General features: G+C 71.8%; 54 protein-coding genes (1 of these 54 running past the window's edge). 23 read left to right on the plus strand and 31 right to left on the minus strand.

Annotated elements, in window-relative coordinates; all coding sequences use genetic code 11:
• Nucleotides 1–336 precede the first annotated feature (336 nt).
• Complete coding sequence (locus ACFYZA_RS25715) at nt 337–978, minus strand: DNA-3-methyladenine glycosylase (protein ID WP_382593069.1); 642 nt, start codon at nt 976–978, stop codon at nt 337–339.
• Between the two features lie 94 nt (nt 979–1,072).
• On the opposite strand from ACFYZA_RS25715, the gene ACFYZA_RS25720 reads away from it, so the two are divergent.
• The 3 genes from ACFYZA_RS25720 (at nt 1,073) to ACFYZA_RS25730 (ending at nt 3,143) form a co-directional block, all read left to right on the plus strand.
• Entirely contained in the window at nt 1,073–1,855 is a 783-nt protein-coding gene (locus ACFYZA_RS25720) for a sporulation protein (RefSeq protein ID WP_382593066.1), read from the plus strand.
• 56 nt (nt 1,856–1,911) lie between these two features.
• Complete coding sequence (locus ACFYZA_RS25725) at nt 1,912–2,448, plus strand: YbhB/YbcL family Raf kinase inhibitor-like protein (protein WP_382593063.1); 537 nt, start codon at nt 1,912–1,914, stop codon at nt 2,446–2,448.
• Nucleotides 2,449–2,627: 179 nt separating this feature from the next.
• On the plus strand, nt 2,628–3,143 hold the full coding sequence (locus ACFYZA_RS25730) for an HNH endonuclease (protein ID WP_382593060.1): 516 nt from the start codon (nt 2,628–2,630) through the stop codon (nt 3,141–3,143).
• A gap of 120 nt (nt 3,144–3,263) precedes the next feature.
• On the opposite strand, the gene ACFYZA_RS25735 is transcribed toward ACFYZA_RS25730, so the two are convergent.
• The 4 genes from ACFYZA_RS25735 to ACFYZA_RS25750 form a co-directional block, all read right to left on the minus strand.
• On the minus strand, nt 3,264–4,037 hold the full coding sequence (locus tag ACFYZA_RS25735; protein ID WP_382593057.1) for a sulfite exporter TauE/SafE family protein: 774 nt from the start codon (nt 4,035–4,037) through the stop codon (nt 3,264–3,266).
• Between the two features lie 153 nt (nt 4,038–4,190).
• Complete coding sequence (locus ACFYZA_RS25740; protein ID WP_382593055.1) at nt 4,191–5,138, minus strand: SPFH domain-containing protein; 948 nt, start codon at nt 5,136–5,138, stop codon at nt 4,191–4,193.
• Between the two features lie 80 nt (nt 5,139–5,218).
• Complete coding sequence (locus ACFYZA_RS25745) at nt 5,219–5,650, minus strand: NfeD family protein (RefSeq protein WP_382593083.1); 432 nt, start codon at nt 5,648–5,650, stop codon at nt 5,219–5,221.
• A gap of 46 nt (nt 5,651–5,696) precedes the next feature.
• Nucleotides 5,697–6,488, minus strand: coding sequence for an ABC transporter ATP-binding protein (locus ACFYZA_RS25750; protein WP_382593052.1), 792 nt, complete (start codon nt 6,486–6,488; stop codon nt 5,697–5,699).
• Nucleotides 6,489–6,721: 233 nt separating this feature from the next.
• On the opposite strand from ACFYZA_RS25750, the gene ACFYZA_RS25755 reads away from it, so the two are divergent.
• The gene (locus ACFYZA_RS25755; protein ID WP_388492978.1) at nt 6,722–7,513 is read left to right on the plus strand and encodes a hypothetical protein; all 792 of its coding nucleotides are present in this window, start codon (nt 6,722–6,724) and stop codon (nt 7,511–7,513) included.
• Between the two features lie 128 nt (nt 7,514–7,641).
• Here ACFYZA_RS25755 and ACFYZA_RS25760 read toward each other — a convergent pair whose 3' ends face one another.
• The 3 genes from ACFYZA_RS25760 to ACFYZA_RS25770 form a co-directional block, all read right to left on the minus strand.
• The gene (locus ACFYZA_RS25760; protein WP_382593046.1) at nt 7,642–7,884 is read right to left on the minus strand and encodes a chaplin; all 243 of its coding nucleotides are present in this window, start codon (nt 7,882–7,884) and stop codon (nt 7,642–7,644) included.
• 173 nt (nt 7,885–8,057) lie between these two features.
• The gene (locus tag ACFYZA_RS25765) at nt 8,058–8,702 is read right to left on the minus strand and encodes a response regulator (protein WP_382593043.1); all 645 of its coding nucleotides are present in this window, start codon (nt 8,700–8,702) and stop codon (nt 8,058–8,060) included.
• The gene (locus ACFYZA_RS25770) at nt 8,695–9,873 is read right to left on the minus strand and encodes a GAF domain-containing sensor histidine kinase (protein ID WP_382593040.1); all 1,179 of its coding nucleotides are present in this window, start codon (nt 9,871–9,873) and stop codon (nt 8,695–8,697) included. Before ACFYZA_RS25770 ends, ACFYZA_RS25765 begins: the two co-directional genes overlap by 8 nt.
• A gap of 320 nt (nt 9,874–10,193) precedes the next feature.
• Here ACFYZA_RS25770 and ACFYZA_RS25775 point away from each other — a divergent pair, with 320 nt between their 5' ends.
• From ACFYZA_RS25775 to ACFYZA_RS25785, 3 genes are all read left to right on the plus strand, one after another.
• Complete coding sequence (locus tag ACFYZA_RS25775; protein ID WP_388492980.1) at nt 10,194–10,919, plus strand: SDR family NAD(P)-dependent oxidoreductase; 726 nt, start codon at nt 10,194–10,196, stop codon at nt 10,917–10,919.
• Nucleotides 10,916–12,031: an S-adenosylmethionine:tRNA ribosyltransferase-isomerase gene (locus tag ACFYZA_RS25780; RefSeq protein WP_388492982.1), complete on the plus strand. Its 1,116-nt coding sequence runs from the start codon at nt 10,916–10,918 to the stop codon at nt 12,029–12,031. The genes ACFYZA_RS25775 and ACFYZA_RS25780 overlap by 4 nt, the downstream gene beginning before the upstream one ends.
• A gap of 269 nt (nt 12,032–12,300) precedes the next feature.
• Nucleotides 12,301–12,978, plus strand: coding sequence for a transglycosylase SLT domain-containing protein (locus ACFYZA_RS25785; protein WP_382593032.1), 678 nt, complete (start codon nt 12,301–12,303; stop codon nt 12,976–12,978).
• Nucleotides 12,979–13,067: 89 nt separating this feature from the next.
• Here ACFYZA_RS25785 and ACFYZA_RS25790 read toward each other — a convergent pair whose 3' ends face one another.
• A complete protein-coding gene (locus ACFYZA_RS25790) occupies nt 13,068–15,563 on the minus strand; it encodes an FHA domain-containing protein (protein WP_388492983.1) in 2,496 nt (831 codons plus the stop codon).
• Nucleotides 15,564–15,917: 354 nt separating this feature from the next.
• On the opposite strand from ACFYZA_RS25790, the gene ACFYZA_RS25795 reads away from it, so the two are divergent.
• Entirely contained in the window at nt 15,918–17,597 is a 1,680-nt protein-coding gene (locus ACFYZA_RS25795; protein WP_388492985.1) for a streptophobe family protein, read from the plus strand.
• 98 nt (nt 17,598–17,695) lie between these two features.
• Entirely contained in the window at nt 17,696–18,937 is a 1,242-nt protein-coding gene (serB, locus tag ACFYZA_RS25800) for a phosphoserine phosphatase SerB (protein WP_382593023.1), read from the plus strand.
• A gap of 81 nt (nt 18,938–19,018) precedes the next feature.
• On the opposite strand, the gene ACFYZA_RS25805 is transcribed toward serB, so the two are convergent.
• From ACFYZA_RS25805 to ACFYZA_RS25820, 4 genes are all read right to left on the minus strand, one after another.
• Nucleotides 19,019–19,537: a SixA phosphatase family protein gene (locus tag ACFYZA_RS25805; RefSeq protein WP_388492987.1), complete on the minus strand. Its 519-nt coding sequence runs from the start codon at nt 19,535–19,537 to the stop codon at nt 19,019–19,021.
• A 94-nt stretch (nt 19,538–19,631) separates the two neighbouring features.
• On the minus strand, nt 19,632–19,838 hold the full coding sequence (locus ACFYZA_RS25810; protein WP_382593017.1) for a hypothetical protein: 207 nt from the start codon (nt 19,836–19,838) through the stop codon (nt 19,632–19,634).
• Nucleotides 19,839–20,043: 205 nt separating this feature from the next.
• A complete protein-coding gene (locus ACFYZA_RS25815; RefSeq protein ID WP_261711291.1) occupies nt 20,044–20,160 on the minus strand; it encodes an SGM_5486 family transporter-associated protein in 117 nt (38 codons plus the stop codon).
• 30 nt (nt 20,161–20,190) lie between these two features.
• The gene (locus ACFYZA_RS25820) at nt 20,191–21,483 is read right to left on the minus strand and encodes a CynX/NimT family MFS transporter (RefSeq protein ID WP_382593014.1); all 1,293 of its coding nucleotides are present in this window, start codon (nt 21,481–21,483) and stop codon (nt 20,191–20,193) included.
• Between the two features lie 90 nt (nt 21,484–21,573).
• On the opposite strand from ACFYZA_RS25820, the gene ACFYZA_RS25825 reads away from it, so the two are divergent.
• Entirely contained in the window at nt 21,574–22,257 is a 684-nt protein-coding gene (locus ACFYZA_RS25825; protein ID WP_382593011.1) for a FadR/GntR family transcriptional regulator, read from the plus strand.
• 18 nt (nt 22,258–22,275) lie between these two features.
• Here the strand turns inward: ACFYZA_RS25825 and ACFYZA_RS25830 are convergent, their stop codons facing one another.
• The 3 genes from ACFYZA_RS25830 to fabG all read right to left on the minus strand — a co-directional run bounded on the left by ACFYZA_RS25830 (nt 22,276) and on the right by fabG (nt 24,336).
• Complete coding sequence (locus ACFYZA_RS25830) at nt 22,276–22,641, minus strand: hypothetical protein (RefSeq protein ID WP_388493192.1); 366 nt, start codon at nt 22,639–22,641, stop codon at nt 22,276–22,278.
• Between the two features lie 202 nt (nt 22,642–22,843).
• On the minus strand, nt 22,844–23,611 hold the full coding sequence (gene fabI / locus ACFYZA_RS25835) for an enoyl-ACP reductase FabI (RefSeq protein ID WP_382593008.1): 768 nt from the start codon (nt 23,609–23,611) through the stop codon (nt 22,844–22,846).
• Nucleotides 23,612–23,616: 5 nt separating this feature from the next.
• Nucleotides 23,617–24,336, minus strand: a complete 720-nt coding sequence (fabG, locus tag ACFYZA_RS25840; RefSeq protein WP_382593005.1) for a 3-oxoacyl-[acyl-carrier-protein] reductase — start codon at nt 24,334–24,336, stop codon at nt 23,617–23,619.
• Between the two features lie 212 nt (nt 24,337–24,548).
• Here fabG and ACFYZA_RS25845 point away from each other — a divergent pair, with 212 nt between their 5' ends.
• Genes ACFYZA_RS25845 through tyrS form a run of 3 tightly spaced genes read left to right on the plus strand, consistent with a single transcriptional unit; the run spans nt 24,549 to nt 28,767 of the window.
• Complete coding sequence (locus ACFYZA_RS25845; protein WP_388493193.1) at nt 24,549–26,060, plus strand: TldD/PmbA family protein; 1,512 nt, start codon at nt 24,549–24,551, stop codon at nt 26,058–26,060.
• Complete coding sequence (locus tag ACFYZA_RS25850) at nt 26,057–27,454, plus strand: metallopeptidase TldD-related protein (protein WP_388492990.1); 1,398 nt, start codon at nt 26,057–26,059, stop codon at nt 27,452–27,454. The genes ACFYZA_RS25845 and ACFYZA_RS25850 overlap by 4 nt, the downstream gene beginning before the upstream one ends.
• A 44-nt stretch (nt 27,455–27,498) precedes the next feature.
• On the plus strand, nt 27,499–28,767 hold the full coding sequence (gene tyrS / locus ACFYZA_RS25855) for a tyrosine--tRNA ligase (RefSeq protein WP_382593000.1): 1,269 nt from the start codon (nt 27,499–27,501) through the stop codon (nt 28,765–28,767).
• A 150-nt stretch (nt 28,768–28,917) separates the two neighbouring features.
• Here tyrS and ACFYZA_RS25860 read toward each other — a convergent pair whose 3' ends face one another.
• Entirely contained in the window at nt 28,918–29,193 is a 276-nt protein-coding gene (locus tag ACFYZA_RS25860; RefSeq protein WP_161244563.1) for a GlsB/YeaQ/YmgE family stress response membrane protein, read from the minus strand.
• A gap of 214 nt (nt 29,194–29,407) precedes the next feature.
• Here ACFYZA_RS25860 and ACFYZA_RS25865 point away from each other — a divergent pair, with 214 nt between their 5' ends.
• Both ACFYZA_RS25865 and ACFYZA_RS25870 read left to right on the plus strand, forming a co-directional pair.
• Nucleotides 29,408–29,782 carry a DUF3099 domain-containing protein gene (locus tag ACFYZA_RS25865; protein WP_382593074.1) on the plus strand — a complete coding sequence of 125 codons (375 nt, stop codon included), beginning with the start codon at nt 29,408–29,410 and terminating at the stop codon, nt 29,780–29,782.
• A gap of 218 nt (nt 29,783–30,000) precedes the next feature.
• Entirely contained in the window at nt 30,001–30,240 is a 240-nt protein-coding gene (locus tag ACFYZA_RS25870) for a hypothetical protein (RefSeq protein WP_382592997.1), read from the plus strand.
• Here ACFYZA_RS25870 and moaA read toward each other — a convergent pair.
• The 3 genes from moaA to ACFYZA_RS25885 form a co-directional block, all read right to left on the minus strand.
• Nucleotides 30,223–31,212 (minus strand): GTP 3',8-cyclase MoaA, encoded by a 990-nt coding sequence (gene moaA / locus ACFYZA_RS25875; protein WP_388492992.1) that lies wholly within the window; start codon nt 31,210–31,212, stop codon nt 30,223–30,225. The genes ACFYZA_RS25870 and moaA overlap by 18 nt on opposite strands.
• A 199-nt stretch (nt 31,213–31,411) precedes the next feature.
• Nucleotides 31,412–33,043 carry a cation acetate symporter gene (locus ACFYZA_RS25880; protein ID WP_388492993.1) on the minus strand — a complete coding sequence of 544 codons (1,632 nt, stop codon included), beginning with the start codon at nt 33,041–33,043 and terminating at the stop codon, nt 31,412–31,414.
• Nucleotides 33,040–33,405: a DUF485 domain-containing protein gene (locus ACFYZA_RS25885; protein ID WP_190028026.1), complete on the minus strand. Its 366-nt coding sequence runs from the start codon at nt 33,403–33,405 to the stop codon at nt 33,040–33,042. Before ACFYZA_RS25885 ends, ACFYZA_RS25880 begins: the two co-directional genes overlap by 4 nt.
• Before the next feature lie 424 nt (nt 33,406–33,829).
• Between ACFYZA_RS25885 and ACFYZA_RS25890 the strand changes: the two genes are divergently transcribed.
• Complete coding sequence (locus tag ACFYZA_RS25890; protein WP_388492995.1) at nt 33,830–35,371, plus strand: S8 family serine peptidase; 1,542 nt, start codon at nt 33,830–33,832, stop codon at nt 35,369–35,371.
• Between the two features lie 61 nt (nt 35,372–35,432).
• Here the strand turns inward: ACFYZA_RS25890 and ACFYZA_RS25895 are convergent, their stop codons facing one another.
• Genes ACFYZA_RS25895 through ACFYZA_RS25905 form a run of 3 tightly spaced genes read right to left on the minus strand, consistent with a single transcriptional unit; the run spans nt 35,433 to nt 38,071 of the window.
• Nucleotides 35,433–36,476 carry a zinc-dependent alcohol dehydrogenase family protein gene (locus tag ACFYZA_RS25895; RefSeq protein ID WP_388492996.1) on the minus strand — a complete coding sequence of 348 codons (1,044 nt, stop codon included), beginning with the start codon at nt 36,474–36,476 and terminating at the stop codon, nt 35,433–35,435.
• Between the two features lie 18 nt (nt 36,477–36,494).
• Entirely contained in the window at nt 36,495–37,178 is a 684-nt protein-coding gene (locus ACFYZA_RS25900; RefSeq protein ID WP_388492998.1) for a lysoplasmalogenase, read from the minus strand.
• Nucleotides 37,175–38,071 carry a sterol desaturase family protein gene (locus ACFYZA_RS25905; protein WP_382592978.1) on the minus strand — a complete coding sequence of 299 codons (897 nt, stop codon included), beginning with the start codon at nt 38,069–38,071 and terminating at the stop codon, nt 37,175–37,177. Before ACFYZA_RS25905 ends, ACFYZA_RS25900 begins: the two co-directional genes overlap by 4 nt.
• A gap of 160 nt (nt 38,072–38,231) precedes the next feature.
• On the opposite strand from ACFYZA_RS25905, the gene ACFYZA_RS25910 reads away from it, so the two are divergent.
• A complete protein-coding gene (locus ACFYZA_RS25910) occupies nt 38,232–41,303 on the plus strand; it encodes an NACHT domain-containing protein (protein ID WP_388493000.1) in 3,072 nt (1,023 codons plus the stop codon).
• Between the two features lie 5 nt (nt 41,304–41,308).
• Here the strand turns inward: ACFYZA_RS25910 and ACFYZA_RS25915 are convergent, their stop codons facing one another.
• Genes ACFYZA_RS25915 through ACFYZA_RS25935 form a run of 5 tightly spaced genes read right to left on the minus strand, consistent with a single transcriptional unit; the run spans nt 41,309 to nt 46,291 of the window.
• Nucleotides 41,309–42,022 (minus strand): VIT family protein, encoded by a 714-nt coding sequence (locus tag ACFYZA_RS25915; RefSeq protein WP_382592972.1) that lies wholly within the window; start codon nt 42,020–42,022, stop codon nt 41,309–41,311.
• A 25-nt stretch (nt 42,023–42,047) separates the two neighbouring features.
• Nucleotides 42,048–43,274 carry an amidohydrolase family protein gene (locus ACFYZA_RS25920; protein WP_388493002.1) on the minus strand — a complete coding sequence of 409 codons (1,227 nt, stop codon included), beginning with the start codon at nt 43,272–43,274 and terminating at the stop codon, nt 42,048–42,050.
• On the minus strand, nt 43,271–44,593 hold the full coding sequence (locus ACFYZA_RS25925; RefSeq protein ID WP_388493003.1) for an amidohydrolase family protein: 1,323 nt from the start codon (nt 44,591–44,593) through the stop codon (nt 43,271–43,273). Before ACFYZA_RS25925 ends, ACFYZA_RS25920 begins: the two co-directional genes overlap by 4 nt.
• Nucleotides 44,594–44,606: 13 nt before the next feature.
• Nucleotides 44,607–45,491: an SDR family NAD(P)-dependent oxidoreductase gene (locus ACFYZA_RS25930; RefSeq protein WP_382592963.1), complete on the minus strand. Its 885-nt coding sequence runs from the start codon at nt 45,489–45,491 to the stop codon at nt 44,607–44,609.
• A 2-nt stretch (nt 45,492–45,493) separates the two neighbouring features.
• On the minus strand, nt 45,494–46,291 hold the full coding sequence (locus tag ACFYZA_RS25935) for an acetoacetate decarboxylase family protein (RefSeq protein WP_382592960.1): 798 nt from the start codon (nt 46,289–46,291) through the stop codon (nt 45,494–45,496).
• Nucleotides 46,292–46,403: 112 nt separating this feature from the next.
• On the opposite strand from ACFYZA_RS25935, the gene ACFYZA_RS25940 reads away from it, so the two are divergent.
• The 6 genes from ACFYZA_RS25940 (at nt 46,404) to ACFYZA_RS25965 (ending at nt 52,001) form a co-directional block, all read left to right on the plus strand.
• The gene (locus tag ACFYZA_RS25940) at nt 46,404–47,030 is read left to right on the plus strand and encodes a TetR/AcrR family transcriptional regulator (RefSeq protein ID WP_382592957.1); all 627 of its coding nucleotides are present in this window, start codon (nt 46,404–46,406) and stop codon (nt 47,028–47,030) included.
• Between the two features lie 217 nt (nt 47,031–47,247).
• Nucleotides 47,248–48,228, plus strand: a complete 981-nt coding sequence (locus ACFYZA_RS25945) for a DEDDh family exonuclease (protein ID WP_388493005.1) — start codon at nt 47,248–47,250, stop codon at nt 48,226–48,228.
• A gap of 53 nt (nt 48,229–48,281) precedes the next feature.
• On the plus strand, nt 48,282–48,515 hold the full coding sequence (locus tag ACFYZA_RS25950; RefSeq protein WP_100574681.1) for a hypothetical protein: 234 nt from the start codon (nt 48,282–48,284) through the stop codon (nt 48,513–48,515).
• A gap of 73 nt (nt 48,516–48,588) precedes the next feature.
• Nucleotides 48,589–49,386: an SURF1 family protein gene (locus ACFYZA_RS25955; RefSeq protein WP_388493007.1), complete on the plus strand. Its 798-nt coding sequence runs from the start codon at nt 48,589–48,591 to the stop codon at nt 49,384–49,386.
• Nucleotides 49,387–49,431: 45 nt separating this feature from the next.
• Nucleotides 49,432–51,240: a glycoside hydrolase family 15 protein gene (locus ACFYZA_RS25960; protein WP_388493008.1), complete on the plus strand. Its 1,809-nt coding sequence runs from the start codon at nt 49,432–49,434 to the stop codon at nt 51,238–51,240.
• A 5-nt stretch (nt 51,241–51,245) separates the two neighbouring features.
• A complete protein-coding gene (locus ACFYZA_RS25965; protein ID WP_382592945.1) occupies nt 51,246–52,001 on the plus strand; it encodes an SDR family oxidoreductase in 756 nt (251 codons plus the stop codon).
• 66 nt (nt 52,002–52,067) lie between these two features.
• On the opposite strand, the gene ACFYZA_RS25970 is transcribed toward ACFYZA_RS25965, so the two are convergent.
• The 3 genes from ACFYZA_RS25970 to ACFYZA_RS25980 form a co-directional block, all read right to left on the minus strand.
• Nucleotides 52,068–53,171, minus strand: coding sequence for a hypothetical protein (locus tag ACFYZA_RS25970; RefSeq protein ID WP_388493010.1), 1,104 nt, complete (start codon nt 53,169–53,171; stop codon nt 52,068–52,070).
• A 394-nt stretch (nt 53,172–53,565) separates the two neighbouring features.
• A complete protein-coding gene (gene amaP / locus ACFYZA_RS25975; RefSeq protein ID WP_382592940.1) occupies nt 53,566–54,144 on the minus strand; it encodes an alkaline shock response membrane anchor protein AmaP in 579 nt (192 codons plus the stop codon).
• A 3-nt stretch (nt 54,145–54,147) separates the two neighbouring features.
• Nucleotides 54,148–54,797, minus strand: partial view of a DUF6286 domain-containing protein gene (locus tag ACFYZA_RS25980; protein WP_388493012.1) — the 3' portion only. Its footprint extends 43 nt past the window's final position; 650 of the gene's 693 nt are visible here — the last part of the coding sequence; the start codon falls outside the window, past its right edge; the stop codon is at nt 54,148–54,150.

A 54,797-nucleotide genomic window follows, 5' to 3' on the forward strand; every position in this document is an offset into this window, starting at 1 on the left:
CGCTTCCTTTGTACTCACCCTCTCGGGCTTTCCTCCGGGCGCTTCCCTTCGGTATTTCGTGTTCCCGACTCTATCAGACTCTTTCGTGTCCGATTCCCCGTCGGAATGGGGTTCGCTTCGAGATCTTCGCTTTCGCGTTTCCCTTTCGGCGTGTCCACTACTTTAGCGGGTTTCCCCTGCCATTCATAATCGAGTTATTCGAGTTCGAATTCAGGCATGCCGAAATTCGCACCCGTTGGGGTTCGATCGTAGGTAGTGGATGGCCGCCTGGGGATGCTGAACAGCAGGGCCCGTCTCAAGCGGCTCGGGCTACGTTAGGCCTCGCTCGAGGCCGAGTCAAGTTCGACGTTTGCGGGGCTGGTGAGCGCGGTAGGGGCTCACGGTCGGGTCGTCCGAGATCCAGAAGCGCCACGGGTGCGGAGCCCCGTCTCCGCCCACGCCGGTGCGCGGGCCGCTGCGTACCAGGTCGGGTGGCGCGGGCGTACCCGTAAGTACGGAGAGCGGGGCGTCGGGGCCGGCGCAGGCGTCCGTGCCGTTCAGGGCGCGGCCCACGTCGAGTGCGGTGGCCAGGCGGGCCGGGCCTTTGGCCAGTTCTCTGTCATGCCGGGCCGAGAGTCGACGTTTGCGGGCCAGTTCGGCGCCCACCTGGATCTCCCCCGCCCGCAGCAGCACTCCGCTCGCCCGGCCCTCGGGGCCGCACACCAGGTTGAGGCAGTGCCACATCCCGTACGTGAAGTAGACGTACGCGTGTCCGGGCGGCCCGAACATCACGTCGTTGCGGGGTGTGCGGCCGCGGAAGGCGTGGGAGCCGGGGTCGTTCGGGCCGTCGTAGGCCTCCACCTCTGTCAGGCGGAGTTCGAGGGGGCCGTGTTCGGTCCGTCGTACGAGCGTGCGGCCCAGGAGGTCCGGTGCGACCTCCAGAACGGGCCGGTCGAAGAAGTTCCGGGTGAGTGGCGTACGTTCGGTGCCCGCGATCATGGCGTCCGAGGGTAGTGGACGGCGGGCGGAACCGGATGTGGCGGTTGCGCGTTCGTAGGGGTCGAGGTCATGAAGACGTAGGGGAAGGACTGGCATGGGGTTCAAGCGGCTGCTGGCGAGCTTGGGGGCCGGCGGGGCTTCGGTGGAGACCGAGCTCACCGAGACCAATGTGGTGCCGGGCGGGGTCGTCCAGGGCGAGGTGCGGATCCAGGGCGGGTCGGTCGACCAGCAGATCGAGGGGCTCTCCGTCGGGCTGCAGGCCCGGGTCGAGGTCGAGGGCGGCGAGCACGAGCACAAGCAGGACATCGAGTTCACCAAGCTGCGGCTCGGCGGGGCCTTCGAGGTGAAGGCGGGGGCCGTGCACGTGGTGCCGTTCGGCCTGGAGATTCCCTGGGAGACGCCGGTCACCACGATCGACGGGCAGCAGCTGCGGGGCATGCACATCGGGGTGACGACGGAGCTGGAGATCGCGCGGGCGCTCGACTCGGGTGACCTCGACCAGATCCAGGTGCATCCGCTGCCCGCTCAGCAGGCGATCCTCGACGCGTTCGTCCGGCTCGGGTTCCGCTTCAAGAGCGCGGACATGGAGAAGGGGCACATCCGCGGGACGCGGCAGCGGCTGCCGTTCTACCAGGAGATCGAGTTCTATCCGCCGTCGCAGTACCGGGGTCTGAACCAGGTGGAGCTGTCGTTCGTCGCGGACGACCGTGAGATGGACGTGGTCCTGGAGATGGACAAGAAGCCGGGTCTGTTCAGCGAGGGCAGCGACTCCTACCGCTCGTTCCAGGTGGGTCTGCACGACTTCCAGGCGACGGACTGGTCGGCGTACCTCAACGAGTGGCTGGCCGAGGTCGGCGGGCGGCGCGCCTGGTTCTGAGGGCGGACCCCCTAGGCTCGGGCGTGCCAGTTGCTGACGAATCAGGAGGTGCCGACGTGAGCGAGCTCAAGAGGCCGCCGCTTCCCCATGACTTCCACCCCGAGGTGGCGTCGTTCACCGTGGTGAGCGAGGACGTCGAGCCGGGTGCCGTGCTCAAGGACGCCCAGGTCTACGCGGCCGGGAACACCTCGCCGCAGTTGCGGTGGGAGGGGTTTCCGGCCGGCACGAAGAGCTTCGCGGTGACGTGCTTCGACCCGGACGCGCCCACGGGCAGCGGGTTCTGGCACTGGTCGGTGTTCGACATCCCGGCGTCGGTGACCGAGTTGCCTGCGGGTGCGGGCAGCGGGAAGTTCGAGGGGCTGCCGGCGGGGGCTGTGCAGGTGCGCAACGACTACGGGTCGAAGGACTTCGGCGGGGCCGCGCCGCCCGCCGGGGAGACGCACCGGTATGTGTTCACGGTGTACGCGGTCGACAGCGAGAAGCTCGGTCCGGACGCGGAGGCATCGCCCGCCGCGGTCGGTTTCAATCTGCGGTTCCACACCCTCGGGCGGGCGCAGCTCATCGGTGAGTACACGGCTCCCGAGGAGAGCTGACCGTTCGTTTTCCGTTTGCCCTGCCCTGGTCTTGGAGAGATCAGGGCAGGGCATTTTTCTGTTGTCGGTCCGGGTTCACCGCCGGGGCGGGCGCGGATATTGCGTTGTCCATCGTGGCGAGCCCGGCCAGAGTTGATCCCAGCCCGCGTCGGTGGGCCGGCACTACGGAGGTGGGCAGGATGCGGGACACGCTGGTACTGAATGCGAGCTTCGAGCCGCTGTCGACGGTGACGCTCAACCGTGCCGTGGTGCTGGTGCTCCAGGACAAGGCCGTGGTCGAGCAGTCCCATCCCGATCTGCGGATGCGTGCGGCCACGATGGACATACCGGTGCCCCGGGTGATCCGGCTGTGCAGATACGTACGGGTGCCGTTCCGAAGACAGGCTCCGTGGTCGAGACGGGGGGTGCTGATCAGGGACCAGCACCGGTGCGCCTACTGCGGGCGGAGGGCGACGACCGTGGACCATGTGGTGCCGCGGGCGCAGGGCGGGCGGGACGGCTGGCTGAACACGGTGGCGTCGTGTGCCGAGGACAATCACCGCAAGGCGGACCGGACGCCGGAGGAGGCGGGGATGCCGCTGTTGCGGCAGCCGTTCGTGCCGTCGCCCGCCGATGCGATGCTGCTGGCGATGGCGGCCGGGGACCGTTCGGAGCTGCCCGCGTGGCTGGCCACGGGGGCCGTTCCGGCGGCGTAGGGCGTGCTCCGGCGGGAGTTGCGGCCGGAGTGAGAAGTACGGGTCGACTTTGTTCGCGGGAAGCCCGCCTTCGGATCGAAGGCGGGCTTCTTCGTGTGCGGGGTGTTGCGGGTACTGCCGTTATTTGAGGGTCAGTTGGAGGATCGCGACGATGCCGACGGCGATGATCACCCCGCGCAGTACCGCGGGCTTGAGGCGGCGGCCGACCTTGGCGCCGATCTGGCCTCCTATGGTCGAGCCGACGGCGATGAGCAGGACGGCGGTCCAGTCGAACTCGGCGACGAAGAGGAAGAAGACGGCCGCGATGCCGTTGACGACGGCGCCGAGGATGTTCTTGACGGCGTTGATGCGTTGCAGGCTGTCGGAGAGGAGCAGGCCCATCAGGGAGAGGTAGAGCACGCCTTGGGCGGCGCCGAAGTAGCCGCCGTACATGCTGGCGAGGAAGAGGCCGGCGAGGAGGGCGATGCCGCCTTCGGGGTGGGCCTCGGTGCCCTGGGCCTCGCGGCGGCGTTTGATGGCGGCGGCCAGGCGCGGCTGGAACAGGACGAGGACGAGGGCGGCGCCGACCAGGACGGGGACGATCGCGTCGAACGACGAGGACGGCAGGGCGAGCAGCAGGGCCGCGCCGGCGAGGCCGCCGGCCAGGGCGACGGCGCCGAGGCGGAGCACCCGGCGGGTCTGGCCGCGCAGTTCGTGGCGGTAGCCGATGGCCCCGCTGATGGAGCCGGGGACCAGGCCGAGGGCGTTGGAGACGTTGGCGGTGATGGGCGGCAGGCCGGTCGCCAGGAGCACGGGGAAGGTGAGCAGCGTGCCGGATCCGACGATCGTGTTGATGGTGCCCGCGCCGATGCCGGCCGCGAAGACGGCGAGTGCTTCCCAGATGGACAAGGCCATCTCCTTACACGTTCAGTGAGTCGCCTCCCCGCCATGGAGGTCGAGGGGCCGCACTGATCATGCATGAACCGTGTACGGGGCAGTCAACTGGCCCCGTACGACGGGCAGTTCGTCCGCCGGACCGGGTGGATGGAGGGTTCAGTCCACGGGGGTTCAGTCCACGGGGGGTTCTTCGCGGCGCTCGACGGTGCCGTTGCCCTTGTTGCCGGTGTTGAAGCCGGGCATGCCGCCGCCGAGGTTGCCGAAGGCGCCGGAGAGGCCCTTGAGGGCGTCCCCGATCTCGCTGGGCACGATCCAGAGCTTGTTGGCGTCGCCCTCGGCGATCTTCGGGAGCATCTGGAGGTACTGGTAGGAGAGCAGCTTCTGGTCGGGGTCGCCCGCGTGGATGGATTCGAAGACGGTACGGATGGCCTGGGCCTCGCCCTCGGCGCGCAGGGCCGCGGCCTTGGCCTCGCCTTCGGCGCGCAGGATCGCGGACTGCTTCTCGCCTTCGGCGCGCAGGATCTCCGACTGCCGTACGCCTTCGGCCTGGAGGATCGCGGCGCGCTTGTCACGGTCGGCGCGCATCTGCTTCTCCATCGAGTCCTGGATGGAGGTGGGCGGCTCGATCGCCTTGAGTTCGACGCGGTTGACGCGGATGCCCCACTTGCCGGTGGCCTCGTCGAGGACGCCGCGCAGGGCCGCGTTGATCTCCTCGCGGGAGGTCAGGGTCCGCTCCAGGTCCATGCCGCCGATGATGTTGCGGAGCGTGGTGACGGTGAGCTGCTCGATCGCCTGGATGTAGCTGGCGACTTCGTAGGTGGCGGCCCGGGCGTCGGTCACCTGGTAGTAGATGACGGTGTCGATGTTGACCACCAGGTTGTCCTGGGTGATCACCGGCTGGGGCGGGAAGGGGACGACCTGTTCGCGGAGGTCGATGCGGTTGCGGATCGAGTCGATGAACGGGACCACGATGTTCAGGCCCGCGTTGAGCGTCCGCGTGTAGCGGCCGAAGCGCTCCACGATGGCGGCGCTGGCCTGCGGGATCACCTGGATGGTCTTGATCAGGGCGATGAAGACCAACACCACCAGAATGATCAGGACGATGATGATCGGTTGCATCGCTTACCCCCGTGCCCTTCTTGCTCTCGGATGGTCCGGAAAGCGTTGGCGTTTACCGGACTTGATGATCCTGGCATGGTTCACATGACGATGGCAGTGGCTCCGTCGATCTCGACGACGTCGACCTGGTGGCCGGGCTCGAACACGCCGTCCGCGTCGAGCGCGCGGGCCGACCAGACCTCCCCGGCGAGTTTGATCCGGCCGCCGTCGGCGTCGACGCGTTCCAGAACGGTGGCCTGACGGCCTTTCAACGCCTCCGTGCCGGTGGCGAGTTGGGGTCGCTGGGCGCGGTGGCGGGCGGCGATGGGGCGTACGACGGCGATGAGGGCGACGGAGACGGCGATGAACAGGAGGACCTGGCCGACGGGGCCGAGGCCGAGGCCCGCGCCGATGGCGGCGGCGCCCGCGCCGACCGCCATCATGCCGAATTCGGGCATGGCGGTCAGCACCAGGGGGATGCCCAGTGCCGCCGCGGCCATCAGCCACCACACCCATGCCTCGATGTCCACCAGGTCATGGTAGGTCCGGGCGTCCCCGTACCGACAGGGCGCAAGGGCGCTAGCTGAGCGGGAGGCCCGTCGCCGTGTAGCGGTCGCCGCGGTGCTCGACGAGGAGCGGGAGGCCGAAGCAGAGGGAGAGGTTGCGGGAGGTGAGCTCGGTCTCCATGGGGCCGGCGGCGAGGACCTTGCCCTGGCGGATCATGAGGACGTGGGTGAAGCCGGGGGCGATCTCCTCGACGTGGTGGGTGACCATGACCATCGAGGGCGCGTACGGGTCGCGGGCGAGGCGGCCGAGGCGGCGGACCAGGTCTTCGCGGCCGCCGAGGTCGAGGCCGGCGGCGGGCTCGTCGAGGAGGAGGAGCTCGGGGTCGGTCATCATGGCGCGGGCGATGAGGGTGCGCTTGCGCTCGCCCTCGGAGAGGGTGCCGAACTTGCGGTCCAGGAAGTCCGTCATGCCGAGCCGGTCGAGGAAGGCGCGGGCGCGGTCCTCGTCGACGGCGTCGTATTCCTCCTGCCAGGTGGCGGTCATGCCGTAGGCGGCGGTGAGCACGGTCTGCAGGACGGTCTGGCGCTTGGGGAGCTTGTCGGCCATCGCGACGCCGGCCACGCCGATGCGCGGGCGCAGCTCGAAGACGTCGACCCTGCCGAGCTGTTCTCCGAGGATCGTGGCGGTGCCGGTGCTCGGGAAGAGGTAGCTGGAGGCGATGTTGAGGAGGGTGGTCTTGCCGGCGCCGTTGGGTCCGAGGATGACCCAGCGCTCGCCTTCCTTGACCGACCAGGAGACGTCGTCCACCAGAGCGCGTCCGTCGCGGACCACGGATACGTCCACCAGCTCCAGTACATCGCTCATGAGCGCGTTGTCTCCCCATGCCATCGTCTTGAGTTCGCGAGTGCGGTGCGGGGCGCGCCTGTGGGCGCGGTCCCCAGGGAAAACCTACGCCACTGGCGAAGTGATCCCGCCTCTAGGGTCTGTCCGGCGGATCTGGTCGCCCGCGAGATGCCTCGGCTCCGCGGTGGCGTTCCAGACAGGATCCGCCGGGCAGGCTCTAGGTCCGGTCGCAGGGTTTCCCTAGGCTTGAGTCCATGTTCTCGGAACCACGTTCAGGTCGGCTGGCCGCTTGGGGAAATGCCCTGTTGGCCGGAAATATCTCGCCGGACGACGCGGCGCTCGCGATCGTCGGGGACGACGCGGTGCACCGCGTCGAGGGGCTGCCGGGCGAGTCAGCGCCCGTGGGGCTCACGCTGGCGCTCGGGCGGCTGCGCACGCTCGGGGTCGGCGGCTGGCGGCTCGCGCTCCCGGTGGCCGGCCATCCGCTGGGGCTCAGCGGGCCCGCGGAGTTCAACGCGCGCGCCCTCGACGCGGAGGAGGCCGTGGTCGGCTTCGGGGCGCCGTACGGGCTCGTCCCCGAGCTGTACGAGGCCGGGCCCTCGGGGGACGTGCACACGGAGGTCGTCTGGCACTGTCTGGCGGTGCGCGAGGCGCCGCCGGCGGACGTGCCCTCGCTCGGCGAGGCCGAGCGCGAGCTCGCGGAGGCGCTGCGGGACGCGACGGCCGCGCTCACCCGGCTCGACGTGGCCGGCTCGGGTCCGGCCGCGGCCGCCGCGATCGACGCGTACCGTTCGCGGGTCGAGGGCCCCGACGACGAGGTGCTCGCACCGGGGTATCCGCCGCGCGCGGTACGGGTGTTGGAGCTGGCCCGGAGGGTGGCGCTGCTGGTGTCGCTCGCGTACGAGAACGGGCACGGGGGCGCGGTGAGCGCCTCCGAGATCGCGGCGCGGGGCGAGGCGCTGCGTCCGGTGGAGCGGGTGGCGCGGCGGGCCCGGGTCGCCGCGTACAACGCGTATGTGGAGGAGCGGGAGCGGGACCGGGGCTGAGGCCCGCCCCGATTCACCGGCCCGGGCCCGCTGCGTCGGTTCAAGCCCCGTTTGCCGGTTCGGGCCTCCTGAACAGGGACGGCCCCCGGGTGGGAACCCGGGGGCCGGAGGTCGTCGCGCGGGCGCGGTCAGAAGTTGGAGCTCTCGTTCCCGAAGACCGGGTTGAGGACGCCGATCACGCTGACCGTGTTGCCCGTCGCGTTCACCGGCACGTGCACCGGAACCTGGACCAGGTTGCCGGAGACGGCGCCCGGGGAGTTCTGGGCGCTGCCGTTGGCGTCGGCCCCGCCGTGGGCGGAGGCGGCACCGGTCGCGGCGGCGAGGGCGCCTCCGGCGAGCACGGTGACGGCGAGAGCCTTGTTGAGCTTCATGTTCTGGATCCTCCTGGTCGTCGCCGCGGCCGGCCGCCGCGGCATGCCATGGAGAACGCCGGGCCGCCCCAGGGGGTGCGCTATGTGGGTGACATCCACACGACGGTATGAATCTTCTACCGGACCATGACGGTCCGGTTCCCTGTTCGGCCGGCCGTTCGGTTCGCCGCGTTTCAGCCGGTCACACCGTGCCTCACGGCCCACAGGGCGGCCTGGGTGCGGTCGGCGAGGTCCAGTTTCATCAGGATGTTCGACACATGGGTCTTGACGGTCTTCTCGGACAGGACCAGGTGTCGGGCGATCTCGCGGTTGGAGCGTCCGTCGGCGATCAGCGCCAGGACCTCCTTCTCGCGTTCCGTCAGGGTCGTGCCGCGCCCGGTGCCGCCGTGGCCCTCGTCCTGGCTGAGCAGGGCGCCCGCGACCTCGGGCTGGAGCAGCACGTGCCCGGCGTGCACCGAGCGGATCGCGCCGGCCAGCGCGTCCGGGTCGACGTCCTTGTACACATAGCCGGAGGCGCCGGCGCGCAGGGCGGGGACCACGGTGCGCTGCTCGGTGAAGCTGGTGACGACGAGGACCTTCGCCGGGTTGGCGAGCTCGCGGAGCTTGCGCAGGGCCTCGATGCCGTCCATGCCCGGCATCTTGACGTCCATCAGGACGACGTCCGGCTTCAGCTCCTGGGCGCGGGCGACGCCTTCGGCGCCGTCGGAGGCCTCCCCCACCACCTCTATGTCGTCCTGTACTTCCAGGAACGTACGCAGTCCTCGGCGGACCACCTGGTGGTCGTCCACGAGCAGGACCCTGATCACCTTGTCAGCCACCGGGGACCTCCATCTCGATCGTGGCGCCCTCGCCGGGTGCCGATTGCACGGTGAGCCTGCCGCCGACTCCGCTCGCCCGGTGCCGCATCGACACCAGGCCGAGGTGGCGGCCCGCGCGGCGGACCAGACCGGGATCGAAGCCCCGGCCGTCGTCGCTGACCCGCAGGAGCGCGCCCTGGCCGCTGCGCTCGAGGACCACGTCGACCCGGCCGGCGCCGGAGTGGCGCAGCGCGTTGTGCAGGGCTTCCTGGGCGACGCGCAGCAGGGCCTCCTCCTGGGCCGGGGGCAGGGCGCGCACGCCCAGGTTGCCGAAGGTGACCCGGGCCGCGTGCGCCCGGTCCAGGACCTGGATCTGGGTGCGCAGGGTGTGCACGAGGCCGTCCTCCTCCAGGGCGGCGGGCCTCAACTCCACGACGGCGGCGCGCAGTTCGTCGGCGGCCTCGGCGGCGAGGAGGGCGACCTGCTGGAGCTCGCCCTTGGCGCGGGCCGGGTCGCGGTCGATCAGGGTGGTGGCCGCCTGGGCGGTGAGGCGGAGCGAGAAGAGCTTCTGGCTGACCGCGTCGTGGAGCTCGTGGGCGAGCCGGGAGCGCTCCTCGGCGATGGTCAGCTCGCGGCTGCGTTCGTAGAGGCGGGCGTTGGTCAGGGCGATCGCGGCGTGCTGGGCGAGCAGCCGGAGCAGTTCCTCGTCGTGCTCGGTGAAGCCGCAGCCGCCGCCCGGCCGGGGGCAGCGCTTGTTGGCGAGGAAGAGGGCGCCGAGCGTCTCGTCTCCGTCGCGGATCGGCATGCCGAGGAAGTCGGACATGTCGGGGTGGGCGGCGGGCCAGCCCTCGAAGCGGGGGTCCTCGCGGACGTCGTCGAGGCGCTCGGCCTTCTCCTCGTGGAGCATCGCGGCCAGGATGCCGTGCTGGCGGGGCAGCGGTCCGATGGCCCGCCACTGCTCGTCGCTGACGCCGTCGACCACGAACTGCGCGAAGCCGCCGTGGTCGTCGGGGACGCCGAGCGCCGCGTACTCGGCGTCGAGGAGTTCGCGCGCGGACGCGGTGATCGTCTTGAGGACGTCCCCGACCTCCAGGTGCCTGCTCATGGCGAGCAGGGCGGTGCTCACGGCGGCGAGGCCCGCGCTCGGGGACGGGCTCTGACCTGCTCCGGCGGGGTCGGCGGGACGGCTCATGTGGTCACCGTACCGGCGGGGTGCGACAGCGCGCCTCGGCCTGTGGACGGCCCCCGCCTAGGCCGCCGGGCCTAGGCCGGAGTGCCTGTCCCGGCCGCCGGCCTTAGGCCGAAGTGCCTTCCCGGGCCGGGCCCCGCGTCCGAGGCGGCGCGGGTGCACCCGGCGCCACCCTGAACCCGTCGCGGCACATACCGGCCGACCGGTCGGTGCGCGGCTCGATCAGACCGCTCCATCAGCCGGCTCGGCCGGGCAGCCCGGTCGCGGACAGACCGGCCGGACGGCTCGATCGGACAGCTCGACGGACAGAGGGGTCGGACATCATGCCGGTTGCGATCATCACGGGGGCCTCGAAGGGGCTCGGCAGGGCATTGGCCGGGGCGCTCGCGGAGCGGGGCTGGGACCTGGTCCTGGACGCGCGGACGGGCCCCGTACTGAAGGAGGCGGCGCGCGGCCTGGAGGCGTACGGCACGCGGGTCGTGGCGCTGCCCGGGGACGTCACCGACGCCGGGCACCGGGCGGAGCTCGTGGCGGCGGCGCGGGGCCTCGGCGGGCTCGATCTGCTGGTGAACAACGCCTCCGCGCTGGGCGCCGAGCCGCTCGTGCCCCTCGCGGAGCTCGGTCTCGCGGGGCTGCGGGAGGCCCTGGAGACCAATGTGGTCGCGGCGCTCGGGCTCGTACAGGAGGCGCTGGGGCTGCTGCGGGAGGCCCCGGCGGGCGCGGTGGTCGCGGTCAGTTCGGACGCGGCGGCCGAGGCGTACGGGACGTGGGGCGGGTACGGGGCGTCGAAGGCGGCCCTGGACCAGCTGGCGGCGGTGCTCGGCGTGGAGGAGCCGGGGCTTCGGGTCTGGGCGGTGGACCCGGGTGACATGCGCACCGACCTGTACGCGGCGGCGGTGCCGGACGACGGCTCCGGCCGGCCGGAGCCCTCGACGGTGGTCCCGGGGTTCCTGCGGCTGCTCGACGAACGCCCGCCGAGCGGCCGCTACGGCGCCCACGCGCCGGCGGACGGTCACACGGAAGGCGCTCGCGCGGAGGCCGGGCGATGACGGCGCCCATGGTGGTGCGGGTGCCCGCCGGTCTGCTCGCCTCGGTGCCGGCGGAGGTGCGCGGGGCGGGGCGCGACGACGTACGCCTGATGGTGTCGCGCGGTACCGAGGTCTCCCACCACGCCTTCCGTGATCTGGCCGGGCAGCTGCGGGCCGGTGACGTCCTGGTGGTCAACACCTCGCAGACCCTGCCCGCCGCCGTCGACGGGTCGGTGCGGGGGACACCGGTGGTGGTGCACTTCTCGACCCTGGGCGCGGACGGGCGCTGGGCGGTGGAACTGCGCACGCCCACGGCGGCGGGCAGCACCGAGCGGCGCACCGGGGACCGGGCCGGGGCCGTCGTGGCGCTGCCCGGCGGGGAGCGGCTCGTGCTCGACGAGGCGCTGAGCCCGGACCGGCTGTGGTGGGCGCGGGTGTCGGCGGGGGACGTGCCGGGGCTCATGCGCCGGTACGGGCGGCCCATCCGGTACTCCTACACCGACCGGGACCAGCCGCTCTCCGCGTACCAGACGGTGTTCGCGCGGCCCGCGCCCGGCGGGCTCGGCTCCGCGGAGATGCCGAGCGCGGCGCGGCCCTTCACGGCGGACCTGGTCGCGGAGCTGGAGCGGCGGGGCGTGCGGTTCGCGCCGGTCACGCTGCACACGGGGGTGGCCTCGGCGGAGGCGCACGAGCCGCCGTACCCGGAGCGCTTCGAGGTGCCGCGGGCGACGGCCCGGCTGGTGAACGCGGCCCGGGCGGGCCGCGGCGCTTCCTCCGGGGGGCGGCGGCGGGAGGCGGGTGGGCGGATCGTGGCCATAGGGACTACGGCGGTGCGCGCCCTGGAGTCGGCGGCCGGGCCCGACGGGGTGGTGCGGGAGGCGGCGGGGTTCACGGATCTCGTGGTGACGCCTCGGCGCGGGGTGCGGGTGGTGGACGGCCTGCTCACCGGGCTGCACGAGCCCGAGGCCTCTCATCTCCTGATGCTGGAGGCGATCGCGGGGCGCGAGGCGCTGGCCGTCGCCTACGACCAGGCGCTGAGCCGGCTCTACCTGTGGCACGAGTTCGGCGACGTCCATCTCCTCCTTCCGGACGAGAACCCTCACAGTGCGCATTGCTCCAGCAACGTCTGGTGATTCTGTTACCTCCTCGATGTGAGCCCGCGCATAGGACGCACATCACTTACGAAGCCGGCTAGTGGACGAATAAAGGCGGTGTGAGCCGGTCCGGAGTGGGTACGAGGCGCCTTTCACCGGCGCGTGATCCACTATCCGGCTTCGTATGTAGCAGCTTTGCCACGGGTTTTTGCGGCCGCTAACAATGGCTCTCGTCGCACAGCGCTGCGGCCATCCGCCGCGGCGCTTCGCTGCGCCGTCCCCAGTCATTCGGAAGAGGTTCGACAGCCATGCCCGAGTCCAGCAACCCTGGTCACAGTCGTCTGCCCCAGACGCACAAGATCTCGATTGCCGGCGTCGCCGTCCTCGGCGCCGCGGCTCTCGCCCTCTCGGTCTTCCCCGGGACGGGTCAGTCGGGCAGCGCTACCGCCGTAGCGGCCGAGCCCGCCGCCTTCGCGGCGACCGTCGCGAGCACGAAGACGGTCTCGCAGAGCATCTCCAAGCAGCACGTCACCGCGGACAAGCAGGCCCAGGTCGCCGCGAAGGCCAAGGCCGCCGCGGACGCCAAGGCGAAGGCCGAGGCCGAGGCGAAGAAGCGCGAGCAGGACGCCGCCGCCAGCCGCGCGGCCGCCCGCAAGCCGGTCTACGCGAACAACCTCGACGGCTGGATCCGCCAGTCCCTCGACATCATGAAGAGCAAGGGCATCCCGGGCACCTACGACGGCCTGCACCGCAACATCATGCGCGAGTCGACCGGCAACCCGAACGCCATCAACGGCTGGGACATCAACGCCATCAACGGCGTCCCCTCCAAGGGCCTGCTCCAGGTCATCCAGCCGACCTTCACCGCGTACCACGTGCCCGGAACCTCGTGGAACATCTACGACCCGGTCGCCAACATCACGGCCGCCGCCAACTACGCGGCCGACAAGTACGGCTCGATGGACAACGTCAACAGCGCCTACTGATCCCCCCTTCGGCTGTGGGCCGGGGCCGGTGAGCGAAGAAGGGCGGCACCCCGTGCGGGGTGCCGCCCTTCGGCGTTGTCAGGCGCGGATCACTTGCGCATGACCTCGGGCTCGTGGCGGCGCAGCAGGCGCGCGACGAAGAACCCGAGGACGACGCCGATGAACAGCAGCACCGAGATGTCGATGAACCACTGCGACGCCTCGTGCTTCCACAGCGGGTCGAGGTTGGTCGGGTCGCTCTGGTCCATCGGCCCCATCAGGTGGGACAGGTCGAGCGTCGTGCCGACGCCCGCGATGGCCCAGCGCGACGGCATCAGCCAGGCGAACTGCTCCAGGCCGACCGAGTCGTAGACCTTGAACAGGATGCCCGTGAAGACGACCTGCACGATGGCGAACATCACCAGGAGCGGCATCGTCTTCTCGGAGGTCTTCACCAGCGAGGAGATGATCAGGCCGAACATCATCGAGGTGAAGCCGAGGGCGATGACGACCAGGCACATCTCGACCGCGGGCGGCATCACCAGGCCCTCGGCGGGCAGTTTGCGGGTCGAGAAGCCGATCACGCAGAGGATCACGCCCTGGAAGGCCGTGATGACGCCGAGCACGAGGATCTTGGACATCAGGTATGCCGAGCGGGACAGGCCGGTGGCCCGTTCCCGTTCGTAGATGACCCGTTCCTTGATCAGTTCTCGTACGGAGTTGGCCGCGCCGGAGAAGCACATGCCGACCGCGAGGATCAGCATGATCGTGCCGGCGTCGCCGTTGAACCGGGACGGCGGGGTGGGCGGCGCGAGGCCGAACTTCGCCGGGATGACCACGCTGACCGAGCCGATCACCGCGGGCAGGGCCACCGACAGGGCGAGGAAGCCCTTGTCGGAGGCGATGACGGAGACGTAGCGGCGCATCAGGGTCCACAGCTGGGAGGCCCAGCCCTGCGGCTTCGGCGGCTTCATCGCCTGGGCCGGCGGCATCTGTACGGACTGCGGGGCGACCGCGTCGATGTCGGCGGCGTACATCTGGTAGTGCTGCGAGCCCTTCCAGCGGCCCGCCCAGTCGTAGTCGCGGTAGCTCTCGAAGGCGGAGAACACATCGGCCCAGGTGCCGTAGCCGAAGAAGTTCAGCGCCTCCTCGGGCGGCCCGAAGTAGGCGACCGAACCGCCCGGCGCCATCACGAGCAGCTTGTCGCAGATCGCGAGCTCGGCCACCGAGTGCGTCACGACCAGGACCGTGCGGCCGTCGTCGGCGAGGCCGCGGAGCAGCTGCATGACGTCGCGGTCCATGCCCGGGTCGAGGCCCGAGGTGGGCTCGTCGAGGAAGATCAGCGACGGCTTGGTCAGGAGCTCTAGGGCCACCGAGACGCGCTTGCGCTGGCCACCGGAGAGGGAGGTGACCTTCTTCTCCTTGTGGATGTCCAGCTTGAGCTCGCGCAGCACCTCGTCGATGCGCTGCTGGCGCTCGTTCTCGGTGGTGTCGGCGGGGAAGCGCAGCTTGGCCGCGTACTTCAGCGCCTTCTTGACGGTCAGCTCCTTGTGCAGGATGTCGTCCTGCGGGACCAGACCGATACGCTGGCGCAGCTCGGCGAACTGCTTGTAGAGGTTGCGGTTGTCGTAGAGGACGTCGCCCTTGTTGGCGGGCCGGTAGCCGGTGAGCGCCTTGAGCAGGGTCGACTTTCCGGAGCCCGAGGGGCCGATGACCGCGATGAGGGACTTCTCGGGGACGCCGAAGGAGACGTCCTTGAGGATGTCCTTGCCGCCGTCGACGGTGACGGTCAGATGGCGGGCGGAGAAGGAGACGTCACCGGTGTCGACGAACTCCTCGAGCCGGTCGCCGACGATGCGGAAGGTGGAGTGGCCGACGCCGACGATGTCCTGCGGGCCGAGCAGGACGCTGCCGCCCTTGGCGATCGGCTGGCCGTTGACGTAGGTGCCGTTGTGGGATCCGAGGTCGCGGATCTCCATCCGGCCGTCGGGCGTCGCGTGGAACTCGGCGTGGTGGCGCGAGACCTGGAGGTCGGAGACGACCAGCTCGTTCTCCAGCGCACGGCCGATGCGCATGACACGGCCGAGCGCGACCTGGTGGAACGTGGTCGGGCTGCGGTCGCCGTAGACGGGCGCGGCCCCGGCGGGACCGCCCTGCTGCGGGACCTGCGGCTGTTGGGGCTGCTGCCACTGCTGCGGGACCTGCGCCTGCTGCGGCGGCTGCGCCCAGCCGCCCTGCTGGGGCGGGGCCTGCTGGGGTTGGGGGTGGGCGGGGGCGGCCTGGGCCTGCTGGGCCGCGGGCTGCGCGTAGGCGGCGGCACCGGTCAGATTCAGCCGCGGGCCGTCGGTCGCGTTGCCGAGGTGGACCGAGGAGCCGGGGCCGATTTCCATCTGGTGGATCCGCTGGCCCCGCACATAGGTGCCGTTGGTCGATCCGTGGTCCTCGATGACCCAGGCGCGGCCGCTCCAGCTGACCGTGGCGTGCCGCCACGAGACTCTGGCGTCGTCGACCACGAGGTCACCTTGCGGATCACGTCCAAGGGTGTACGACCTGGACGGATCGAGCGTCCAGGTGCTGCCATTCAATTCCAGTACGAGTTCCGGCACTCCAGCCCCACTTATCGTCCCCCGAAAGACCTCCGCACCGGAGGCCTGTGACTCCCGACACAGGGAGTCTAGGGATGGTGAACATCGTGGGGAACTATTTCAGGCCCAGGCTCGTATCCGAAACCCGGGCCTTGTGAATTACCGGCACAGACCGTGCACAGTACGGTCCCGGTCCTGCAACAGGCCCTGGGGGCCCACCCGTTGACGCGGGCCAAACACCCACCGAGAGTAGTAAGCACCCATGAGTGCGTACGGATCATGATGTCCGCGCATAAATGACCTGGCGGCGGATGAAAACGCGCTCTCCGGAGTGGAATGGGGCAAGTCGGCTCGTATCGGGGGTTCCTGATGGGCGTGCGCGGCAACGAGGGCCGGGGGGCGATCCGGTGGGGCGATGTCGTGCTCGCCTCGATCGCCGCGGTGAGCTGGGCCCTGGTCGCGATGGCGGGCACGGCCGCGCTCGGCCTCCATCTGCTCGGGGCGGACACGGCCGGCGCGCTCGGTCCGATGACGGCGGCCGTGGTGGTGCTCGGGGCGGGCGGCTCGGTCACCCCCTCCGGTGATGTCTCGGCGTTCGGTCTGAGCGGCGCGGAGGCCAGGACGACCATCGATTTCGCGCCACTGGGCGTCGGCCTCGCGGGCGCGCTGCTGCTCGCCCTCTTCTTCCTGCGCTCGCTGCGGGCGGCCGGCTCCTCGGTCCCCGGCGGCGAACTGGCGGCCCGCGCGGCCGCGGTGGCCGCTCTCTTCGTCGCCGTCGTCGCCGGGCTCGCCTGGGCCGGGCACGACCTCATCACACTCGACGGCACCCAACTGGGCCCCGGCGGCGCGAAGATGCCCGGGGCGGCGGCCGTCCCCGGCCTCGGGGACATCGGCGGGCTGCTGCCGGACCGGCTCGCCGGCCTCGCGGGCGCCAAGGCCGAGGTCGGCTTCGGCGTGGACACCGGGCGCTCGCTGGTGGGCGCCGCGTGCTGGGTGGCCGCGGTCCTGCTGATCGCCCTGCTCGCCTCGCGCCGCACCCCGCTGCCGCGCGCCTGGTCGGCGTTGCACCGGGTGGTCCGCCCGGCCGTCTCCGCCCTGGTGACGGTGGCCCTGGTGGCGGTGGCGGCGGGGCTCGGCGCGGCGGCGTACGCGGCGGTCGGGGACCCGCATCCGGCCCGGATCTCGGGCGCGGCCCTGCTCGGCGCGCCCAACGGGGCGTGGCTCGCCGTTCCGCTCGGCCTGTTCGTGCCGTGGAGCGGCCACGCGTCCGGCACGCTCGCCACCGTGCTCCCCGATCCGCTCGGCCGGCTGCTCAGCACGGACTCCGAGCGGCCGATGACGCTGGGGCGCCTTGCCCAACTCGACCAGCGGGTCTGGCTGCTGGCGATCGCGATGGTCTGCCTGATGCTGTGCGCGGGCGTGCTCACGGCGGTCCGTACGCCGGTGGGCGGGCGTGAGGGGGGCGCCTTCGTGGGGCGGTGCGCGCTGACGCTCGCCACCGTCAGCGCGGTGGCGCTCCCCCTGTTCGTACGGCTCACCGGGGTGTCCGCGAACGCCTCGCTGTCGGTGCTGGGCTTCGACGCGTTCGGGGCGGGCCTTGAACTGCACGGCAACGCCGGGCTCGCCCTCCTGCTCGGCGCCGGATGGGGGGCCGGGGCGGGCGCCCTGGGCGCGCTGCTCGCGCGGATGTCGGGGGCGGCGGGGCTGCGGGCGGCCCCGCTCGCGAGCGAGAGCGGGGGCGGGGCGGGTGCGGCCGGGCCGGATTCGGGTGGGGCGGGTTCGGGTCGCGCGGGTACGGGTGGGGCGGGGGCTGCCGGGGTCGCCCCGGGAGGGGTACCGGCGGCGCCGGGCGAGCGGGTGCCCGGGCCGTACGACCCGGCGCCTTCCTACCCTCCGCCGAACCCCGACACCAACCCGTATCTGAAGCTGCCCCCGGACCTGCACGGCTCCCCCACCCTGCCGGGCCCCCGCAACCAGCAGCCCCGGCCGCGACCCCGCCCGCGCCCCCCGGAGGGGCCGCCCCCGCCGCCGGGGGCCCCGCGTCCCCGAAGCTGAGCCGGGCCGGCCCGGGAGGGGGCCGTACGAGGGTGGCGTGTCCGCTGGGCGGGACGCCGTGCGGACGAGGCACCGCGTGCCGATACGGTGGGATCACCATGACGCGATCGCCCCTGCCCCCCGCCGGCCAGAGCTCCGACGCCGGTCAGAGCTCTGACGTACCGACTCTCCTCGTCAAGATCTTCGGCAAGGACCGCCCCGGCATCACCGCCGGGCTCTTCGACACCCTCGCCGCCTACGCCGTCGACGTCGTCGACATCGAGCAGGTCGTCTCCCGTGGCCGGCTCGTGCTGTGCGCGCTGGTCACCCAGCCGACCGTGGCCTCCCAGGGCGAGCTGCGCGCCACCGTGCACAGCTGGGCCGAGTCGCTGAAGCTGGAGGCCGAGATCATCTCCGGCACCGGCGACAACAGGCCGCGCGGCAGCGGCCGTTCGCACGTCACCGTGCTCGGCAACCCGCTGACCGCCGAGTCCACGGCGGCCATAGCGGCCCGCATCGCCGGCACCGGCGGCAACATCGACCGCATCTTCCGGCTCGCCAAATACCCGGTCACCGCAGTGGAGTTCGCGGTGTCGGGTGTCGAGACGGCCCCCCTGCGCACCGCGCTCGCGACCGAGGCCGCCGCCCTCGGGGTGGACGTGGCCGTCGTCTCGGCGGGGCTGCACCGGCGGGCCCAGCGGCTCGTGGTGATGGACGTCGACTCCACGCTGATCCAGGACGAGGTGATCGAGCTCTTCGCCGCGCACGCGGGCTGCGAGGAGGAGGTCGCCGAGGTCACCGCCCGCGCGATGCGCGGCGAGCTGGACTTCGAGCAGTCCCTGCACGCCCGGGTGGCGCTGCTGCGGGGCCTGGACGCCTCGGTCGTGGACAAGGTGCGGGCCGAGGTCCGGCTCACCCCCGGCGCCCGCACCCTGATCCGTACGCTCAAGGCGCTCGGCTATCAAGTGGGCGTCGTATCGGGCGGGTTCACCCAGGTCACCGACGACCTCAAGGACCGGCTCGGCCTCGACTTCGCCTCCGCCAACACCCTGGAGATCGAGGACGGCAGGCTCACCGGCCGGGTCACGGGCGAGATCGTCGACCGGGCCGGCAAGGCACGGCTGCTGCGCAGGTTCGCCGCCGAGGCGGGGGTGCCGCTGGCCCAGACGGTGGCGATCGGCGACGGCGCCAACGACCTCGACATGCTGAACGCGGCGGGCCTCGGCGTCGCCTTCAACGCCAAGCCGGTGGTGCGCGAGGCCGCGCACACGGCGGTGAACGTGCCCTTCCTCGACACCGTGCTCTATCTGCTCGGCATCACCCGGGAAGAGGTCGAGGCCGCCGACGGCCTCATCGACTGACCCGGGTACGGATCCGTACGGGAAAGGCCCCGGCGCGCTGTGTGCGCCGGGGCCTTCGCCGGGTTCGGGCCGGCCGTGGTGTCAGGCGTGCGGGGCCCAGAAGTCGACGAGCGTGGCGACGCCGTGTTCCACGGACTTCCAGGAGCCGTTGAAGGAGAGCACCGCGATGGACGAGGTCGGGAAGCCGCTGCGGTTCATCCGCGACAGCGCGTCGCCCTCGGCGCCGCCCGCGAGCGCGTCGGCCATCGCGTGCATCCCGGGGTTGTGGCCGATGAGCAGCAGGTCGGCGACGTCTCCGGGGGTCTCGTTGACCAGCGCGATGAGCTCGCCGAGGGAGGCTTCGTACATCCGCTCCTCGTACACCGTCCGGGGGCGCTGCGGCAGTTCGTGGACGGCGAGCTTCCAGGTCTCGCGGGTCCTGACGGCGCTGGAGCACAGGGCGAGGTCCGGCACGATGCCGGCCGCGGCCAGTCGGCGGCCCGCCACGGGGGCGTCCGCCCTGCCCCGTTCGGCGAGCGGCCGGTCGTGGTCGGACACCTCGGGCCAGTCGGCTTTCGCGTGCCGGAGAAGGACGATCCTGTGGGGTGTATCGACGCTCATGTTCCCCAGCTTCGCATGAATCGCGCCATCGGGCGCAGGGTGTTGGGGGCTCCGCCAGGGGGGTGACACGTGGGCTCGGTCAGGCGTGCTCGGGTCAGCGCGAGAGGCTCTGCTGGATGCGGTCGACGAGGTGGGTGAGGGTGCCGTCGCCGGATGCGGCGTGGGCGTCGCCCGAGCCGATGACGAGGGCGAGCAGCACGAAGAACGCGATGGCCGGCAGTACGACGCCCCACCACGGCAGCTTGAAGTCGACGCCACCGGCGCCCTGTTGGGGGGACCTGGGGTGGGTGTGGGCCGACATGACCGCCTCCGTGGGGGTGCTGGGTTCGCGTGCCGCGGGCGGACGGCGTGTCCGTCGCGGTACCTCAAAACCTACGGATGCGGCGGGCGTCGTCCCATCCGGTGACCCACCCACTTGACCCTGACCCTGGCCCCCTAGGGGATGGTGGGGCTAGCACCACCACGGCCCCGACGAGGCGGTCGCCGGGGCCTCGGTCAGGCCTGGGTCAGGGGGAGGCGAGCGTCGCGATGACGGCGACCACGACCGTGACGGCGAGCATCGCGCCGAGCACGAGCAGGAGCTTCTTGTGGCTGTTCTGCGGATTGGGTTCGAGCACTGGCATGCGGCCAGTGTCGCATCCCGGTTTGGCCCGCTATCGCCGGGCCCCGGCCTCGTCCTCGATCGTGCGGTCGCGCCCGGCCAGGATGCCCACCACGATCTGCGGCACCATGAGTCCCGCCATCAGGGCGATGGGCAGGTCCCAGCCGCCGCTGCGGTCGTGCAGCACGCCGACCAGGAGCGGGCCCGGGATCGAGAGCAGGTAGCCGACGCACTGGGCGAAGGCGGACAGGCGCACCACGCCCGCGTGGGTACGGGAGCGCTTGCTGATCATCGTCAGGGCGAGCGGGAAGGCGCAGTTGGAGATGCCGAGCAGCAGCGCCCAGGCCCAGGCGCCGGAGGCCGGCGCGAGGTAGAGCCCGGCGTAGCCGGCCAGGCCGCAGGTGCCGAGCGCGACGACGATGGGGCCCTGGCTGCGCAGCCGGTTGACCAGCCACGGGATGACGAAGCCGAGCGGCACGCCCATGACCATGGTGATCGACAGGAGCAGTCCGGCGGTGCCGGCCGAGACGCCCGCGTCGCGGAAGATCGTCGGCATCCAGCCCATGGTGATGTACGCGCCGGTGGCCTGAAGCCCGAAGAAGCAGGCCAGGGCCCAGGCGGTGCCGCTGCGGGTGATGCGCAGGGCGGGGGCCGCCTCGTCCTTGGCGCTGACGGCCGGGCCCGCGCTTCCGGAGCGGTCGCGCGTCAGCGGGAGCCAGACGGCGACGGCGACGACGGCGAGCAGCGCCCAGATGCCGAGGCCCTGGCGCCAGCTGCCGCCCAGCGCGTCGGTGAGGGGCACGGTGGTGACGGCGGCGAGCGAGGTTCCGGCGGCGAGCGCCATCGAGTAGAGCCCGGTCATCGAGCCGACCCGGTCCGGGAAGTACCGCTTGACGATGACCGGCATCAGGACGTTGCTGAGGGCTATGCCCATCAGGGCGAGCGCGCTGGCCGCGAGGAAGGTGACGGTGCCGCCCGCGAAGGAGCGCAGGAGCAGGCCCGCCGTGATGGCGGCCATGCCCGCGAAGACGACGGCGCCGGGGCCGAAGCGGCGGGCCAGGCGCGGCGCCATGATGCCGAAGACGGCGAAGCAGAACGCGGGCACCGAGGTGAGGACGCCGGCGATGCCGCCGCTCATGTGCAGCCCGCCGGTGACCTCCTTCATCAGCGAGCCGAGGCTCGTGATGGCGGGGCGCAGGTTGACCGCGGCGAGTACCAGCGCGAGCGGTACGAGCCAGCGCGTCCACGCCGGCACCCGTGCCGCGCCGGCGGGTGCGGGGGCTTCCGGGGAGGCGGTGGGGACGGTGGGCGCGGGGCTCAGCGTGGTGGTCTCTTCGTCGGGCATGGTGCCATCATAGAATCATGGGATGATTGGTTGTCCAATCGAATCCCGTCACGCTTTCCGGTAACCCACCCCCTCTCGGACTGGAGCACCATGACCCTCAGCTCTCCCCGGCGATCCGCCCTCGCCGACCAGGTGATCGCGCAGTTGCGCAACCAGATCACCTCGGGCGAGTGGCCGGTGGGCTCGCGCATCCCGACCGAGCCGGAGCTGGTCGAGCAGCTCGGAGTGGCGCGCAACACGGTCCGCGAGGCGGTCCGCGCCCTCGCGCACAACGGACTGCTCGACATCCGCCAGGGCTCGGGCACCTATGTCGTGGCGACGAGCGAGCTGGCCGGCGTGATGCACCGCCGCTTCGCCGGCGCCGACCCGCGCCACGTGGCCGAGCTGCGCTCCACCCTGGAGTCCTCGGCGGCCAAGCTGGCCGCCCAGCGGCGTACCGAGCGCGAGCTGAAGCAGCTGGACACGCTGCTCGACCGGCGCGAACAGGCCTGGGCGTCGGGCGACCGGGAGGCGTTCGTGGCGGCGGACGCGACGCTGCACCTCGCCGTCGTCGCGGCCTCGCACAACGACGTACTGACCGAGCTGTACGCGGACCTCGGGCATCTGCTGCGCGACTGGCTGCGGGACGACGTGGCGCTGGAGATGACGCCGGACAACCACATGGACCACGCCCGGATGGTCGACGCGATCCGCACGGGCGACGCGGAGACGGCCGCTTCGGAGGCGGCCGCGCACGCCTTCATCTGCCTGCCCGACCGCCTCGAAGGCCGCTGACGAACGACGGGCGCGTGCTCAGGACGCCTTCTGGTGGGTCACCCAGACCGTGCGGACGTCCTTCCAGCACCGGTCGGTGAGGCGCACGGTCTGCCCGGGGGCCACCTCCACCGGCGCCGCGTCCGCGTCCAGGTCCCACCAGTTGGCGCAGTCGGTGTGCAGCCGCACCCGGTCGGTGTCGGGGTAGGGGTTGTGGCAGTACGCGGTCACGTGCGAACCCTGCACGGAGGTGTGGCACGCGGCGCCGAACGGCTCGGGCCTCGGTGCGGCGGGCGGGGCGTCGGGGGCGGTGGCGGCCCGCACCACGGAGGGCGCGGCGAGCCCGGCCGCCGTCACCAGGAGGACGAACAGCAGGGCCAGCGCCCGCCGCTGCCCGACCCGCAGCGGTCGTGCGAGCAGGGGGCGTACGAGGCGCGGGCCCCCTTCGTGCGGGGGACGTGCACGCGAGGCACCCACACCCCCACCTCCTCCCCGGCCGCTCGCCCGACATGTCCGTTTCGATCAGTCTGCGGGGAAGTCGCGGCGCACGCACGGCGGCCGCCCGCCGGAAGGCTCCGGTGGGCGGCCGCGAACGAGCTGTGCGGGGTCAGGCACCCACGGCGTGCAGACCGCCGTCGACGTGGATGATCTCGCCCGTGGTCTTCGGGAACCAGTCCGAGAGCAGCGCGACGATGCCCTTGCCGGCCGGCTCGGGGTCGGCCATGTCCCAGGCCATCGGGGAGCGCGAGTTCCACACGTCGGCGAGCTCGCCGAAGCCCGGAATGGACTTGGCGGCCATGGAGCCGATCGGGCCCGCCGAGATCAGGTTGCAGCGGATGTCGTCCTTGCCCAGGTCGCGGGCCATGTAACGAGAGGTCGCCTCGAGGGCCGCCTTGGCCGGGCCCATCCAGTCGTACTGCGGCCAGGCGTACTGCGCGTCGAAGGTCATGCCGACGACGGAGCTGCCCGGGCCGAGCAGCTCGCGCAGCGCCATGGTCAGCGACTTCAGCGAGAACGCCGAGACGTGCATGGCGGTGGCGACCGACTCGAACGGCGTGTTCAGGAAGTTGCCGCCCAGCGCGTCCTGGGGTGCGAAGCCGATGGAGTGGACGATGCCGTCCAGGCCGCCGAGCTCCTCCTTGACCAGGCCCGCGAGCCGGTCCAGGTGCTCCTGGTTGGTCACGTCGAGCTCGATGACCTTGGCGGGCTTGGGGAGCTTCTTGGCGATGCGCTCGGTCAGGGTCGGCCGCGGGAAGGCGGTCAGGATGACCTCGGCGCCCTGCTCCTGGGCCAGCTTGGCGGCGTGGAAGGCGATGGAGGACTCCAGCAGCACACCCGTGATCAGGATGCGCTTGCCCTCGAGAATTCCGCTCATGGTGATCAGTGACCCATGCCCAATCCGCCGTCAACCGGGATGACGGCTCCAGTGATGTACGAGGCGTCGTCCGAGGCGAGGAACCTCACCGTGGCGGCGATCTCCTCGGGCTGCGCGTAGCGGCCCAGCGGCACCTGGGACACGATGCCCGAGCGCTGCTCCTCGGTGAGCACCTTGGTCATGTCGGTGTCGACGAAACCGGGTGCCACGACGTTGAAAGTGATGTTCCGGGACCCGAGCTCACGCGCGAGCGACCGGGCGAAGCCCACAAGACCCGCCTTGGAGGCGGCGTAGTTGGCCTGCCCCGCCGAGCCGTAGAGGCCGACGACCGAGGAGATCAGCACCACGCGGCCCTTCTTGGCGCGCAGCATCGCACGGTTGGCGCGCTTGACCACACGGAAGGTGCCGGTGAGGTTGGTGTCCAGGACGGAGGTGAAGTCGTCCTCGGACATCCGCATCAGGAGCTGGTCCTTGGTGACGCCGGCGTTGGCGACCAGGACCTCGACGGGACCGTGCTTGTCCTCGATCTCCTTGTAGGCCTGCTCCACCTGCTCGGTGTCCGTGATGTCGCACTTGACGGCCAGGACGCCCAGTTCGGTGAGGGCGGCCGGCGGCTCTCCGGTGCGGTACGTGATCGCGACCTTGTCGCCGCTGTCGGCAAAAGCGCGGGCGATGGCGAGGCCGATGCCCCGGTTACCTCCGGTGATGAGAACCGAGCGGCTCAACGGATCACCCTTTCGATAGGCGGATTCGTACTCCACGCAAACTATCGGTACCGCCCGACTTACGAGGAATCGAGCCCTGACAGTGGCGTGGAACGAGCGCTGTCGGGTCCCTACAGAAAGGGCGTAGTCACGAGGCCGCCCGGCGCGACATGATCGGGGGCGACCGGTCTCGTACGACAGGGGAGACAGCTGTGCCATCAGGGACCCATTCCATCGACGAAGCCTTCACGGCGCTGCCGCTGCGCGCACTCGCCGACGCGGCGCTCGCGCGGGCCCGCGCGCTGGGCGCCGATCATGCCGACTTCCGCTTCGAGCGGGTGCGCAGCGCCGCCTGGCGGCTGCGTGACGCCCGGCCCGCCGGCTCCTCCGACACCACCGACCTCGGCTACGCGGTGCGCGTGGTGCACGGCGGGGCCTGGGGGTTCGCCTCCGGGGTCGATCTCACGATGGACGCGGCGGCCAAGGTCGCCTCCCGGGCGGTGGCCATGGCCAAGCTGTCCGCGCAGGTCATCGCGGCCGCCGGGTCGGACGAGAGGGTCGAGCTCGCGGACGAGCCGGTGCAATCCGAGAAGACCTGGATCTCCTCGTACGAGGTCGATCCCTTCAGCGTGCCGGACGAGGACAAGAGCGCCCTGCTCGCCGACTGGAGCGCCCGGCTGCTCGGCGCGGCCGGGGTCGAGCACGTGGACGCGTCGCTGCTCACGGTGCACGAGAACAAGTTCTACGCGGACACGGCGGGCACCGTGACCACCCAGCAGCGGGTGCGGCTGCACCCGCAGCTGACCGCGATCGCGGTGGACCGCACGACCGGCGAGTTCGACTCGATGCGCACCATCGCGCCGCCGGCCGGACGCGGCTGGGAGTACCTGACCGGCACCGGCTGGGACTGGGACGCGGAACTGGAAGAGATCCCTTCGCTTCTGGCCGAGAAGATGCGGGCGCCCAGTGTCGAGGGCGGCCGCTACGACCTCGTGGTGGACCCGTCCAACCTGTGGCTGACCATCCACGAGTCGATCGGCCACGCCACCGAGCTGGACCGCGCGCTCGGCTACGAGGCCGCGTACGCGGGCACCTCCTTCGCCACCTTCGACCAGCTGGGCAAGCTGGCGTACGGCTCTCAGGTCATGAACGTGACCGGCGACCGGACCGCGGAGCACGGGCTCGCGACGATCGGCTACGACGACGAGGGGGTGGCCGCGCAGTCCTGGGACCTGGTGAAGGACGGCACCCTCGTCGGCTACCAACTCGACCGCCGCATCGCGAAGTTGACGGGTCTTGGCCGCTCCAACGGCTGCGCCTTCGCCGACTCCCCCGGGCACGTCCCGGTCCAGCGGATGGCGAACGTCTCGCTCCAGCCGGATCCGGGCGGGCTCTCCACGGAGGACCTGATCGGCGGGGTGGAGCGCGGCATCTACGTGGTCGGCGACCGCTCGTGGTCGATCGACATGCAGCGCTACAACTTCCAGTTCACCGGCCAGCGCTTCTTCCGCATCGAGAACGGGCGGCTCGCGGGCCAGCTCCGCGATGTCGCCTACCAGGCGACCACCACCGACTTCTGGGGCTCCATGGAGAAGGTCGGCGGCCCCCAGACCTACGTCCTGGGCGGCGCCTTCAACTGCGGCAAGGCCCAGCCGGGCCAGATCGCCGCGGTCTCCCACGGCTGCCCCTCCGCCCTGTTCCGCGGCGTCAACATCCTCAACACGACTCAGGAGGCCGGGCGATGAGCTCGCGTACCACCGTCAAGCCGCACGAGATCGTCGAGCGGGCCCTGGAGCTGTCCAGCGCCGACGGCTGTGTCGTCATCGCCGACGAGCACTCCTCGGCGAACCTGCGCTGGGCCGGCAACGCGCTGACCACCAACGGCGTCACGCGCGGGCGGACCCTCACCGTGATCGCGACGGTGGACGGCGCCCAGGGCACCGCCTCCGGTGTCGTGTCGCGCTCGGCCGTCACCGCCGACGACCTGGAGCCCCTGGTGCGTGCCGCGGAGGCGGCCGCGCGCGGCGCCGGGCCCGCCGAGGACGCCCAGCCGCTGGTCACCGGCGTCCCGGCGTCGGCGGACTTCACGGACGCCCCCGCCGAGACGACCTCGGCCGTGTTCACCGGCTTCGCGCCCGCCCTCGGCGAGGCCTTCGCGCGGGCCAGGGCCGGCGGCCGCGAGTTGTACGGCTTCGCCAACCACGAGCTGAGCTCCACCTACCTCGGCACCTCCACCGGCCTGCGGCTGCGCCACGACCAGCCCAACGGCACCCTGGAGCTCAACGCCAAGTCCCCGGACCGGACCCGCTCGGCCTGGGCGGGGCGGGCGACGGCGGACTTCAAGGACGTCGACCCCGGCGCCCTCGACGAGGAGCTCGCGCGCCGGCTCGGCTGGGCCGAGCGCCGCGTCGAGCTGCCGGCCGGGCGCTACGAGACGCTGCTGCCGCCGACCGCCGTGGCCGACCTGCTGATCTACCAGATCTGGTCGGCGGCGGCCCGGGACGCCGCCGAGGGCCGGACCGTGTTCTCGAAGCAGGGCGGCGGCACCCGCGTCGGCGACACCCTCTCGCCGCTCCCCCTCTCGCTGCGCAGTGACCCGAACGAGCCGGGTCTGGAGTACGCGCCGTTCCAGGTGGCGCACTCCTCGGGCGACACGGAGTCGGTGTTCGACAACGGGCTCCCGCTGACCGCGACGGACTGGATCCGCGAGGGCCGCCTGGAGAACCTGGTCACCACCCGGCACTCCGCCGCCCTGACCGGCCTGCCGGTCGCCCCCGCCCCCGGCAACCTGATCCTGGACGGCGGCGGCGAGCGCACCCTGGACGAGATGGTCGCCGCCACCGAGCGCGGCCTGCTCCTCACCTGCCTGTGGTACATCCGCGAGGTGGACCCGGCGACGCTGCTCCTGACCGGTCTGACCCGGGACGGGGTGTATCTCGTCGAGAACGGCGAGGTCGTCGGCGAGGTGAACAACTTCCGGTTCAACGAGTCGCCGGTCGACCTGCTGTCGCGGGCCACCGAGGCGGGACGCACCGGGAAGACCCTGCCCAGGGAGTGGAACGACTACTTCACCCGGACCGCGATGCCCGCGCTGCGCATCCCCGACTTCAACATGAGCTCGGTCAGCCAGGGCGTATAACCTCGGTGCTGTCAGTAAGCACGTCTGAAGGAGACAAGAGACCCGTGACGGACATCGTCGACGAACTGCGGTGGCGTGGGCTGATCGCCCTCTCCACCGACGAGGACGCATTGCGCAAGGCGTTCGCGGACGGTCCCGTCACGTTCTATTGCGGCTTCGACCCGACCGCGCCCAGCCTGCACCTCGGCAACCTGGTGCAGATCCTCACCATGCGCCGGATCCAGCTCGCGGGGAACCGGCCGCTGGGCCTGGTCGGCGGCGCCACCGGCCTGATCGGCGACCCGAAGCCCAACTCCGAGCGCACGCTGAACGCGCCGGAGGTCGTGGCGGGGTGGGTCGAGCGGCTGCGCGGCCAGATCGAGCGGTTCCTCGACTTCGAGGGCCCGTACGCCGCGACCATGGTCAACAACCTGGACTGGACGTCGGGCCTGTCGGCGATCGACTTCCTGCGGGACATCGGCAAGTACTTCCGGGTCAACAAGATGATCGCGAAGGAGGCCGTCTCGCGTCGGCTCAACTCCGACGCGGGCATCAGCTACACCGAGTTCAGCTACCAGATCCTGCAGGGCATGGACTTCCTGGAGCTCAACCGGCGGTACGGCTGCACGCTGCAGACCGGCGGCAGCGACCAGTGGGGCAACCTCACGGCGGGCACCGACCTGATCCACCGGGTCGAGCCCGACGCCGAGGTGCACGCCCTGGCCACGCCGCTGATCACCAAGGCGGACGGCACCAAGTTCGGCAAGACGGAGTCCGGCACGGTCTGGCTCGACCCCGAGCGGACCACGCCGTACGCCTTCTACCAGTTCTGGCTGAACGCGGACGACCGGGACATCTCGAAGTTCCTGCGGATCTTCAGCTTCAAGTCCCGCGAGGAGATCGAGGAGCTGGAGCGGCTCACCGAGGAGCGGCCGCAGGCCAGGGCCGCGCAGCGGGCGCTCGCCGAGGAGCTGACGACGCTGGTGCACGGCGCGGAGCAGACGGCCGCGGTGACCGCCGCGTCCAAGGCGCTGTTCGGCCAGGGCGAGCTCGCGGAGCTGGACGAGGCGACGCTGGCCGCCGCCCTGTCCGAGCTGCCGAACGCGCGGGTGTCCGAGCTCGGCGCGGTCACCGACCTGTTCGCCGAGGTGGGCCTGGTGGCCAGCAAGTCGGCGGCCCGCCGCACCGTGAAGGAGGGCGGCGCCTACGTGAACAACGTGAAGGTGACGGCCGAGGACGCGGTGGCGACGGCGGAGGAACTCCTGCACGGGCGCTGGCTGGTGCTGCGCCGCGGCAAGAAGAACCTGGCGGCCGTGGAGGTCACCGGCGCCTGACCGGTACGCGGCACCAGGCCGTGGGTCCCTGACCGGTACGCGGCGCCGAGCCGTCGGCGTCCAACTGGCCGACGGCACCGAGGCGCCCGGCCGGTGAACGGCACAAAAGGGGGCGGCTCCTCCACGGAGCCGCCCCCTTCCGCGTGCCCGTCAGGCTCTCTGCTTGTTGCCCCGCACCGCCATGTAGAGCATGTCGCCGAGGAAGACGATCACGACGGCGGCCGCGATCTGCAGGCCGTGCCGGCCCCAGTCGATGCCCTTGGTCTCGGCGATCCCGATCGCCCGGGCGATCGAGTTGCCGACCACGCCGCCGATGATGCCGAAGATGGTGGTCAGCCAGAGCGGACTGTGCTGCTTGCCGGGAATGATCGCCTTGGCGATGAGACCGAGCACGAATCCCACGATGATGGCCCACAACCAGCCCATGGCTGCCTCCTTGTACGGCTCGACGTGAGCAGGTTCAGCCAGTGTCAGCCCGTACCACGTACGGCGCATGTCGGATACGTCCGTACGTGGCGGGTACTGCGACATCCGCGCAGGCTGGAGCCGCCCCGGTCTCGAACCCGGCGGAGCCCCGGCGTACGGTGATAGCAGTCCGGGCCGGGGAGAGCCCGCCGTGGAACTCGGGTGGTGGAACGTGATGCGGAAGCAGAGCAGCGGCCAGGTCTTCCGGATCACCGGAGCCCGCCGGTCGCTCGACGAGGACGTCCGTGGCCGGCAGCGCCGCTACGTGATCTCGATGTCGATCCGCACGCTTTCGGTGGTGCTGACCGCGGTGCTGTGGAACGTCGAGCGTCCTGTCGCCATCGTGACCCTTGTTCTGGGAGCACTGCTGCCCTATGTGGCGGTCGTGTTCGCCAACGCGGGCCGGGAGAACGTGACTTCACTGCCCTCCACCTTCATCCCCGCCCCCGTCCGTCCGGCGCTCGGCGCGGCCCCCGTGGGCGGCGCCGCGGAATCCCCGGCGGAACCCGCCGACGGTGACCGGGAGTGGCGTTCGCGCGAACACGGCTGATCCGTCACCGTCCGCGAAGCTCAAGAAAACCTCAGATCAATCATGAAGTTCCGGTGCACCACACCGGGTCCCCCATGACATACTTCGTAGGCGCTCCGCATCCCCCGTCGGAGCGACGGACCGACGCCGGGCAGCTCCCCCCGTGGCTGCTCGGCGTCGCCTTTGTCACGGGGCCGCGGGCCGCTTCGCACCGGGGCGCATGCCGCACAATTGTCTCTGTGAGTGACGAGACCAGCGACGAGACCCCCATCTGTTCCGCCAAGGGCTGCCGCGCCGACGCCGTGTGGGTGCTCGCGTGGAACAACCCGAAGATCCACACCCCGGAGCGCCGCAAGACGTGGCTCGCGTGTGCGGAGCACCGCGAGCACCTGTCCCAATTCCTGGGCGTACGGGGCTTCTTGAAGGATGTGGTGACGCTCGCCGAGTGGGAGTCGGCCGGCTCAGCCGCCGATCGCTGACATCGGGCGGTCGGGCTGCAGGAACGAGGGGTCGTCCAGGCCGGAACCGGCCTTCTTGCCCCACATCGCCACCTTCCACAGGCGGGCGATCTCCTCGTCCCCGGCGTCCGAGCGCAGGGCCGCGCGCAGGTCGGACTCCTCGCGGGCGAACAGGCAGGTGCGCACCTGGCCGTCGGCGGTGAGCCGGGTCCGGTCGCAGGATCCGCAGAACGGGCGGGTCACCGAGGCGATGACGCCCACGGTGTGCGGGCCGCCGTCGACCACCCAGCGCTCGGCGGGCGCGGAGCCCCGCTCGTCGTCGCCCTCGGGGGTCAGCGTGAAGCGCGTACGCAGCGACGTGAGGATGTCGCCGGCGGTGATCATGCCGTCGCGCTTCCAGCCGTGCTGCGCGTCGAGCGGCATCTGCTCGATGAAGCGCAGCTCGTAGTCGTGCTCGACGGCCCAGGCCAGCAGGTCGGGGGCCTCGTCGTCGTTGAGGCCCGGCATCAGGACGGTGTTGACCTTGACCGGGGTCAGGCCGGCCTCGCGGGCGGCCTCCATGCCCTCGATGACGTCCTTGTGGCGGTCGCGGCGGGTCAGGGTCTTGAAGACCTCGGGCCGCAGCGTGTCCAGGGAGACGTTGACCCGGTCGAGGCCCGCGGCCTTCAGGGCCGAGGCGGTGCGCTTGAGGCCGATGCCGTTGGTGGTGATCGACATCCGGGGGCGCGGCTCCAGGGCCGCGCAGCGCTCGACGATCCCGACCAGGCCGGGACGGAGCAGCGGCTCGCCGCCGGTGAAGCGGACCTCGGTGATGCCGAGCTCGGTGACGGCGATGCGGATGAGGCGGACGATCTCGTCGTCGCTCAGCAGATCGGGCTTGGCCAGCCACTGCAGGCCCTCTTCCGGCATGCAGTACGTGCATCGCAGATTGCACCGGTCGGTGAGCGAGACGCGCAGGTCGGTGGCCACCCGGCCATAGGTGTCGATGAGCACTTGTGGGCCCCCTCCCCTGTCCGTCGACGTTCGCCCGGAGTTCGGTCGAACGTCTGCCGAATGTGTATACACCCGAGCCTACGCGAGACCTACGGCAACCGGAGGGGCCGATTGTCACGAGGTACGGCGAGGCCGTGTCGTAGGGTCCTACGACACGGCCTCGGCCATCCGCCGTGCGGACGTACGTCCGGAGCGGCCCTCAGTGGGCGCCGATGCCGGTCAGGGACTTGACCTCCAGCTCGGCGTACTTGCCCCGGTCCGGCTCCTCCTTGGAGAGCAGCGAGCCGATCCAGCCGAGCAGGAATCCCAGCGGGATCGAGATGAGGCCCGGGTTCTCCAGCGGGAACCAGTGGAAGTCGACGCCCTTGAACATGGACGTCTTCGGGTTGCCGGAGACGACGGGCGAGAACAGCACCAGGAACACCGAGCTGAACAGGCCGCCGTAGATCGACCAGAGGGCGCCCTGGGTGGTGAAGCGCTTCCAGAACAGGCTGTAGAGGATGGTCGGCAGGTTCGCGGAGGCGGCCACCGCGAAGGCGAGCGCGACCAGGCCGGCCACGTTCATGTCGCGGGCGAAGGCGCCGAGCACGATCGCGACGGCTCCGATGAAGACGGTGGCCCAGCGCGCGGCGCGCATCTCCTCCTTCTCGGTCGCCTTCCCCTTGCGGATGACGTTGGCGTAGATGTCGTGCGCGAAGGAGGAGGACGAGGCGAGGGTGAGGCCGGCGACGACGGCGAGGATGGTCGCGAAGGCGACCGCCGAGATCACCGCGAGCAGGGTCGCGCCGCCGGTGGTGCCGACGCCGCCGCCGAGGTACTCGGCGAGCTGCGGGGCCGCGGTGTTGCCCGCCGGGTTCTGCGCCTTGATGGCGGCGGGTCCCACCAGCGCCGCCGCGCCGAAGCCGAGCGCGATCGTCATCAGGTAGAAGGCGCCGATGATGCCGATCGCCCAGTTCACCGACTTCCGGGCGGCCTTGGCGGTGGGCACCGTGTAGAAGCGGATCAGGATGTGCGGCAGGCCCGCGGTGCCGAGGACCAGGGCGATGCCGAGCGAGATGAAGTCCAGCTTGGACGTGCCGCTGGCGCCGTACTTGAGGCCCGGCTCCAGGAACGCCGCGCCCTTGCCGCTCTTCTCGGCGGCGCTGCCGAGCAGGTCGGAGACGTTGAAGTGGAACTTGAGCAGCACCAGGAAGGTCATGAGGATCGCGCCGGCGATGAGCAGCACGGCCTTGACCATCTGCACCCAGGTGGTGCCCTTCATGCCGCCGATGGTGACGTACACGATCATCAGGACGCCGACGAGGGCGACGATGAGGATCTTGCCCGCGTCGGTGGTGATGCCGAGCAGCAGCGAGACGAGGACGCCCGCGCCGGCCATCTGCGCGAGCAGGTAGAAGATCGAGACGACGATGGTGGAGGCGCCGGCGGCGGTGCGCACGGGACGCTGCCTCATCCGGTAGGCGAGCACGTCGCCCATCGTGTAGCGGCCGGAGTTGCGCAGCGGCTCGGCGACCAGGAGGAGCGCCACCAGCCAGGCGACCAGGAAGCCGATGGAGTAGAGGAAGCCGTCGTAGCCGAACAGGGCGATGGCTCCGGCGATGCCGAGGAAGGACGCCGCGGACATGTAGTCGCCGGAGACGGCGAGGCCGTTCTGGAAGGCGGTGAACTGGCGGCCGCCCGCGTAGAAGTCGGAGGCGTTCTTGGTCTGCCGGCCGGCCCAGACGGTGATGGCGAGGGTCGCGGCGACGAACACCGCGAACAGGGTGATGATCAGCGGCCGGTGCTCGGTGGTCGAGACGGCCGCGGCGAGCGGGGCGAGGGCGGGGCTCATGCGTCGGCCTCCATACGGGACTTGATGGCCTCGGCCTTGGGGTCGAGCTTCGCCGCGGCGTGCCGGGAGTAGAACCAGGCGATGAGGAAGGTGGTCAGGAACTGGGCGAGGCCGAAGACGAAGGCCACGTTGATGTTGCCGATGACCTTGGTGCCCATGAAGCCGCCCGCGTAGCTGGACAGCAGTACGTACAGCAGGTACCAGGCGATGAAGGCGACGGTCAGCGGGAAGGCGAACGAGCGGTGGGCGCGGCGGAGTTCGCCGAATTCCGCGCTCTGCTGCTCCGCGACGAATGCCTCGGTGCTGGGCTGGACTGGGCCGGGGGCCGCCCCGGCTTCGGGCGGCGGCGCGTCGGTGGCCACGGAATCTCCTCGCGGTGCGGATGCGGATGCGGCGGGGACGGACGGGTCGGACATGGGGTCTCCGCCGGCGGTTGGATGCGGTCCCCCTGACAACGGCACGGGGCTCGGGCCGTCTCGGTTCAGTCCGGCCGTTTTTTCTCCTTGGCGCATCCCCGGCGCATCCCCCCACGGCACCGGCGCGTGGCGCGTTTCGTGCTCCCCCGGGGCGACTACGCGACTTTCTCCGCGAACTCGGCGGAAGCCGTTGATCCGCCGAGATGATCGGCGATAGCTTCACTGCTCAACGCGCCCGTCCGGCCCCGGCGCCCGGCGGGCGGTCCCCGGAGCCGGTGCACCACCGCACGCCGTCTTCTTGTGTCTCGCTTCTTCCGTCTCGTCTTCTTCCGTTACGTACCGAGAGTTCCGCCAACCCCATGGAGACCCCATGCCGTTGCACATCTCCCGTACGCGCCGCGCCGTAGCGGCCTCGGCGGGCCTGGCCACCGCCGTCGCGCTCGCGCTGCTGCCCGGCACCGCGTCGGCCGCCCCCACCGCTGCCGGATCCGTCACCACGAAGGCGGCGGCGGGCACCGGTCCCGAGCTGAGCTACATCGTCAACGTCCGCCCGGGGCAAGGGAATTCGGCCCGGATCAAGCGAGCCGTGGCCCAGGCGGGCGGCTCGGTCCTCCAGGCGTACGACCGGATAGGCGTGCTCGTCGTGCACTCCGCCAACGCGGACTTCGCGAAGACGATCCGCAAGGTGCGGGGCGTCGACTCGGCGGGCGCGACCCGCACCGCGCCGCTGCCCGCGCAGTCCACCACCGACGTGGGCACGCCGAAGAACCTCACCGCCGAGGACCTGAAGGCGGCCTCGGCCAAGGCCGCGCCGGGCGAGGACCCCCTTGAGCCGCTCCAGTGGGACCTGAAGGCGATCAAGGCGGACAAGGCGCACGAGAAGACGCTGGGCAGCTCCAAGGTCACCGTCGGCGTGATCGACACGGGGGTCGACGACACCCACCCGGACATCGCGCCCAACTTCGACCGCGCCAAGTCGGTCAGCTGCATCACCGGCAAGCCGGACACCACGGACGGCGCCTGGCGCCCGTTCACCACCGGCGGCTCCCCGCACGGCACCCATGTCGCGGGCGAGATCGCGGGGGCCAAGAACGGCGTGGGCATCACGGGGGTGGCGCCCGGGGTGAAGGTCGCGGCCATCAAGGTGTCCACGCAGGGCGGCAGTTTCTTCTACACGGAGGCCGTGGTCTGCGGCTTCGTGTGGGCGGCCGAGCACCACATCGACGTGACGAACAACAGCTATTACACCGACCCGTGGTACTTCAACTGCAAGAACGACCCGGACCAGAAGGCACTGGTCGACGCGATCACCCGGGCCTCGAAGTACGCCGAGTCCAAGGGCACGGTGAACGTGGCGGCGGCCGGCAACGAGAACTACGACTTCGCGGCCGACTCGATCACCGACCCGGCGAGCCCCAACGACAGCACCCCGGGCAGCCGGGTGATCGACCCGCGTGAGTGCCTGGACATCCCGACCCAGCTGCCGGGTGTGGTGACGGTCGCCGCGACCGGGGCCAAGGGCCTCAAGTCGTCGTTCTCCAACTACGGGCTCGGCGTCATCGACATCGCGGCCCCGGGCGGCGACTCGACCGCGTACCAGCCGCCGCAGGCCCCGGCCACCAGCGGTCTCATCCTCGGCCCGGTGCCCGGCGGGACGTGGGCCTACATGGCCGGTACGTCCATGGCGACGCCCCATGTGGTGGGCGTGGCGGCCCTGTTGAAGTCGGCCCACCCGCACGCCTCGGCGGCCGCGATCAAGGCGCTGCTCGCGCTCCAGGCGGACCGGACGCCGTGCACCACGCCGTACGACATCAACGGTGACGGCAAGGTGGACGCGGTCTGCCAGGGCGGCAAGTTCTACAACGGCTTCTACGGGGCGGGCATCGCCAACGCCCTCAACGCCGTGAAGTAGCACGGCAGTCGAAGGGGGCCGTCCGCATCGCGGGCGGCCCCCTTCGGCGTGCAGCGGCTCGTTACGGCTTGACGAGGACCTTCAGGGCGGTGCGCTCGTCCATGGCCCGGTAGCCGTCGGGCACGCCCTCGATGCCGACCGCGAGGTCGAAGACCGGGGACGGGTCGATGGTGCCGTCGAGGACGTCGGCGAGCAGCTCGGGGATGTAGGTGCGCACCGGGGCGACGCCGCCGCGCAGCGCGATGTTGCGGTCGAACATGACGCCGAGGTCGAGGCCGGTGCCGCTGCCGTGCGGGACGCCGACGTAGCCGATGGAGCCGCCGTCGCGGGTGATGTCCACGGCGGTGCGCATGGACTGCTCGGTGCCGACGGCCTCGATGACGCCGTGCGCGCCCTGGCCCCGGGTCAGCTCGCGCACCGCGGCGACGGCGGCCTCGCCGCGCTCGGCGACGACGTCGGTGGCGCCGAAGAGCTTCGCTATGTCGGTACGCACCTGGTGGCGGCCGAGCGCGATGATGCGCTCGGCGCCGAGCCGCTTGGCGGCGAGCACCCCGCACAGGCCGACGGCGCCGTCACCGACGACGGCGACGGTCGAGCCGGGCCGGACGCCGGCGCCGATGGCCGCGTGGTGGCCGGTGCCCATGACGTCGGACAGGGCGAGCAGCGCGGTGAGCAGGCGGTCGTCGGAGACGGCCTCGGCGGGGAGCTTGACGAGGGTGCCGTCGGCGAAGGGCACGCGGACGGCCTCGCCCTGGCCGCCGTCGGAGCCGACCGAGCCCCAGAACCCACCCTGCGGGCAGGAGGTGGTCAGGCCCTCGGCGCAGAAGTCGCAGGTGCCGTCGGACCAGACGAAGGGCGCGACGACGAGGTCGCCCTTGCGCAGGCCGCGCACCTCGGGGCCCGCCTCCTCGACGATGCCGAGGAACTCGTGGCCGATGCGCTGCCCGGGCCGGCGCGCGGACTCGCCGCGGTAGGCCCACAGGTCGCTGCCGCAGATGCAGGCCCGCAGGACCCGGACGACCGCGTCGGTGGACTCCTGGACCTTCGGGTCCGGCACCTCCTCCACCCGGATGTCGTGGGGGGCGTGGATGACGGTGGCGCGCATGCTGCAGGTCCTTGCCGGTCAGGGAGTGGTACGGGACGACTCATCACGGTACGCCTGTGCGAGAAGTGCCTGTGCCCCGAGATAGGTCAGCATGATCCAGAAGTCGGGGCGCGGCGGCTGCGGCCAGTCGGCGACGCCGGTGGCGATGAGGGTGTCGGAGAGCAGGAACAGGGCGCCCCCGAGCCCGACGAGCGGGCCGGGCCGCGAGGCGCGGTAGGCCATCGCGGTCAGCAGCAGGCTGTATCCGGCGACCGGGATCCGCAGCCCGGCGGGCAGGTCCGGCCAGAGTGCGGCGACGGTGGCCACGAGCGCGATCCCGTACGCGGCGCCGAGCCCGGGATGTGTGCGGCCCCGCCCGAACAGGACGAGGTAGCAGACGTGCCCGGCGGCGAAGCAGCCCATGCCGAGCAGGAAGGCGGGGTCGGCGTCCGAGAGCAGGAACACATCGCCGCCCCAGCCGCACAGCAGCGCGGCGACGAGCAGCCGGGGCCCGCCCCGCGCGTACACGTGCGCGGCGAGCAGCGGCATGAGGAGCGGCTTGGCGATCAGGTGCCCGGGGTGCCAGCCGGCGAGCAGCGCGATCAGGTCGAGGGCGCCGGCCAGCGCGAAGGCGGCGAGGAGCGGGCCGGCCGCGGCGGCCCGGCGGGGGCCGGCGCTCGTCGGTGGCACGAGCGGGACGGCGTCCGCGCCCGGTCGCGTCATACGGCGCGCTCCGCCACGGCGGCGGGCCCGGTGACCGGCTCGGGGGCCGTGGCCGCCGGCACCCGCGGCTGCCAGCCCGGGCCGCGGAAGATCCGTCCGGCCCGCTCGCGCCAGGTGCGGGCGGCGCGCACGTCCCGGGCGATGGCGGCGTACTCGTGGGTGGCGACGCGCAGCGGGTTGTAGGTGGCGATGTTCTTGGTGAGCCCGAACACGGGCCGCTCGGTCTCGGCGGTGAACGAGCCGAACATCCGGTCCCAGATGATCAGGATGCCGCCGAAGTTGCGGTCGAGGTAGCCGCCCTGCGACGCATGGTGCACCCGGTGGTGGGAGGGCGTGTTGAGGACGAACTCGAAGGGCCGGGGCAGCTTGCCGACCCGCTCGGTGTGCACCCAGAACTGGTAGACGAGGTTCGCCGAGGAGCAGAACGCGAGCACCGCCGGGTGCACGCCGAGCGCGATGAGCGGCACGTAGAACGGCCACACGGTCCAGGTCGTCCAGGGCTGGCGCAGCGCGGTGGTGAGGTTGAACTTGCGGCTGGAGTGGTGCACCACGTGGCAGGCCCACAGGATCCGGATCACGTGGTGGCCGCGGTGCGACCAGTAGTAGAAGAAGTCCTGCCCGAGCAGCATCAGCGGCACGGTCCACCACAGGACCGGGATCGCGAGCGGGGTGAGGGCGTAGACCGCCGTGTAGAGGGCGACGATCGGAATCTTCCACAACGCGTCGAAGACCAGACTGCCGAGCCCCATGCCGACGCTGGTGGCGGCGTCCTTCGTCTCGTACCCGGCGGCGTCCTCGTCCGGATGGAGCCGGTAGCTCGCCATCTCGACGACGGTGAGCAGCACGAAGGCGGGTATCGACCACAGCACGACATCGGGCAGGTTCGGCGACATGCCTGCACCGTAGGGGCGGGGTGGCGGCTCCGGCTAGATGTTGTTACCGACAAGTATGCGAGACGCGTTGTCAGCAGGCTTTGGTGAGTTCTGCCAATCGGAGGGAGCGGCCCCGGCGTACGATCGCTGGCACCGGTGCGCTCTGGGGGAGGCAACTGCGGTGCCAGGTCTGGAAGTTGTGGTCGTACGGCTCGCGAGCACGGTGGTCTCGACGGTCGCGAAGTCGTTCCTGGCCCCCCGGCCGGGCGCGGGCCTGGTGACGGGGCCGCTGCGCCCCCTGCCGAAGCCGGCCTCGCCCGACCGCCTCGCGAAGGTCCTCGGCCACCGCCTGGACGAGGCGTACGGCTCGCTCCCCGAACACGAGCGGACGGCGGCCGTCGACGCGGTACGGGACTCCTTCGCGGCGGCGGGAACGCTGGACGCGGACCGCCTCTTCGCGCTCGGCCTCGCCCCGGAGCGGCTGGCCACCGAACTGCGGCGCCCGCACACCGGCCCCGGCGAGGCCCTCTACGAGGAGCTCCTGGCCCTCTGCTGTGCCCATGTCCTGGAGCAGCTCACCGCGCACCCCTCGTTCGCGGCGCGGGCGGCGGTCGAGCAGACGAGGGCGGCGGACGCGGCTCGGGAGCTGATCGAGGACGTACGCGACCGGGTGGGCCCGCGCCCCGAGGCGACCGCCCTGGCCTTCGAGGAGAAGTACGCGCGGTACGTGGCCCAGGCACACGGCCGGCTCGAACTGTTCGGCCTCACCCTCGGACGCTCCGCGAGCGAATGGCCGCTCGACACGGCGTACATCAGCCTCGCGGTGAGCGGTGAGCCCCGCCAGGCCATGGGGCTGCCCGGCACCGGGGCCGCCACGGTGAGCGTGGAGCAGGCACTGGCCGGCACCGACCGGCTGCTGCTGCGCGGCGCGGCGGGCTCGGGCAAGTCCACGCTGATCCAGTGGCTGGCACTGAACTCCGCCCGCCGGACCTTCGGCGCCGAACTGGCCGACTGGAACAGGTGCGTTCCGTTCCTGCTGCGCCTGCGGGCGTTCACCACGGCCGAGTCACTGCCGATGCCGGAGGACTTCCTGCGGTCGGCCGGCGTGCCGTTCGCTCCCCCGCCCGGCTGGACCGAATCCCTTCTGTCCGAAGGCCGGGCGCTGGTCCTGGTGGACGGCGTGGACGAGGTGCCGCTGCGACTGCGGGCCCGTACGGAGGCCTGGCTGAAGTCCCTGGTCACCGCGTTTCCGAGGGCCCGGTACGTGGTGACGACCCGGCCGTCGGCGGTCTCGGAGGACTGGCTCGCGGGCCGGGGCTTCGTGGCGCACTCGCTGCTGCCGATGGAGCGGGAGGGCGTCCGCGCGTTCGTCGCCCATTGGCACGGCTCGGCGCGGCTCGGCTGCCTTTCGCCCGAGGAGGCCGCCCGCCTCGACGCGTACGAGACCTCCCTCCTGAGCGCGGTGACCTCCCGCCGCGATCTGGGGCGGCTCGCCACCAACCCGCTGATGTGCGCGCTGCTGTGCGCCCTGAACCGGGACCGCCGCATGCAACTGCCGCGCGCCCGCAAGGAGTTGTACGACGCGGCCCTGGACATGCTGCTCGTGCGCCGGGACAGCGAGCGGGAGATCACCGGCGTCGAGGGCGTCACCCTCACCCGCGACGAGCAGACGACCCTGCTCCAGCGGCTCGCGTACTGGCTGATCCGCAACGGGCTCGCGGAGGCGGACCGGGACGAGGCTGCCGCGATGGTGACGGAGTGGCTCGCCGCGATGCCGCAGGTGACGGGCGGGCCCGGCCAGGTCTTCGCCCACCTCCTCATCCGCAGCGGGCTGCTGCGCGAGCCGGTGCCGGGCTCGGTCGGCTTCGTGCACCGCACGTTCCAGGACTATCTGGGCGCGAAGGCGGCGGTGGAGGACCGGGACTTCGGGGTGCTCGTACGCAACGCCCACGACGACACGTGGGACGACGTGGTGCGGATGGCCGTGGGGCACGCGCGGGCCGATGAACGCGCCCGCCTGCTGCGGCAGTTGCTCCGCCGCGCCGACCACGCCCCCCGCCTGCGGCACCGCCTGGTCCTGCTGGCGGCGGCCTGCCTGGAGCACGCGCCGGAGCTCGACCCGGCGGTCCGGGCCGATGTGGAGGCGCGGGCGCGGGAGTTGATGCCGCCGCGCACGTGGGACGAGGCGGACGCGCTGGCCAAGGTGGGGGCGCTGGTGCTTGAGCTGCTGCCGGGGCCGGAGGGGTTGAGTGAGGACGAAGCGGCGTGTGTGGTGAGGACGGCCGGGCTCATCGGCGGGGATGCGGCGCTGGGGGTGATCAAGCGGTTCCGGGCGGATGAACGGCCCATGGTGCGGGTCCAACGCGCTCTTGCCTGGCACACGTTCGACGCGGAGGAATACGCGACGGAGGTGCTGGAATCATCATCGGGATGGGACACCACCTACCTCAGCGTACGTACCGAGGAGCAGCTGGCTCAGCTGGGCCGACTCCACGCAGTGCGGATGATCAACCTTGAGGGTGACCGCGTGCTGCCGGACGCCGTTCTCGCCCAGCGCGAGCTGACCGCCTTGGGCGTCTTCGCGAACGGTGTCCTCTCCGACCTGGCCCCCTTGGCTCGCTTCGACGCTCTGGAGCGCCTGGCTCTGCAGGGTTGTCCGGCCGTCACCGATCTCACGCCGCTCGGCGCTCTGCCCGCCTTGCGCGACCTTTCGCTGAGCATGCCCGCACCCGATCTCTGCCTGACTCCACTGGCCGGACTTCACGGGTTGCAGTCCCTCTTCTTGGGAATCTCCGGTGAGACCCGGTCACTCGCCGACCTCCCGGCTCCGGACGGCCTTCTCACGCTTGGGCTGCAGCGGGGGTCGGAACAAATAAGCCTGCGCGGCCTCGAACGCTGGCCCGAGCTCCGGAACCTGACCATCACGGGTGACCTCCAGCTCGGAGAACTGGCCCAGCACCCCCACCTGCGGACCTTGCGCACCTTGCAGATCACTGACTGCCGGAGCTTCAACCCGGCCGCAGTGATCCAGCAGCACGAGCTGGCCTTCCTCAGCCTGACCAACTGTCACCTGGCCGAGGGCCTGGCCATGCTGCGCGAGCTGCGGGATCTGCGGCTACTGGCGCTGTACAACTGCACGGGCCGGATCGACCTGTCCGCCCTCAACCACCTGCATCGCCTCCGTTTCCGCTACAGCGCCACCGAAATCCGGGGCGCCGAGGCCATCCCGCCAGAACGCCTGCAACGAGTCTGAGCCCCCTACACCCCCACCGCCCCCAGCAGCACCCCCACCCCATAGGTGACCCCCATCGCCACCGCACCCCCGCCCACGTTCCGCCAGATCGCGCGGCCCGCCGGCGCGGAGCCGAGGCGGGCGCTTCCCCAGCCCGTGAGGGTGAGCGCGGCCAGGACCGAGCCGACCGTCACGTAGAGGCGTACCGAAGCCGGTGGGAGCACGATGGCGAGGAGGGGGAGCAGCGCGCCCGCCGTGAAGGCGAGGAAGCTGGCCCAGGCCGCGTGCCAGGGGTTGGTGAGTTCGTCGGGGTCGATGCCCAGCTCGACACTGGCGTGCGCGCGCAGCGCGTCGCGTTCGGTGAGCTGGAGCGCCGCCTCGCGGGCCACCTCCTCGCTGAGGCCCCGCTCGGCCAACAGGCCCGTCAGCTCGGCGAGTTCGGCCTCGGGCGACTCCTTCAGCTCGCGGCGCTCCAGCGCGAGCGCGGCCTTCTCGGAGTCGCGCTGGGTGGAGACGGAGACGTACTCGCCGGCCGCCATGGACATGGAACCGGCGAGCAGTCCGGCCAGGCCCGCCGTCAGGAGGGCCGAGCGGTCGTCCGTCGCCCCGGCCACGCCGACGACGAGACCGGCGGTCGAGACGATGCCGTCGTTGGCGCCGAGGACCGCGGCCCGCAGCCAGTTGAGCCGCGAGCCGAGGGCCCCGTTGTGCGCCTCGTCGTGCTGGTCGGTTGGACTCATGCGGGGCAGGGTCTCACCCTGCCCCTCACCACACGCGCACCGACCCACCCAGCGCGAACGCCGGGCTTGAGGCCTCGGCCGGGATCTCCTTCAGCGGCTCGGCGATCTCCGCCACCGTGGGGCCGACCCGGGCGGCGACCCGGTCGAGGAGCGACAGGTCGAAGCCGTAGACGCGGGCCGCGTTGCCGCCGACCATCGCCGCGACCTCCTCGCTCGGCAGGCCCGCGTAGGCGATCCGCAGGCCCTCCCGGGAGAAGGGCGTGGTGCCCTCGTCGTGCGGGTAGTCGCTGCCCCACATGATCTTGTCGAGGCCGATCCGGTCCCGCAGCGGCACCTCGTGCGGGCGCATGAAGCTCGCGCCCACGAAGCAGTTCTCCCGCCAGACCCGGGAGGGGCCCTTGCCCATGGACCGTGCGAGGCCCGCCCCGAACTTGGACTCCGCCGTGGACGCCTTCGTGGCGGCCGCGACCAGGCGCCCGTGGTAGTAGTCCAGCATGTCCAGGACACCGGGGATCCAGCCGGAGCCCTGTTCGGTGAGGACGAGCTTGAGGGACGGGTGGCGGTTGAAGGCACCGCCGAAGATGAGGTGCCACAGCGCCCGGTGCGAGAACCACGTGGTCTCCACCATGAACACCGCCCGCGCCGCCGGCTCCTCCCCCAGCGGCGGGGACGCGGACCCGCCGTGGTGGTTGACCGGTACGTCGAGTTCCGCACAGACCGCCCAGATCGGGTCGTACACCTCGGAGTAGAGCTCGGGGACCCCCGAGCCCGGCGGGGCGCCCGGCAGCAGGATGCCGCCGGTCAGGCCGGCCTCCTTGACCCGGCGGATCTCGCGTACCGCCTCCTCGACGTCGTTGAGGAGGATCTGGGCGACGCCCGCCCGGCGCCCCGGGGCCTCGGCGCAGAAGTCCGCGAGCCAGCGGTTGTGGGCGCGCAGGCCCGCCCAGCGCTGCTCGAACTCCTCGCGGGTGGGCGCGGGCGCCATGAGCGAGGCGCTCGGGAAGAACGGCGGGATCGTGTTGGGGAAGACGACCTCCGCGACGATGCCGTCCGCTTCGAGGTCGGCCACCCGGCGGGCCGAGTTCCAGTTGCGGTCGGCGGTGTCGGCCATCAGGTCCTCGTACGGATTGACGTACGTGGCCGCCCACGCGTCGAAGGCGTCGTGGTGCTTGGCCTCCAGGTAGGGCCGGTAGTCCAGGAGGTCGGCTCCGGCGTGGCAGTCCGCCGAGATGACGGTGTAGCGCCCGGTCACCGGTCCACCCCCAGGACGGGGAAGTCGTGTTCGGTCAGCCAGTGGCGGCCCACCTCGCGCGAGCGCGCCCAGGACGCCTCGACGGCCAACTGGTCGTCGGGCTGGCCCAGTTCGGCGGGGGTCGGCCCGATCCGGCGGGCGATCGGCGCCAGCTTCGCGGTGTCGAAGCCGAAGACCTCGGCCGCGGCCAGGCCGAGCATCCGCCGCGTCTCGCCCACCGGGATGTCGTGGAAGGTGTTCCTCAGCCACTCGCGCGTGTGCGGCCAGGTGCCCTCCGGGTGCGGGAAGTCGGAGCCCCACAGGATGTTGTCGACGCCGATCTCGTAGCGCTGGGCCAGCTCGCGGCGCTTGGTGTTGGTGGCGCAGATGAAGATCTGCCGGTCGAGGTACTCGCTCGGCGGCCGCTTCAGCTCGGCGAAGGGCGAGAGCTTCTTGCCGCCGTGGGCACCGAGGTAGAGGCGGTCCATGAACCACAGCAGGTTCGGCAGCCACCAGCAACCCGACTCGGCCACACCGAACTTGAGCCCCGGGTGCCGCTCGAAGACGCCCGACCACAGCAGGAACCACAGCGGGCGGGCGGGCCACCACGTCACCTCGGACACGTAGATGCCCAGGTGCTCGCCGTACTCGTGGCGCGGCGCCGCGCCCGAGTGGGTCACGAGCGGCATGCCGGCCTCGGCGGCCGCCGCCCAGACCGGGTCGTAGCGGCGGTCGTGGTACGGGGCCCGGTCCACCCACATCGAGGGGATCATCAGCGCGCCGAGCCCGGACTCCTTGGCCCGGTGGATCTCGGCGACGACCCGGTCGACCTCGCCCGTGACGGGCAACAGGGCCACCCCGCAGTGCCGTTCGGGGTTCTGGCCGACGAACTCGGCGAGCCAGCGGTTGTGCGCCTGCGCGCCCGCCATGCCGAGGTCGGGGTCCTGGTCGCCGGAGAGGCCGAGGCCCACGCCGAAGGGGGCGGCGGTGCGGCTGTCGACGGCGTCCGCGTCGGGGAAGACGACCTCGGCGGCGACCCCGTCCCCGTCGAGTTCCTTGAGGCGCTGCACCGCGTCCCAACCCCCGCGCAGACCTTGCTCGTTGTCGGTGAACCAGCGGTCGGCGAAGGCCTCGTTGCGTACGCCGAGCCGGGTCATCTCCTCGCGGCGGCGGTCGCGCCCCGCGAGGAACTCGTCGAACTCCCGGTGGAAGCGGGCGTCCAGATAGGGCCGGTACTCCTCGGTGGGGAGCCCGGCGTGGCAGTCGGAGGAGATGATCAGGTACGGGTCGTTCTGCGCTGTGGTCTCGTTCTGCGCTGTCGTCTCGTTCTGCGCTGTCATCGCACGTCCCTCGTCAGTCCAGGATGAAGCTTTCCAGGTACGCCGGGTTCGCCCGGTCGAGCATCGACTGCGAACGGGCTCTGATCTGCCGGTCGCTGTGCTCGCTCGCCGGCAGCATCCAGAACCGGTCGGCGCGGATCCCGTCGACGACCTCGGCCGCCACGGCCTCGACCGGGGTGAACTCGATCTCGTGGCCGGCCGCCTTCATGGCCGACTCCCACTGGTCGAGGCTGCGGTAGGGGGTCTTGCGCGGGCGCTCCTTGGCGAAGCGCTCGGGCCGGTTGCGGTGCGACTCCCACAGCCCGGTGCGCAGCATGTGCGGCCCGGGGAAGAGCACCGACGCACCGATCGGGGCGCCCTCCGCCTTCAGGTGCGCGTACAGGGACTCGGTCATGGTGACGACGGCCGACTTGGTGACGGCGTACACGGAGGCGGTCGGCAGCGGGGCGATGCCGCCGTCGCCGGAGGAGGTGTTGACGATCCGGCCGGGCTCGCCGCCCGCGATCATGCGGGGCACGAAGGCCTGGATGCCGTGGAAGACGCCCCACACGTTGACGGCGAAGGCCCACTTCCAGTCGTTGACCTCGTGCTCCCACATGCGGCCTTCCGCGCCGGAGCCGACCCCGGCGTTGTTGCACAGCACGTGCACCGCCCCGAAGCGCTCGTACGCGGCGTCCGCGAGGGCGAGCACCGAGTCCCGCTCGCTGACGTCGACGGTGCGGGCCAGCACCTGCGCCCCGTCCTCGCGCAGCTCCCCGGCCGCCTTCTCCAGGGCGCCCTCCTCGACGTCGGCGAGGACGACCCTGAGGCCCTCGGCGGCGAACCGCCGGGCCATGGCGAGCCCGATCCCGCTCGCCGCGCCGGTGACGACGGCGACCTGTCCCTGCCCGAGCTCCATGGTCAGACGCTCCCCTCGGGCGGCCCGTCGAGGATCTGCTGGGGGTCGTCGTAGCGCTGGTGGATGTAGGGCAACAGGGCCTGGGCGCTGACCCGTTCGGCCACCGTGCCCTTCTGGTCGGTGGTCTTCTCGCCGATGGTGATCTCGACGACGCGGCGCACCGGCAGATCGGCGACGGGGTCGTACATCGACTCGCGCAGCACCACGTCGCCGGTGATCTTCTCCAGCTTGCGCACCTTCTCGTTGCGTACGCAGTGGACGAGGACGGGGTCGGCGTCGAAGCCCTCGCCGTCGACGGCCGGCAGGAACTTGAAGTAGAAGTCGGTCTTCCGGGTCGGCTCGGGCAGCGGCAGCGGCCCCTCGACGGCGCCCCGCACCTCGACGAACGCGATGCCGTGCCGGGCGAGCGAGGCGCGGACGACCAGGCCGTCGCGCTCGACGTCCACCTCGCCGAGCTTCTTGGGCTCGCCGAACACCTCGCGTCCGCCGATCAGGGCCCGCTCGTGGGTCATCGGCATGACCAGCGGATACCAGCCCTCCTGTCCGTCGTGCACGGCGGCGACCGCGACCGAGCCCGCGCCGAGCGGATAGCCGGGCAGGTCGACCTTGCTGATGTTGGCCCGTACCAGCGGGCGTTCGGCGGGCTTGAGCGGCGGCGGGAGCACGGCCGCGACCGCGTCGGGATCGCTCTCCCAGACCGCCACGACGCCGGTCGACCAGATGTCGGGGAGCTTGGCGCTCGCGGTGCGCGCGGCCTGGATCTCGGCCTCGGTGCGCGCCCCGTACCGTACGCGTGCCATGTCGTACCACCCTTCGCAGGCTGTTCTCTTCCGGGGGTCTGTAACACAGTTACACCGAGCGCGATGAAGGGTAAAGAGCCGTGCACTTACGTGAATTGATGGAGCATCAGATATGACGCGTACGTCACTCACCCGCGAGGAGGTGCTGGCCGCGGCCGCCTCCCTGGTCAGACAGCACGGCCCGGGCGCCCTCACCATGCGCAAGCTCGCCGCCGAGCTCGGCACCGCCGTCACCTCGATCTACTGGCACGTCGGCAACCGCGAGTCGCTCCTGGACGCGCTCGTCGAGCGGACCGTCGAGGAGCTGGGCGAGATCCGGCCGCGCGGACGCACCCCGGCCGCGCGCGTGCTTTCGGTGGCCCGTGCGCTGCGCCGCGAGCTGCGCGCGCGCCCGCACCTGATCGCGATGGTGCACGAACGCGGGCTGACCGACCGGATGTTCCTGCCCGCCCAGCAGGCCCTGGTCCACGAAGTGCACGCGGCGGGCCTGCGCGGCGCCCGCGCGGCACTGGCGGTGCGGGCGATCCAGTTCCAGGTGGTCGGCCACGTCCTGATCGAACGGAACCGGGAACGCGCCCCCGTCCAGCGTCCCGCCGAGGAGGACCTCTGGCACCCCGCGACGGCCGAACAGGACCCGGCGCTCGCGCGGGCGCTGGCGGGGGCGGTGGATCAGGACCGGCTGTTCACCGACTCGGTACGGGCGCTCGTGGCCGGGCTGCTCGGAGACCCGGAAGCGTGACCCGGGAGCGTGGGCGCGGGACGTTCGCGGCGGCCGGACGATGTGGCTCATTCCTCACTCGGGCGCCCGCGTGAGGGGCTCCCGCGCGGCCGTGCGCGGGCGCACATCGCCTGCCGGGACGCCCAGTTGAGAGGCCGAAAGCGGCCGCAACCCCGCGGGGCCCCGGGACCGGGGGCACGGCCCGGGCCCGCGCTGTCAGTCCGGCCCCGTATTCTCTGTGACCATGCTCGACGACCTGACGACAGCAGCGACGTGGCCGGCCGCCTACCCGCAGGGGTACGCGGTCGTCGACGTGGAGACCACCGGACTCGCCCGCGACGACCGGATAATCTCGGCTGCCGTCTACCGGCTCGACGCGCAGGGCAACGTCGAGGACCACTGGTACACGCTGGTCAATCCGGAGCGCGACCCCGGTCCGGTGTGGATCCACGGCCTGAGCAGTGACGTGCTCGAAGGGGCCCCGCTCTTCCCGGAGATCGCCGAGGAGTTCGCGGCGCGGCTCGACGGGCGGGTCCTGGTCGCGCACAACGCGATCTTCGACTGGCAGATGATCGCGCGCGAGTACGCCCGGGCCGAGCGCACCGCGCCGGTCCGGCAACGGCTGTGCACCATCGCCCTTTCGAAGGAACTGGCGCTGCCGCTGCCCAACCACAAACTGGAGTCGCTCGCCGCGCACTACGGCGTCGTGCAGCAGCGCGCGCACCACGCGCTCGACGACGCGCGGGTGCTGGCCGAGGCGTTCCGGCCGAGCCTGCACGCGGCCGCGGCCGGCGGGGTGCGCCTCCCGCTGCTCGAATGCCGGCCGCTCACCGAGTGGACGGACTCCCCCGTCACCCCCCGCATCGGCTACCAGGCCTCCTACCGAGGCGGCTCGGGGACGTGGCGGGCCTCGCGCAAGCGCCCCGCCTGCCCGCACCCCAACCCCGGGCGCTACGCGCCGGACCGGCCGCTGAAGCAGGGCATGCGGGTGGCGTTCTCCGGGGACACCTCCGTCGACCGCGAGCTCCTGGAGGACCGGGCCGTCGAGGCGGGTCTGCACGTGGCGACCAGCGTCTCGCGGCTCACCAGTCTGCTCGTCACCAACGACCCGGATTCGGCCACCTCCAAGACCGTCAAGGCGAAGTCGTTCGGCACCCCGGTCGTCGACGAGGCCGCCTTCACCCAGCTGCTGCGGGACGTGACACCGGCAGACGGGTGAGTGCCGGGCGCGGCGCCCACCGCGTACGCCGGACAGACCTCACCCTGTGGCGCATGGCACGTTGCGAGGTCTGCGGAAACGACTACGGGATGTCCTTCGAGGTGCACGCGCAGGGCGCGGTGCACGTCTTCGACTGCTTCTCGTGCGCCATCCACCGCATGGCGCCCATCTGTGAACACTGCCGGGTCCAGATCATCGGCCAGGGGGTCGAGGTCGAGGGCTCGTGGTTCTGCGGAGCGCACTGCGCCCGCGCGGAGGGAAAGGCGGGCATCGTCGACAAGGTCTGACCCCCTCCCCCCCCTCCCGGTTTCCCGCCACCCCACCCGGCGCACCCCGTGACCCGAGTTGTACGGTCATGGGGTGTACCGCTTCCTGTTGTCCCGGCAGTGGGTGCTCGTCACCCTTCTGGCCCTCGCTCTCATCCCCACGATGATCGAGCTGGGTTTCTGGCAGCTGCACCGGCACGAGCACAAGGTCGCCCAGAACTCGCTGATCGCCGACAACCTGAAGGCCAAGCCCGTACCGGTGACCGACCTCACCTCGCCGGGCCACACCGTCCCGCGTTCGGACTACTGGCGCCAGGTCACCGCGACCGGCACCTACGACACCGCGCACGAGGTCGTCGTGCGGCGCAGGACCGCGGCCGACGGCCGGGTCGGATACCACGTGCTCACCCCGTTCGTCCTCACCGGCGGCGGCCCCACCGTGATGATCAACCGGGGCTGGATCGCCGACAACGGCAACCAGACGGACTTCCCGAAGATCCCCGCCCCGCCCGCCGGCAAGGTCACCGTGACCGGCCGTCTGATGGCCGACCAGACGACCGCGGCCAGCGGCATCAAGGACGTCAAGGGGCTGCCGCCCCGCCAGGTCATGCTGATCAGCAGCGCCGAGCAGGCCAAGGCTCTCGGCCGTACGGTGCTCGGCGGATACATCGAGCAGACCGCGCCCGAGTCGCCCGGCGACTCCCCCGAACTGATCCCGGCCCCCGACGACAGCTCGATCGGCCCGCACATGGCGTACGCCGTCCAGTGGTGGCTGTTCTCGGCCGCGGTGCCGGTCGGCTGGTTCATCCTCGTACGGCGTGAGAAGCAGGACCGCGAAGCCGCGGCGGCCGAGCCCACGGCGGTGCCCGAGGCCGCGACCGCCGCTCGGTGATCTCCGGCTGCTTAGCAATTTGCCTGGCCGGGAACACGCCTTGGCGTGACCCAACGTACTCAGCGCATCGAGGACTACGCCCTCATCGGCGATCTGCAGACCGCCGCCCTGGTCGGCCTCGACGGTTCCATCGACTGGCTCTGCCTGCCCCGCTTCGACTCCGCCGCCTGCTTCGCGGCGCTGCTCGGGGACGAGAACAACGGCCACTGGCGGATCGCCCCGGCCGAGGCAGGCCACTCGGGGCGGTGCGACCGGCGCGCCTATCTGGATGATTCGCTCGTCCTGGAGACCTACTGGGAGACCGGCACCGGCACGGTGAAGGTCATCGACTTCATGCCGCAGCGCGACAAGGCCCCGGACGTCACGCGCATCGTGGAGGGCGTCAGCGGCACCGTCGAGATGAGCTCGGTCCTCAGGCTGCGCTTCGACTACGGCCATGTGGTGCCCTGGATGCGGCGCTCGGACGGGCACCGGGTGGCGATCGCGGGCCCCGACTCGGTGTGGCTGCGCAGCGAGCCCGAGGTCAAGACGTGGGGCCAGGACATGAGCACCCGCTCCTCCTTCACGGTCCACGAGGGGGAGAAGGTCGCCTTCGTCCTCACCTGGCACCCCTCGCACGAACCGCGCCCCGACCTCATCGACCCGCACGAGGCCCTGGAACAGTCGCTCGCCGACTGGCGGCAGTGGGCGGCGCGCTGCCAGTACCAGGGGCCCTACCGGGACGCCGTGATCCGCTCCCTGATCACGCTCAAGGCGCTCACCTTCGCCCCCACCGGCGGCATCGTGGCGGCCCCCACCACCTCGCTGCCGGAGGAACTCGGCGGCATCCGCAACTGGGACTACCGCTACTGCTGGCTGCGCGACTCCACCCTCACCCTCGAAGCGCTGCTCTCGGCCGGCTATCTGGAGGAGGCCGCGCACTGGCGGAACTGGCTGCTGCGGGCCGTCGCCGGCGACCCGGCGGACCTCCAGATCATGTACGGGCTGTCCGGCGAGCGCCGCCTGCCCGAGGTCGAACTGCCTTGGCTGAAGGGCCACTTGGAGTCGGCGCCGGTACGCATCGGCAACGCGGCCGTGGACCAGCTCCAGCTCGACGTGTACGGGGAGGTCATCGACTCGCTGTATCTGGCGCGCGAGGCCGGCCTCGAGAGCGAGACGCACGCCTGGAACCTCCAGCTCAGCCTGCTCGACTTCCTGGAGGCGCGCTGGCGCGAGCCCGACGAGGGACTGTGGGAGGTGCGCGGCCCGCGCCGGCACTTCGTGCACTCCAAGGTGATGGCCTGGGTGGCCGCCGACCGCGCGGTGCGCACCCTGGAGGCGGACCCGGAGCTGCGCGGGGACGCCGGGCGCTGGCGCAAGATGCGCGACGAGGTGCACAAGGAGGTGTGCGAGAAGGGCTTCGACCCGGTCCGCAACACCTTCACCCAGGCGTACGGCTCCGACGAACTGGACGCGGCGACCCTGCTCATCCCCCGCGTCGGCTTCCTGCCGGCGGACGACCCCCGGGTGGTCGGGACGGTCGACGCGATCCACGCCGAGCTCGGCGGCAGCGGCTTCGTACGCCGCTACACCACCGACGCCACGACGGTGGACGGGCTGCCCGGGGCCGAGGGCACCTTCCTGGTGTGCTCGTTCTGGATGGCGGACGCGCTGCGCCTGACCGGCCGGGTGAAGGAGGCGCGGGAACTCTTCGAGCGGCTCCTGACGCTCCGCAACGACGTGGGCCTGCTCGCCGAGGAGTACGACCCGACGGCCGACCGCCAGCTCGGCAACTTCCCGCAGGCCTTCAGCCACATCGGTCTGGTCGCCACCGCCTGCGCACTGGAGCCGGGCTGTGGGGAAGAGGCAGGATAGACAGCATGGATCTTGGACTGAAGGACCGTGTGTACGTCGTCACCGGGGCCTCGCGGGGCCTCGGCCTCGCGTCCGCCCGCGCGCTCGTCGCGGACGGCGCGAAGGCCGTCATCACCGGCCGCGACGAGAAGACGCTGGACGCCGCCGCCGCCGAACTCGGCCCCGGGGCGCTCCCGGTGACCTCCGACAACGCCGACCCGGAGGCGGCGGCCCGGCTGATCGCCGCGGCCCGCGAGCGCTTCGGGCGCTTCGACGGCGTGCTGATCAGTGTGGGCGGCCCGGCGCCGGGCTTCGTCGCGGACAACACCGACGAGCAGTGGCAGTCGGCCTTCGAGTCGGTGTTCCTCGGCGCGGTACGCCTCGCCCGCGCTGCGGCCGCCGAGCTGGAGGAGGGCGGGGTCATCGGCTTCGTCCTGTCCGGCTCCGTCCACGAGCCGATCCCGGGCCTCACCATCTCCAACGGCCTGCGCCCGGGCCTGGCCGGCTTCGCCAAGTCGCTGGCCGACGAGCTCGGGCCGCGCGGCATCCGCGTGGTGGGGCTGCTGCCGTCCCGCATCGACACGGACCGGGTGCGCCAGCTCGACGAGCTGTCCGGCGACGCGGAGGCGACCCGCGCGGCCAACGAGGCCCGCATCCCGCTGCGCCGCTACGGCACGCCGGAGGAGTTCGGCAGCGCCGCCGCGTTCCTGCTCTCGCCGGCGGCCTCGTACCTGACGGGCGTCATGCTGCCGGTGGACGGCGGCGCGCGGCACGGTTTCTGACGGTAAGTCAGGGAGCGGGGCGAGGGGGGTGGCGCCCCGCTCCCTGGGTCCGGGGGCGGGCGGCTCTCAGCCGCACCGCCAGGTCGTCGGAGTCGTCCGGTGCGTGCCGGAGCTCCACACGCTCCCGGCCAGGGTGCCGTCGTCCGCGCTGACGTGGACGGTCTTGTCCGTGCCGGTGAGCGTGGCGACCGCGCTCTGCGTGCCGAGCTGCCAGACGCCGAGCACCTGGGAGCCGAAGGGCGAGGGCTGGTAGCCGACGATCCGGCCCGTGCGGTTGACCGCGTAGAGCAGCGCGCCCTTGTCGGGCCGCACGACCGTGCCGTTCTGGTCCCACAGGACGCCGTGGGTGCCGGCCTCCCCCGCGACCCGGCCGTTCGAGAGGGCGTACCCCTTGACGGAGGTCTCCCCCGGCGGCACGGCGAGCTTCCGGGCGCTGCCGGCTCGCCAGAGGTAGACGCCGTTGCCGGTGACGGGGTCGTCGGCCGGATAGGAGTTGACCAGTACGGTGCCGTCCTGGTCGATCCCGGCCGCCTCGGTCTGTCCGGTGGTGGGCAGCCCGCCGGTCACCTTCACGACGGTGCCGGGGGCGGCGGCGGGCCACATGACGGCGACCATGGGGGCGTTGTCCCGGTCGGCGTAGGCCCAGCCGACGATGTCGCCCGCGTCGTTGACGGCGGAGGGGAAGGCGTTCATGGGCCCCGCCCCGGAGAACGCCGGTACGGCGAGGGCCTCCAGCTTCCCGCCGCGCGAGCGGAAGGGGTGCACCTTGTTCTGGGCGTCGTCGGTGTACCCCACGACGGTCCCGTCCCGGTTGACCCCGGAGACGGTCAGACTGTCCGTCAGCCCCGGAAGGTCCCCGTAGTCGGCCACCTTCCCCCCGCTCCACCGCACGGCGTGCCCCCCACCGCCCCCGGTCGCCACCCCCGCGTAACCGCCACCGCTGTCACCGGCGTTGACGACTCCGTCGGTGGTGCCGGTGGGGAGGGGGAGAGGGGTGGGGGTGAGGGTGCAGGTTCCAAGTGCGGCGGTCTTTTGGGTTGCGGCTCGTGCGGGGGCCACCTGCGGTGCGGTGGGGGCGGCGTCTGTTGCCGGGGCGGCGGAGGCGGTGGGGGCCGTGAGCGCGGTGGCGGCGGCCAGGGTGAGGGCGGTTGTCAGGTGTCGGGACCACATGCGAGCCAGGGGCTCCTTCGCTCGTGACCGGGGGTTGGGCCTACGGTCCCAGCGCGGGCTGACGGTGTGCTGACGCGGGGAACCTTCGCGGTTCCCCGCACCCCAACGCCCTTGTGCTTCAACGCCCTTACGCATGCGGCCCGTTGGGATCGTTCGCGCAGTTCCCCGCGCCCCTGACCCCCTTTTCGGCTGCGGACCGTGCGTGGCTGGTCGCGCAGTTCCCCGCGCCCCTAAATGCCTCGGTGCTGGCCCGCACCGGGGCATCCTCAGCCCGTCCGGCGTTTGAGGACGAGCGCCCTTAAGGCGCGAACGGGGGTCTGGGGGCGGAGCCCCCAGGGTCTCTTCAACCCCCGGAGGGTCTCGGGGAGGGGCGGGGTGGGGAGGACCCCCGGGGTCACGTCACGCGACGCGCCCGGTGCTTGACCGCGCGGAGGCGTACTTCCGCAGGAAGCTCACCAAGCCCCGCCGAGTCGCGCGCATGCGCCAACGCCTCGGACTCCAGGCGGTCGAGCGCGACCGCGGGCTGCGCATGCGGCTCGAGCAGGAGGGCGACCCGGGCAGCGGGCGCGGAACGGCGCCCGGTCAGGGCGACCTGCGCACGAGCCACCCCGTCCACCCCCTCCGCCTCACCCGCGAGCACGGACTCCAACGCCCGCCCCCGGAGCAACGCCCCCTCCCCGTCCCCGGAGTCCACCAGAATCTCCGCGAGCCGCGCCCGGCGCAGCTGGGAGAGCAGCCACCACAGGGCGAGCAGCACGACAAGGGCCAGGACGGCGATGACGACCGGCCACCACCAGCCCTGGTCGTGCCAGTGGAGGCGGCGGGACCGGCTCAGGAGCACGTCGTGCTTGGTGCCCCAGGGCCACCAGGACGGCACGCCGAGGCCGAGCCCGACGGCCAGCACCGCGCCGCCCACGACGAGCAGCACGAGGCCCACGAGGGCGAGCACCACCCGGTTGACCGTCCTCAGCATGGCTCAGCCCTTCCGTACCGGGCGGCTCACGTGGACCGCGAGCCCGGGCCGGCCGGAAAGGCCCAGTTCCCGGATGCCCGCACCCAGCGCCGCGTCCAAGTCGGCCCGTACGTCGTCGAGTTCACGGAAGTGCGACTGGGCGCGCACCACGACGCGGCCCCGCCCCATGCGGACCCGCGCCGACTGGATGCCGGACACCTCCATCGCCCGGTCGCGCAGCACGAGCGCCGCCGCGGCCCGGTCGAGCCCGGCGCGCACGGCCGGCGAGCGGCGCCGCATCGGCAGGACGCTGCGCAGGCCGGGGGTGAGCGCGAGCGCGATCAGCCAGATGCCGAGCAGCGCCACGAGGCCCGCGCCCGCGAGCACCGCCACGTCGTCGACGGGGTGCTCCGCGAGCCAGTCGGCGAGCCCGGACCGCCAGCGCATCGCGGAACGGTGGGCGCGCACGGCGGCGACGTCGTAGAGGAAGAGGCCGGAGGCGGCCAGGACCAGGAGCGCGCAGAGCCCGGCGGGCACCCGGCGCACCGACCAGAAGCGGCCCGCCCTCTGGCCCTCGCCCTCCGCGAGGACCGGCACGGAGTCGTAGTCGGCGGCCGACGCGGACTGGTCGAGCCCGGGGTCGGCGGCCGCGTCGTGGCCCTGCTCGATCACGG

Source organism: Streptomyces sp. NPDC001828, from assembly GCF_042892175.1.
Classification (GTDB): Bacteria; Actinomycetota; Actinomycetes; order Streptomycetales; family Streptomycetaceae; genus Streptomyces.

What these genes read in the sequence shown, in the direction of transcription:
- ACFYZA_RS25715 (WP_382593069.1), bottom strand. Translation starts at nt 978, where the DNA reads ATGATCGCGGGCACCGAACGTACGCCACTCACCCGGAACTTCTTCGAC.
- ACFYZA_RS25720 (WP_382593066.1), top strand. Translation starts at nt 1,073, where the DNA reads ATGGGGTTCAAGCGGCTGCTGGCGAGCTTGGGGGCCGGCGGGGCTTCG.
- ACFYZA_RS25730 (WP_382593060.1), top strand. Translation starts at nt 2,628, where the DNA reads ATGCGGGACACGCTGGTACTGAATGCGAGCTTCGAGCCGCTGTCGACG.
- ACFYZA_RS25735 (WP_382593057.1), bottom strand. Translation starts at nt 4,037, where the DNA reads ATGGCCTTGTCCATCTGGGAAGCACTCGCCGTCTTCGCGGCCGGCATC.
- ACFYZA_RS25740 (WP_382593055.1), bottom strand. Translation starts at nt 5,138, where the DNA reads ATGCAACCGATCATCATCGTCCTGATCATTCTGGTGGTGTTGGTCTTC.
- ACFYZA_RS25750 (WP_382593052.1), bottom strand. Translation starts at nt 6,488, where the DNA reads ATGAGCGATGTACTGGAGCTGGTGGACGTATCCGTGGTCCGCGACGGA.
- ACFYZA_RS25755 (WP_388492978.1), top strand. Translation starts at nt 6,722, where the DNA reads ATGTTCTCGGAACCACGTTCAGGTCGGCTGGCCGCTTGGGGAAATGCC.
- ACFYZA_RS25760 (WP_382593046.1), bottom strand. Translation starts at nt 7,884, where the DNA reads ATGAAGCTCAACAAGGCTCTCGCCGTCACCGTGCTCGCCGGAGGCGCC.
- ACFYZA_RS25770 (WP_382593040.1), bottom strand. Translation starts at nt 9,873, where the DNA reads ATGAGCCGTCCCGCCGACCCCGCCGGAGCAGGTCAGAGCCCGTCCCCG.
- ACFYZA_RS25775 (WP_388492980.1), top strand. Translation starts at nt 10,194, where the DNA reads ATGCCGGTTGCGATCATCACGGGGGCCTCGAAGGGGCTCGGCAGGGCA.
- ACFYZA_RS25780 (WP_388492982.1), top strand. Translation starts at nt 10,916, where the DNA reads ATGACGGCGCCCATGGTGGTGCGGGTGCCCGCCGGTCTGCTCGCCTCG.
- ACFYZA_RS25785 (WP_382593032.1), top strand. Translation starts at nt 12,301, where the DNA reads ATGCCCGAGTCCAGCAACCCTGGTCACAGTCGTCTGCCCCAGACGCAC.
- serB (WP_382593023.1), top strand. Translation starts at nt 17,696, where the DNA reads ATGACGCGATCGCCCCTGCCCCCCGCCGGCCAGAGCTCCGACGCCGGT.
- ACFYZA_RS25805 (WP_388492987.1), bottom strand. Translation starts at nt 19,537, where the DNA reads ATGAGCGTCGATACACCCCACAGGATCGTCCTTCTCCGGCACGCGAAA.
- ACFYZA_RS25810 (WP_382593017.1), bottom strand. Translation starts at nt 19,838, where the DNA reads ATGTCGGCCCACACCCACCCCAGGTCCCCCCAACAGGGCGCCGGTGGC.
- ACFYZA_RS25815 (WP_261711291.1), bottom strand. Translation starts at nt 20,160, where the DNA reads ATGCCAGTGCTCGAACCCAATCCGCAGAACAGCCACAAGAAGCTCCTG.
- ACFYZA_RS25820 (WP_382593014.1), bottom strand. Translation starts at nt 21,483, where the DNA reads ATGCCCGACGAAGAGACCACCACGCTGAGCCCCGCGCCCACCGTCCCC.
- ACFYZA_RS25825 (WP_382593011.1), top strand. Translation starts at nt 21,574, where the DNA reads ATGACCCTCAGCTCTCCCCGGCGATCCGCCCTCGCCGACCAGGTGATC.
- fabI (WP_382593008.1), bottom strand. Translation starts at nt 23,611, where the DNA reads ATGAGCGGAATTCTCGAGGGCAAGCGCATCCTGATCACGGGTGTGCTG.
- ACFYZA_RS25850 (WP_388492990.1), top strand. Translation starts at nt 26,057, where the DNA reads ATGAGCTCGCGTACCACCGTCAAGCCGCACGAGATCGTCGAGCGGGCC.
- ACFYZA_RS25860 (WP_161244563.1), bottom strand. Translation starts at nt 29,193, where the DNA reads ATGGGCTGGTTGTGGGCCATCATCGTGGGATTCGTGCTCGGTCTCATC.
- ACFYZA_RS25865 (WP_382593074.1), top strand. Translation starts at nt 29,408, where the DNA reads ATGCGGAAGCAGAGCAGCGGCCAGGTCTTCCGGATCACCGGAGCCCGC.
- ACFYZA_RS25880 (WP_388492993.1), bottom strand. Translation starts at nt 33,043, where the DNA reads ATGAGCCCCGCCCTCGCCCCGCTCGCCGCGGCCGTCTCGACCACCGAG.
- ACFYZA_RS25890 (WP_388492995.1), top strand. Translation starts at nt 33,830, where the DNA reads ATGCCGTTGCACATCTCCCGTACGCGCCGCGCCGTAGCGGCCTCGGCG.
- ACFYZA_RS25895 (WP_388492996.1), bottom strand. Translation starts at nt 36,476, where the DNA reads ATGCGCGCCACCGTCATCCACGCCCCCCACGACATCCGGGTGGAGGAG.
- ACFYZA_RS25900 (WP_388492998.1), bottom strand. Translation starts at nt 37,178, where the DNA reads ATGACGCGACCGGGCGCGGACGCCGTCCCGCTCGTGCCACCGACGAGC.
- ACFYZA_RS25905 (WP_382592978.1), bottom strand. Translation starts at nt 38,071, where the DNA reads ATGTCGCCGAACCTGCCCGATGTCGTGCTGTGGTCGATACCCGCCTTC.
- ACFYZA_RS25915 (WP_382592972.1), bottom strand. Translation starts at nt 42,022, where the DNA reads ATGAGTCCAACCGACCAGCACGACGAGGCGCACAACGGGGCCCTCGGC.
- ACFYZA_RS25925 (WP_388493003.1), bottom strand. Translation starts at nt 44,593, where the DNA reads ATGACAGCGCAGAACGAGACGACAGCGCAGAACGAGACCACAGCGCAG.
- ACFYZA_RS25930 (WP_382592963.1), bottom strand. Translation starts at nt 45,491, where the DNA reads ATGGAGCTCGGGCAGGGACAGGTCGCCGTCGTCACCGGCGCGGCGAGC.
- ACFYZA_RS25935 (WP_382592960.1), bottom strand. Translation starts at nt 46,291, where the DNA reads ATGGCACGCGTACGGTACGGGGCGCGCACCGAGGCCGAGATCCAGGCC.
- ACFYZA_RS25940 (WP_382592957.1), top strand. Translation starts at nt 46,404, where the DNA reads ATGACGCGTACGTCACTCACCCGCGAGGAGGTGCTGGCCGCGGCCGCC.
- ACFYZA_RS25950 (WP_100574681.1), top strand. Translation starts at nt 48,282, where the DNA reads ATGGCACGTTGCGAGGTCTGCGGAAACGACTACGGGATGTCCTTCGAG.
- ACFYZA_RS25965 (WP_382592945.1), top strand. Translation starts at nt 51,246, where the DNA reads ATGGATCTTGGACTGAAGGACCGTGTGTACGTCGTCACCGGGGCCTCG.
- ACFYZA_RS25970 (WP_388493010.1), bottom strand. Translation starts at nt 53,171, where the DNA reads ATGTGGTCCCGACACCTGACAACCGCCCTCACCCTGGCCGCCGCCACC.
- amaP (WP_382592940.1), bottom strand. Translation starts at nt 54,144, where the DNA reads ATGCTGAGGACGGTCAACCGGGTGGTGCTCGCCCTCGTGGGCCTCGTG.